The organism is Pseudomonas sp. GW822-FHT03F08 (genome assembly GCF_058801265.1).
Window position 1 is genome coordinate 56,448 of the sequence record NZ_JBXANC010000004.1, and the last position, 57,671, is coordinate 114,118.

At 61.4% G+C, this 57,671-nt stretch carries 47 protein-coding genes (2 of these 47 cut by a window edge); 30 read left to right on the forward strand and 17 right to left on the reverse strand.

All coding sequences use genetic code 11. The features are described 5' to 3' along the window. The 3 genes in view from AC1RME_RS10810 to AC1RME_RS10820 are tightly spaced (at most 12 nt apart) and all read right to left on the reverse strand, a layout consistent with a single transcriptional unit that may run on beyond the window. A protein-coding gene (locus AC1RME_RS10810) for a DUF4136 domain-containing protein (RefSeq protein ID WP_493091185.1) crosses the window boundary here: on the reverse strand, positions 1–90 show its 5' portion. 519 nt of this gene lie to the left of the window's left edge; only the first 90 of its 609 coding nucleotides appear in the window; its start codon is at positions 88–90; the stop codon falls past the left edge of the window. A 12-nt stretch (positions 91–102) separates the two neighbouring features. Further along, entirely contained in the window at positions 103–852 is a 750-nt protein-coding gene (locus AC1RME_RS10815; protein ID WP_096819729.1) for a methyltransferase, read from the reverse strand. Beyond that, positions 852–1,154, reverse strand: coding sequence for a MazG-like family protein (locus AC1RME_RS10820; RefSeq protein ID WP_493091187.1), 303 nt, complete (start codon positions 1,152–1,154; stop codon positions 852–854). The genes AC1RME_RS10815 and AC1RME_RS10820 overlap by 1 nt, the downstream gene beginning before the upstream one ends. Before the next feature lie 145 nt (positions 1,155–1,299). On the opposite strand from AC1RME_RS10820, the gene AC1RME_RS10825 reads away from it, so the two are divergent. Both AC1RME_RS10825 and AC1RME_RS10830 read left to right on the forward strand, forming a co-directional pair. Next, positions 1,300–1,593, forward strand: a complete 294-nt coding sequence (locus AC1RME_RS10825; RefSeq protein ID WP_085732747.1) for a hypothetical protein — start codon at positions 1,300–1,302, stop codon at positions 1,591–1,593. A gap of 37 nt (positions 1,594–1,630) precedes the next feature. Further along, the gene (locus AC1RME_RS10830) at positions 1,631–2,980 is read left to right on the forward strand and encodes an MATE family efflux transporter (RefSeq protein ID WP_102620076.1); all 1,350 of its coding nucleotides are present in this window, start codon (positions 1,631–1,633) and stop codon (positions 2,978–2,980) included. A 19-nt stretch (positions 2,981–2,999) separates the two neighbouring features. Here AC1RME_RS10830 and AC1RME_RS10835 read toward each other — a convergent pair whose 3' ends face one another. The 6 genes from AC1RME_RS10835 to AC1RME_RS10860 all read right to left on the reverse strand — a co-directional run bounded on the left by AC1RME_RS10835 (position 3,000) and on the right by AC1RME_RS10860 (position 9,687). After that, on the reverse strand, positions 3,000–3,794 hold the full coding sequence (locus tag AC1RME_RS10835; protein ID WP_493071230.1) for a DUF4123 domain-containing protein: 795 nt from the start codon (positions 3,792–3,794) through the stop codon (positions 3,000–3,002). Further along, positions 3,791–5,134: a type VI secretion system Vgr family protein gene (locus AC1RME_RS10840; protein ID WP_493071232.1), complete on the reverse strand. Its 1,344-nt coding sequence runs from the start codon at positions 5,132–5,134 to the stop codon at positions 3,791–3,793. The genes AC1RME_RS10835 and AC1RME_RS10840 overlap by 4 nt, the downstream gene beginning before the upstream one ends. A gap of 232 nt (positions 5,135–5,366) precedes the next feature. Further along, positions 5,367–7,280: an arginine decarboxylase gene (gene speA, locus AC1RME_RS10845; protein WP_493071234.1), complete on the reverse strand. Its 1,914-nt coding sequence runs from the start codon at positions 7,278–7,280 to the stop codon at positions 5,367–5,369. A gap of 219 nt (positions 7,281–7,499) precedes the next feature. Further along, positions 7,500–7,871, reverse strand: coding sequence for a translation initiation factor Sui1 (locus AC1RME_RS10850; RefSeq protein WP_096819734.1), 372 nt, complete (start codon positions 7,869–7,871; stop codon positions 7,500–7,502). A 187-nt stretch (positions 7,872–8,058) separates the two neighbouring features. After that, positions 8,059–8,616, reverse strand: a complete 558-nt coding sequence (locus tag AC1RME_RS10855) for an NUDIX hydrolase (RefSeq protein WP_102620079.1) — start codon at positions 8,614–8,616, stop codon at positions 8,059–8,061. Positions 8,617–8,619: 3 nt separating this feature from the next. Beyond that, positions 8,620–9,687, reverse strand: coding sequence for a DUF2333 family protein (locus AC1RME_RS10860; RefSeq protein WP_096819736.1), 1,068 nt, complete (start codon positions 9,685–9,687; stop codon positions 8,620–8,622). 416 nt (positions 9,688–10,103) lie between these two features. Between AC1RME_RS10860 and gcbA the strand changes: the two genes are divergently transcribed. The 12 genes from gcbA to AC1RME_RS10920 all read left to right on the forward strand — a co-directional run bounded on the left by gcbA (position 10,104) and on the right by AC1RME_RS10920 (position 26,180). Further along, entirely contained in the window at positions 10,104–11,774 is a 1,671-nt protein-coding gene (gene gcbA, locus AC1RME_RS10865) for a diguanylate cyclase GcbA (protein WP_102620080.1), read from the forward strand. Positions 11,775–13,223: 1,449 nt separating this feature from the next. Continuing rightward, entirely contained in the window at positions 13,224–13,772 is a 549-nt protein-coding gene (locus AC1RME_RS10870) for a methyl-accepting chemotaxis protein (RefSeq protein WP_371320910.1), read from the forward strand. A 175-nt stretch (positions 13,773–13,947) separates the two neighbouring features. Further along, entirely contained in the window at positions 13,948–14,403 is a 456-nt protein-coding gene (gene aroQ / locus AC1RME_RS10875) for a type II 3-dehydroquinate dehydratase (RefSeq protein ID WP_096819739.1), read from the forward strand. A gap of 24 nt (positions 14,404–14,427) precedes the next feature. Next, the gene (gene accB / locus AC1RME_RS10880; protein ID WP_096819740.1) at positions 14,428–14,892 is read left to right on the forward strand and encodes an acetyl-CoA carboxylase biotin carboxyl carrier protein; all 465 of its coding nucleotides are present in this window, start codon (positions 14,428–14,430) and stop codon (positions 14,890–14,892) included. A 17-nt stretch (positions 14,893–14,909) separates the two neighbouring features. Further along, positions 14,910–16,268, forward strand: a complete 1,359-nt coding sequence (gene accC, locus AC1RME_RS10885) for an acetyl-CoA carboxylase biotin carboxylase subunit (protein WP_096819741.1) — start codon at positions 14,910–14,912, stop codon at positions 16,266–16,268. A gap of 166 nt (positions 16,269–16,434) precedes the next feature. Beyond that, entirely contained in the window at positions 16,435–17,313 is an 879-nt protein-coding gene (gene prmA / locus AC1RME_RS10890) for a 50S ribosomal protein L11 methyltransferase (RefSeq protein WP_085732735.1), read from the forward strand. 30 nt (positions 17,314–17,343) lie between these two features. Further along, positions 17,344–18,615, forward strand: a complete 1,272-nt coding sequence (locus tag AC1RME_RS10895; RefSeq protein ID WP_096819742.1) for a DUF3426 domain-containing protein — start codon at positions 17,344–17,346, stop codon at positions 18,613–18,615. Between the two features lie 185 nt (positions 18,616–18,800). Next, positions 18,801–19,811: a tRNA dihydrouridine synthase DusB gene (dusB, locus tag AC1RME_RS10900; protein ID WP_085732733.1), complete on the forward strand. Its 1,011-nt coding sequence runs from the start codon at positions 18,801–18,803 to the stop codon at positions 19,809–19,811. After that, positions 19,808–20,128, forward strand: a complete 321-nt coding sequence (fis, locus tag AC1RME_RS10905; protein WP_003186237.1) for a DNA-binding transcriptional regulator Fis — start codon at positions 19,808–19,810, stop codon at positions 20,126–20,128. The genes dusB and fis overlap by 4 nt, the downstream gene beginning before the upstream one ends. A gap of 82 nt (positions 20,129–20,210) precedes the next feature. Next, positions 20,211–21,818: a bifunctional phosphoribosylaminoimidazolecarboxamide formyltransferase/IMP cyclohydrolase gene (gene purH / locus AC1RME_RS10910; RefSeq protein ID WP_102620083.1), complete on the forward strand. Its 1,608-nt coding sequence runs from the start codon at positions 20,211–20,213 to the stop codon at positions 21,816–21,818. Between the two features lie 189 nt (positions 21,819–22,007). Next, a complete protein-coding gene (gene purD / locus AC1RME_RS10915; RefSeq protein WP_096819744.1) occupies positions 22,008–23,300 on the forward strand; it encodes a phosphoribosylamine--glycine ligase in 1,293 nt (430 codons plus the stop codon). A 102-nt stretch (positions 23,301–23,402) separates the two neighbouring features. Continuing rightward, a complete protein-coding gene (locus AC1RME_RS10920) occupies positions 23,403–26,180 on the forward strand; it encodes a hybrid sensor histidine kinase/response regulator (RefSeq protein ID WP_493071241.1) in 2,778 nt (925 codons plus the stop codon). On the opposite strand, the gene AC1RME_RS10925 is transcribed toward AC1RME_RS10920, so the two are convergent. Together AC1RME_RS10925 and AC1RME_RS10930 are read right to left on the reverse strand one after the other, a co-directional pair. Next, the gene (locus AC1RME_RS10925; RefSeq protein ID WP_493091191.1) at positions 26,181–26,891 is read right to left on the reverse strand and encodes a hypothetical protein; all 711 of its coding nucleotides are present in this window, start codon (positions 26,889–26,891) and stop codon (positions 26,181–26,183) included. A 61-nt stretch (positions 26,892–26,952) separates the two neighbouring features. Beyond that, on the reverse strand, positions 26,953–27,747 hold the full coding sequence (locus tag AC1RME_RS10930) for a hypothetical protein (RefSeq protein WP_493091193.1): 795 nt from the start codon (positions 27,745–27,747) through the stop codon (positions 26,953–26,955). 254 nt (positions 27,748–28,001) lie between these two features. On the opposite strand from AC1RME_RS10930, the gene AC1RME_RS10935 reads away from it, so the two are divergent. Next, positions 28,002–28,598 (forward strand): MarC family protein, encoded by a 597-nt coding sequence (locus tag AC1RME_RS10935; protein WP_096819748.1) that lies wholly within the window; start codon positions 28,002–28,004, stop codon positions 28,596–28,598. A gap of 66 nt (positions 28,599–28,664) precedes the next feature. Here the strand turns inward: AC1RME_RS10935 and AC1RME_RS10940 are convergent, their stop codons facing one another. The 6 genes from AC1RME_RS10940 to AC1RME_RS10965 all read right to left on the reverse strand — a co-directional run bounded on the left by AC1RME_RS10940 (position 28,665) and on the right by AC1RME_RS10965 (position 41,296). Further along, positions 28,665–35,804, reverse strand: a complete 7,140-nt coding sequence (locus AC1RME_RS10940) for a TcdA/TcdB pore-forming domain-containing protein (protein WP_493091195.1) — start codon at positions 35,802–35,804, stop codon at positions 28,665–28,667. 345 nt (positions 35,805–36,149) lie between these two features. Further along, the gene (gene cobJ, locus AC1RME_RS10945; RefSeq protein WP_493091197.1) at positions 36,150–37,853 is read right to left on the reverse strand and encodes a precorrin-3B C(17)-methyltransferase; all 1,704 of its coding nucleotides are present in this window, start codon (positions 37,851–37,853) and stop codon (positions 36,150–36,152) included. Beyond that, on the reverse strand, positions 37,853–38,587 hold the full coding sequence (locus tag AC1RME_RS10950; RefSeq protein ID WP_372238685.1) for a precorrin-2 C(20)-methyltransferase: 735 nt from the start codon (positions 38,585–38,587) through the stop codon (positions 37,853–37,855). The genes cobJ and AC1RME_RS10950 overlap by 1 nt, the downstream gene beginning before the upstream one ends. After that, entirely contained in the window at positions 38,584–39,210 is a 627-nt protein-coding gene (locus AC1RME_RS10955; protein WP_096819751.1) for a precorrin-8X methylmutase, read from the reverse strand. Before AC1RME_RS10955 ends, AC1RME_RS10950 begins: the two co-directional genes overlap by 4 nt. Further along, positions 39,203–40,501, reverse strand: a complete 1,299-nt coding sequence (gene cobG / locus AC1RME_RS10960) for a precorrin-3B synthase (RefSeq protein WP_493091385.1) — start codon at positions 40,499–40,501, stop codon at positions 39,203–39,205. The genes AC1RME_RS10955 and cobG overlap by 8 nt, the downstream gene beginning before the upstream one ends. A 144-nt stretch (positions 40,502–40,645) precedes the next feature. Then, the gene (locus AC1RME_RS10965; protein WP_096819753.1) at positions 40,646–41,296 is read right to left on the reverse strand and encodes a hypothetical protein; all 651 of its coding nucleotides are present in this window, start codon (positions 41,294–41,296) and stop codon (positions 40,646–40,648) included. A gap of 185 nt (positions 41,297–41,481) precedes the next feature. Between AC1RME_RS10965 and cbiE the strand changes: the two genes are divergently transcribed. From cbiE to urtB, 15 genes are all read left to right on the forward strand, one after another. Beyond that, on the forward strand, positions 41,482–42,693 hold the full coding sequence (gene cbiE / locus AC1RME_RS10970; protein ID WP_493091200.1) for a precorrin-6y C5,15-methyltransferase (decarboxylating) subunit CbiE: 1,212 nt from the start codon (positions 41,482–41,484) through the stop codon (positions 42,691–42,693). Further along, complete coding sequence (locus AC1RME_RS10975; RefSeq protein ID WP_493071255.1) at positions 42,686–43,783, forward strand: cobalt-precorrin-5B (C(1))-methyltransferase; 1,098 nt, start codon at positions 42,686–42,688, stop codon at positions 43,781–43,783. The genes cbiE and AC1RME_RS10975 overlap by 8 nt, the downstream gene beginning before the upstream one ends. Continuing rightward, positions 43,780–44,499, forward strand: coding sequence for a cobalt-precorrin-6A reductase (locus AC1RME_RS10980; RefSeq protein ID WP_096819756.1), 720 nt, complete (start codon positions 43,780–43,782; stop codon positions 44,497–44,499). Before AC1RME_RS10975 ends, AC1RME_RS10980 begins: the two co-directional genes overlap by 4 nt. Positions 44,500–44,687: 188 nt before the next feature. Further along, positions 44,688–45,089 carry a DUF2946 domain-containing protein gene (locus tag AC1RME_RS10985; RefSeq protein ID WP_096819757.1) on the forward strand — a complete coding sequence of 134 codons (402 nt, stop codon included), beginning with the start codon at positions 44,688–44,690 and terminating at the stop codon, positions 45,087–45,089. A 48-nt stretch (positions 45,090–45,137) separates the two neighbouring features. Further along, positions 45,138–45,617: a copper chaperone PCu(A)C gene (locus AC1RME_RS10990; protein ID WP_493091202.1), complete on the forward strand. Its 480-nt coding sequence runs from the start codon at positions 45,138–45,140 to the stop codon at positions 45,615–45,617. Positions 45,618–45,638: 21 nt separating this feature from the next. Further along, complete coding sequence (locus AC1RME_RS10995) at positions 45,639–46,085, forward strand: DUF2946 domain-containing protein (protein WP_096819759.1); 447 nt, start codon at positions 45,639–45,641, stop codon at positions 46,083–46,085. A gap of 84 nt (positions 46,086–46,169) precedes the next feature. Further along, on the forward strand, positions 46,170–48,290 hold the full coding sequence (locus AC1RME_RS11000; protein WP_493091204.1) for a TonB-dependent copper receptor: 2,121 nt from the start codon (positions 46,170–46,172) through the stop codon (positions 48,288–48,290). 80 nt (positions 48,291–48,370) lie between these two features. Continuing rightward, positions 48,371–49,750: a PepSY-associated TM helix domain-containing protein gene (locus AC1RME_RS11005; protein WP_493091206.1), complete on the forward strand. Its 1,380-nt coding sequence runs from the start codon at positions 48,371–48,373 to the stop codon at positions 49,748–49,750. Positions 49,751–49,912: 162 nt separating this feature from the next. After that, the gene (locus AC1RME_RS11010) at positions 49,913–52,039 is read left to right on the forward strand and encodes a TonB-dependent receptor (protein ID WP_096819762.1); all 2,127 of its coding nucleotides are present in this window, start codon (positions 49,913–49,915) and stop codon (positions 52,037–52,039) included. A gap of 12 nt (positions 52,040–52,051) precedes the next feature. Further along, positions 52,052–52,840, forward strand: a complete 789-nt coding sequence (locus AC1RME_RS11015) for an ABC transporter ATP-binding protein (protein ID WP_096819763.1) — start codon at positions 52,052–52,054, stop codon at positions 52,838–52,840. After that, positions 52,837–53,784, forward strand: a complete 948-nt coding sequence (locus tag AC1RME_RS11020) for an ABC transporter substrate-binding protein (RefSeq protein WP_096819764.1) — start codon at positions 52,837–52,839, stop codon at positions 53,782–53,784. The genes AC1RME_RS11015 and AC1RME_RS11020 overlap by 4 nt, the downstream gene beginning before the upstream one ends. Then, complete coding sequence (locus AC1RME_RS11025; protein WP_096819765.1) at positions 53,781–54,791, forward strand: FecCD family ABC transporter permease; 1,011 nt, start codon at positions 53,781–53,783, stop codon at positions 54,789–54,791. The genes AC1RME_RS11020 and AC1RME_RS11025 overlap by 4 nt, the downstream gene beginning before the upstream one ends. A gap of 44 nt (positions 54,792–54,835) precedes the next feature. After that, entirely contained in the window at positions 54,836–55,135 is a 300-nt protein-coding gene (locus AC1RME_RS11030) for a 7(1) septoil knot domain-containing protein (RefSeq protein WP_096819766.1), read from the forward strand. A gap of 224 nt (positions 55,136–55,359) precedes the next feature. Beyond that, on the forward strand, positions 55,360–56,625 hold the full coding sequence (urtA, locus tag AC1RME_RS11035; protein WP_096819767.1) for an urea ABC transporter substrate-binding protein: 1,266 nt from the start codon (positions 55,360–55,362) through the stop codon (positions 56,623–56,625). Between the two features lie 66 nt (positions 56,626–56,691). Continuing rightward, positions 56,692–57,671, forward strand: partial view of an urea ABC transporter permease subunit UrtB gene (gene urtB, locus AC1RME_RS11040; protein WP_096819768.1) — the 5' portion only. Its footprint extends 523 nt past the window's final position; 980 of the gene's 1,503 nt are visible here — the first part of the coding sequence; its start codon is at positions 56,692–56,694; its stop codon lies beyond the right edge, outside the window.

Consider the following 57,671-nt stretch of genomic DNA (forward strand, 5'->3'; position numbering starts at 1 on the left):
CAATGGCCGCGACTGCGCCACATAGGGATTGCTGCCCTGACACGCGGCCAACCCCAGACAGATCAGCAGTAACCCTGAATGACCTTTCATTTCACGCTCCGATCAGATCGGCCGGCAGATCCAGTGCAAGTAACGCCCAAGCCCGGCGAAGCTTGGGTGACGACGGTGGGCGAGCTCCATCTCGAGCAAATCGATCAACTCGGCGCGGGCCTGGAATTCCACCGGCATGTAATCGTGGAAAACCCGCACCCCGCTCTGAGTTTCGACCTGCCACAACCCTTCGAGTTGCGCGGCCAGCTCCCGTGGATCGAGCGGCTGCTGCGGGGTCAGGCTCTGCTTCTCGCCGGCCATGTCGTTCTTGCGCATTTTCTTGAAATGGCCTTTGAGCAGGTTGCGATAAACCAGCGCATCACGGTTGTAGAACGCCAGCGACAGCCAGCCGCCGGGCTTGGTCAGTTGATGCAGCACCGGCAGGATCGCGTGGGGTTCGGCCAGCCATTCGAGCACGGCGTGGCAGATCACCACGTCATAGGGTTCGGTGAGTTGACCGAGCAGTTCCTGCCACGGCGCCTGAATGAACGTCGCGGTCTGCCCGGCCTCGGCGAAACGCTGACGCGCGCCTTCGAGCATCGGTTCAGCCGGCTCGGTAAAGGTCACGTCGTGCCCACGCTCGGCCAGCCACAGCGACATGTGGCCAAGACCACCGCCGATGTCCAGCACCCGCAACGGGCGATCCGGCAGGGCTTCGGCAAGATCCGCCTGCAACACCGCGAGGCGGATCGCGCCTTTGGCTCCGCCGTAGATTTTTTCGGCGAAACGGGTCGCCAACTGATCGAAATGACGGTCGCTCATCAGCTGAACCGCCGTTCGCTGTCGGCGAGCTTGCTGCGCACCACTGCATTCATGTCCAGCCCCAGTTCGCTGCACAGCAGCAACAGATAGAGGACGATATCACCGACTTCCTGGCCGGCATGGGCCAGTTTGTCCGCGGGCAATTCGCGCGACTGGTCTTCGGTCAGCCACTGGAAGATTTCCACCAGCTCGGACATCTCCACGCTGGCAGCCATGGCCAGGTTTTTCGGGCTGTGAAATTGCCGCCAGTCATTGCGGTCGCGAATGGCGTGCAGGCGTTCGGTCAGTTCAACAAGGTTCATCGTTTTCTCCTGAAGGCGTATAGCTTCGGGGGGATGCTGCGCGAAGGCAAGGGGCAGCCACCACCCGGCAAACCCTCTATGCTTGCAGGGAACTCGGCCGCCCCCGGCGCGGCCCAAGGCTCAGCTCTTTCATCAGGATGCAAACATGCAGGTAGAAAGCTTTTTCGAATGGCTGGGCCAGGCGCTCGGCTCGATCATCCGCTTCATCGTCGACGGCCTGAGCGGCCTGTTCAACATCTTGGGCAATGCCGGCGGCAACTTCGTCGACGGGCTGGCGAAGGCCTTGGGCATGGACACTTCGATCATCAGCATCATCGCGCTGATCGTCGGCCTGATGCTGCTGTGGTCGGCGATCCGCGCATTCATGAATGCGTCGATCATTGCGGGAATCATCTGGTTGCTGCTGGGGTTGTGGCTGCTGAGCTGGATCATTCACTGACCCCACCCGCTACAATGCCGCTCCCCAAGGAGCCCGCATGTCCAACCTGATCGCCGACTGGCGCGACCGCCCGACCCATCGCCGGGTCTGGGCCCTCGCCGCCCCCATGATCCTTTCCAACATTTCCGTGCCGCTGGTGGCGCTGGTCGACAGCACCGTCATCGGTCACCTGCCCCACGCCCATCAGTTGGGCGCGGTGGCGGTCGGGGCCAGCCTGTACACCTTTCTGGCCTGGGCCATGGGTTTCCTGCGCATGGGCACCACCGGGTTCGCCGCACAGGCTGCCGGGCGCAGCGATGGTGCGGCGCTGCGGCAAATCCTGCTGCAAGGTCTGTTGCTGGCCATGGGCCTGGCACTACTGCTGGGTGCCGTGGGCGTGCCGCTGAGCGGTGTCGCCCTGCACTTCATGCAGCCTTCGCCGGAACTCAATCAGTTGACCCGCGACTTCTTCCACACCCGCCTGTTCGGGCTGCCGGCGGCACTGGCCAGTTATGCGCTGGTCGGCTGGTTCCTCGGCACCCAGAACGCCCGGGCGCCGCTGGCGATTCTGCTGACGACCAACCTGATCAACATCGTGCTGAACCTGTGGTTCGTCATCGGCCTGGACTGGGGCGTGGTCGGTTCGGCCCGGGCTTCGGTGATCGCCGAATGGAGCGGCGCCCTGCTCGGTCTGGCGCTGACCCGCAAGGCCCTGCGCGCCTATCCTGGGCACATCGTCTGGGCCGCATTGAGGTTGTGGCAGAGCTGGCGACCGCTGCTGGGGGTCAACCGCGACATCTTCATCCGCAGCCTGGCGCTGCAATCGGTGTTTTTCCTGATCACCGTACAAGGCGCACGACTGGGTGACGCTACGGTCGCGGCCAATGCGCTGCTGCTCAATGGCCTGCTGTTGACCGCCCATGCGCTGGACGGTCTGGCCCACGCGGTCGAAGCCTTGTGCGGGCATGCCATTGGCGCCCGCGATCGCCTCGCCCTGCGCCGTTCGCTGGTGGTGGCCGGCGGCTGGTCGCTGCTCGCAAGCCTGGGCTTTGCCGCGCTGTTTCTTTTTGCCGGGCACCTGTTCATAGAGATGCAGACCGATATCCAGAGCGTGCGCGACACCGCGTTCATCTACCTGCCTTACCTTGCCGTCCTGCCGTTGATTGCGGTCTGGAGCTACTTGCTCGACGGTCTGTTCATCGGCGCCACCCGCGCCCGGGAAATGCGCAACGGCATGCTGCTGACGGTCGCTCTGCTGGTGCCGTTCGCCTGGGCGCTGAACGGGCTGGGCAATCACGGGCTGTGGATTTCATTCCTGCTGTTCATGGTGCTGCGCAGCCTGACTCTCGGCACATTGGCGTGGCGACTGCGGCGCAACGACGGCTGGTTTGTCGGCACCGTTCACTGAGGCGATGAAGGGGAGCACCTCACTCCGGATCGTTCTGCCAGCGTCGACGCAGATGGTCGAGCCGCTCTTGCTGGGTCAATCCTTGTGGCGGTTGCATCAGTTCTGCCCGGGGATGCTGCAAGCGTAGCCACAACCAGTCGTCCAGCACGGCCCGCTCGCTGAAACCCAAAGTCAGGCCCTGTTCAACGTGGGAGGACAACGTGCGGTAATCGGTTCCCGTCGATTGGCTCCAGCGCCAGATATGTTGCTCCAGCAGGCAGCGATGCAGGCGCTCACGTTGATGATGGGTAAGCCCCTGTTCAATCTTCAGTGGCTCGATGGCCAGTCCCGGATTTCGCAGCTGTTGCCAGCCCAGGCTGCCGCTCGCCCGGTCGGCCCAGGTGCCGCCGAACCAGCGCAGCCAACTGATCGGCCCGAGCCAGCGGCTCAACTGGCGGGCATCGCAGGCGTCGAAAAAGTAACTGGCGGTCTGCCGGTCGTAGTAACTGAGCAGCGCACGATGATTCAGGCCGACGGAAACCGTCAGCATCCGTTGCAAATGTTCACGCAGTGATTCGCTCGAGGCATCGCTGCCTAGCAGCAGCCCGCACCAGGTCTGTGGGTCTGTGTGACACAACGCCGACAACACCGGGCAATCGCGCAGATCGACCAACAACGGCCCCTGCTCGCACACGGGCTGAAACTCCGTGCCGTCAAACAGCTTCAGGCTCGGTACGCCGGAGAACGCCTGACGCAATACGCTCAACGCCTGCGGTGCATGCCCGACATCCAGCAACAGCCATTGCGCACGCTGCCCCGGCGCCTTGCCACTCATCGTCCATCGCCAGGGCTGAACCCGGCGACCAGTCGGCAGCTGCACACCGACTCCCGGCAGTGGTGATAACTGCCGCCTCCCGGCATCAGACACAGCAGCAGCAAGGGCTCGCCCGTCTTCAGCCATGGCGCCAGGCCTTCACTCGCCAGGGTGTCGGGCAGTGGCGGCGGTTCGTCATCCTCATGGCACTCAGTGGTTGCCGCCGACTGCAGAACACCACTGATCACCGGTTGCTCGGGATCGCCCTCGAGAAAGCTCACCACCACCTCGACGCCTTCACGCAATGACGTCAGCGTCGTATCCGCCAACGCAGGAGCCAATGGCAGCCAGCAGTGGCTGGGTTTTGCCCCTTCGCCCTGATAGAGCCAGTCGAACTGCACCGCGACCGGCCGCGAGCGATCCGGTTGCGGCTCGTCGACCGCCACCACCCAGGCCCGCTGCAAACTGCCCATGCGCAATGCCGAACGTTCGACGACCGGTTCACACGCCTGCAAGTGCTCGCCGGCACAGAGGCGGTTGCTGTAGGAGGGTTCGAGCATCTGATCGGCGCGGTGCTCGATACGGGTCAACAGCCAGTGGGTGTCGCACTCTGCAAACGGCCGCGGGGACAAACTCAGCCACCGACCGCAACGCAGGGTTGGCACATCGGAGTGTCCCTGCGCCGTTCGGGTCCGCAGGGCGTCATCACCGGGCTCTCGGACCCGCTCCCGCATCAGCCAGCGGCGCACCGCCGGCGCACGCCCCTGCGCCGCGAAACTCACCCTCCCCGTTTGCGGCAGCAACGCCGGATCGTCACCGAACACCAGGCAATGGTTCTCGCGCCCATGTTCGAAGTGATAGTGGATCCGCGACTGCGCGCACAAGCGCTGCACCAGTTGCAGGTCCGATTCGCCGTATTGAGTGCAAAACCTGCGTGACGGGTGGTCCGCCTGCAATTCGAACCGGCGCTGATGGCCGCTGATACCGTGCTCCCTGAGCACCTGATCGAGGATCTGCGGCACCGACCGGCCACTGAAGATTCGCTGGCTATGGCGCAGGCCCAGACAACTCAGCTTCGGGCCCAGTCGTGCCCGGCACAATCTGGCGCCATGCCCCTGTTCGTGCTGGACAAGACCCTGCAACTGTCCGTGCACGCCGTTGCCCGAAGGCCCGAAGCACAGACGCGCCGAGCGGTACAGCAGGCCGGCAAGGTCGAGATGAGGGTCGTCGATCAACAGATCGATTTCGAACGAAAAAGGCTCGCTGATCGCCTCGCAACCGGTAAAGGCCAGGACTTCGAGCGGGGCGGACAGACCCGTGACATCGAGACGAAACGACGACTCGTCGGCTGGATCGAACATGGGCGATTCTCTACAGGAGGGGCGGCCGGGGATTCTCGCCGAGAGCCATGGCCGAGTAGAGAGCCGAAGTACAAATTAGGAAATGGCCTACGCGAAAAGCAGACAACATCACTTTTCTTGTGAGGATGAAGGCCAATTCGCTAGCAGAAAAAGAGAAGTCTCATCAGGTCATCCGAAACTTCCGCTGCGTGCGGAACAATTTCAGACAACCTGATGGATTCGGAACCTGACGTCAGGAAGACAGGTAGGAGGAACGGGTCAGACCCAGGCGCAGCGCATCGAGGAACTGGGTACGTTCGGTAGCGCTGATACGGGCACTGGCGCACTTGTCGCGGTAGTGGGTCATCAGCTCTTCCGGCGACAGGTGCACATAGCGCAGCATGTCTTCGATGGTGTCATGAGTTTCGATCCCGGCGTGGTACACGCTGCCGTCGGCGTTCTGGTAGATGTTCACCGAGTCGGTGTCACCGAACAGGTTGTGCATGTCGCCGAGAATTTCCTGATAGGCGCCCACCAGGAAGATACCCAGCAGGTAATCCTCACCTTCATTCAGCCCGTGCACCGGCAGACTGGTCTCGATGCTCTGCTCGTCGACGTATTGTTTGATCTTGCCGTCGGAGTCGCAGGTCAGGTCTTGCAGGACAGCACGACGCAGCGGCTCTTCGTCGAGACGGTGCAGCGGCAGAATCGGCAACACCTGGCCGATGGCCCAGGTGTCCGGCAGGCTCTGGAACACCGAGAAGTTGCAGATGTACTTGTCGGCCAGCTTGTCGTTGAGCTCGTCCAGCACCTGACGGTGCGAACGCTGACGCGCTTTCAACGAGTTGTGCAGGCGACGGCACACGGCGAAGTAGCACTGTTCGGCCAGGGCTTTCTCGGCCAGGGTCAGTTTGCCATCGGCGTACTGGGCAGCCACGTCGCTCATGTAGTGAGTGGCGCGCCAGTAGGTTTCGGTGACCATTTCGATGTCGGTCGGGCCCAGCAGATCAACCAGCCATTGCACGGTTTCCGGCAGCGACTCCTTGTTCTCGATCTGCGGCACGTCGTCGTTGTGCTTCTCGACGTCGGTGACTTGCACCACCAGCATGGCGTGGTGTGCGGTCAGCGAGCGGCCACTTTCAGAGAAAATGTTCGGATGCGGCAGGCTCTGCGCATCGCAGAATTCCTTGAGCATGCCGACCACGACACCGGCGTAGTCGTCCATGTCGTAGTTGATCGAACTGGCATTGCGCGAGTGGGTACCGTCGTAGTCGACACCCAGACCGCCACCGACGTCGATGTGATCGACCGGCAGACCCAGGTTGCGCAATTCGCCGTAATAACGGATCGCTTCCTTGAAGCCGTGCTGGTAGTCGGCCAGGTTGGCGATCTGCGAACCCATGTGGAAGTGCAGCAGGCGGATGCCCTGATCCAGGCCGGCGGCGCGGAATCGCTCGACCACGGACAGCAGTTGCGCGGCCGACAGACCGAACTTGGATTTCTCGCCACCGGTGTCCGCCCACTTCGACGAAGCCAGCGACGACAGGCGAACACGCAGGCCGACCTGTGGCTTGACCTTCAGCGAAGCCGCTTCTTCGATCACCAGACCGACTTCGGATTCTTTCTCGATCACGATGAACACGTTGTGGCCGAGCTTCTGGCCCATCAGCGCCAGACGAATGAACTCGCGGTCCTTGTAACCGTTGCAGACGATGGTGCCGCCCTTCGGTGCCAGCGCCAGCACGGCCAGCAGCTCAGGCTTGGAGCCGGCTTCCAGACCGATGGAGACGTTCTGGGTCGCGATGATGTTTTCGATCACCGCTTCCTGCTGGTTGACCTTGATCGGGTACAGCGCGGTGTACTTGCTCTGGTACTCCAGACGCTCGATGTTGGCATCGAACGCACCGGTCAGCTGACGGACGCGGTCTTGCAGAATGTCGGGGAAACGCACCAGCAGCGGCAAGGACAGACCGCTCTTGCGCAGCTGGTCGACTTGTTCGAACAGGTCGATCGGTGAACTGCTCGGGCCGTTCGGACGAACTTCGACGCGACCGGCGTCATTGATCGCGAAATACCCGGCCCCCCAATGGCGAATCCCGTAAACACTGCGGCTGTCCGCAACTGTCCATTGGCTGCCATCGTCTTTGCGTGTGCGTCGTACGGACATCGAAGTCCCCTATAAAGAAGTCATAGTGCGTCGCCTGATTGCAGGCCGGCGCAGTCTAAAGAATGAAAATGACGGTTCGTCAGCGGGGCGGTAGACCGCGCTGACAGCGTTGAGTTTAGAAACCGGTCATGAACAGGCTCTGTGAAAACCATGGAGACGACGCCGGGACTGATGACAATCAGAGCCGGATCAAGCCGCTGGTGGTTTTCACAGAGGCTGCTAGCCGCCGGACTTCTTCGCCTTGAAACCGTGCTTGATCAACTCGGCCAAGAGTAGCTCGACATGATCGCCCTGGATTTCGATGATCCCGTCTTTCAACGCACCGCCGGTGCCGCAACGTTTCTTCAACGTTGTCGCCAGCTCCTTGAGTGCGTCTTCGGCCAGGGGCACGCCGGTGATGGTGGTCACCGTCTTGCCGCCACGGCCCTTGCTCTCGCGGCGCACGCGGGCAATACCGTCGCCGGCCGGGATCACGGTTTGTCTGCAGATACAGGCGTCCACCGGCTTACTGCATTCCGGGCAATGACGACCTGCGTCGGTGGAAAATACCAGGCCGCCCAGGGCGGCGAAGGATGCGGCTTTTTTGGCCACCGGCAATCCTCTTGGGAGGACAAAGACTGATCGCAGCCTTGGGCAAGGCTATCGACCGCGAAGCCCCACTCAGGCAGGGGCAGCGCTACTGTGCCGGTTGCTCCTGTAAAGCAGGCCGGCACAGCTTGAAAAGGTCGCGCAGTGTAACGGCAAAAACGCCGATTGCTAAGTGCCAATCGGCGCCATTTTATGAGTTCTTTGCGACGTTGCTTTGTTGAGCCTTCAGATAGCGCTTCAAGGCTGCCAGAGAGTCCGGGCAATAAGGCTTTTGCTCGATTTCCAGCATGACCTGGGCGACCGGAATGAAGCGCGCTTCGAGCACTTCTTCCGGCTGCAGGATCAACGGCCCGTCCCACACCGCCGAGAACGCCGAGCACCACAGGCGATTGCCGGTGTCCTCGAAGTAGAAATGGTCGTGGGCCGTCAGCTCGACACCGCTCACCCCCAACTCTTCTTCCAGCTCACGGGCCGCCGACTCGGCGTAGGACTCGTTCGCCTGCACCATGCCGCCCGCCGCCACATCCCAGTAGCCGGGATAAATGGCTTTGCTCAGGGTCCGCCGGTGGACACAGAGTTCACCGGCGGAGTTGAACAGCATGATGTAGGTGCCACGCCCGATCAGCCCGCGCTCGCGCAAGTCGGAGCGCACCAGGGCGCCGAGCAGGTTGTCCTGCTCGTCGACCCAAGCGATCTGTTCGGCATCCGAGGCCGCCCGGTGGGCCGCCTCTCTGGCGTTGTCGCTCATGACTCAGCCCTGATTGAGCAGTTGACGAAGATCGATCACGGCGGCGTTGGCCCGGGAAATGTAGTTGGCCATCACCAGCGAGTGGTTGGCCAGCACCCCGAAGCCGCTGCCGTTGAGGATCATCGGGCTCCACACCGGCTCCTGGGATGCCTCCAGTTCACGAATGATCTGGCGCACGCTGACCGTGGCGTTCTTCTTCGCCAGCACGTCGGCGAAATCGACTTCGATGGCACGCAGCATGTGCGACAGCGCCCAGGCCTGACCGCGGGCTTCATAGAACACGTTGTCGATCTGCATCCACGGGGTCTCGACGATTTCCTCGTCGACCTGTGGCACTTCACCCACCGCCGGCACTTCGGTTTTCAGCGCGGTGTTGAGCTTGACCCGGCCGACACTGGCCGACAGGCGTTGCGACAGCGAACCGAGACGAGTCCCGACATCACCCAGCCAGTTGTTCAGGTTGTCGGCGCGAGCGTAGAACAGCGCGTTCTTTTGCGTCGGGTCAGACAGGCGCGCCTGATAACGGCTCAGGGAGTTGATGCCTTCCTGGTATTCCGACTCGCTGGACGGCAGGATCCAGCTCTTGTTGTCAAAGTTGAAGCGCGGTTCGGCCTTGGCCAGATCGGCGTCTTCAGCCGATTGCGACTGCGAGCGGGCGAAGTCCTTGCGCAAGGCACGGGTCAGGTCACGCACCTGCACCAGCACGCCATATTCCCAGCTCGGCATGTTGTCCATCCACAGGCCCGGCGGGAAACGGTCGTTGGAAATGTAGCCGCCCGGCTTGTTCAGCAGCGTGCCGGCGACGGTCTTCAGGGTTTCGACGGTGGTGTAGCCAACCACCATCTGCTTGCCTTCTTTCTCGGCGGCAAGCTGTGCGTTCTGCGCCACGGGGAACAGGGCCGGCTCTTCACTCCAGTACCAGCCCAGGCCGATGGTCACCAACAGATAAATACCGACCAGCGTGGCCAGCGCGCGGCTGAACAACAGGCCGCCAACATAGCTGCGCGCGGCCGACTTCGGCTCGGCGGCACGTTCGGGCGCGCTGCCCGCGCGATTCTTCCAGTCCAGCATGGCGATATCCTTTCAATCTTGGGTTCAACGGTTCGACAGCAACCATACAACAACGTGCCTCTGGCCCGCACCCGTCAATAATGACAGGGGGTGACTCTTTGGGCCTGCCGTCGTGCGCTAAGGGATTCCCTGATACCCGTCGCCCTGAGAAAACCTTGTCGATACCGATGGAAAAATTCGTGAACCCTCAGGTTTTCGTTTCGCGCTTTCGGCAGAAGCTGGTTCTCGATGCGCCACGAAGTGCCCTGTTCACGGGGACTTTCCCGACGATCCGGTTCGGATTGAAACCCGCCGGTCGGAAACTGAATGGTGACGCACCGCAGATTATTGACGTACGACACTCATGTAACCGGAAAGAGGTGCTAGCATAGAGCCACCAGTCGATCTCAGCATGCACCCTAACTAGTAGTCAGGATATGACCGAGCCAGAAGACCCCAGCCGTGAGCGCCTCAAGCACCACTTTGCCCAGCGGGTAATTCATCAGGCACGTCAGATTCTTGAGATATGGCAGCGCCTGCAACGCAGTGAGTGGTCCACTGCCGACCTCGCCGAACTGAGCGAGGCCAACCTGCGCCTGCTGCGTTTTGCCGAGCGCTTCGAACAGCCCGAGCACACTCAACTCGCCCACCACATCAGCCAGTCGCTGGAAGCGGTGGACGCCAATCGCGGGCGCCTGAGCAGTGGCCTGATCACCGACCTCAACCGTTTGATGCAGCGTTTGTCGCGCACCGGCCTGCGCCATGGCGATCAGCTCGACCAGACCTTTCTGCCGCCCCTGCGCAAACCGATCTACGTGATGCTTCAGGATCACGACCGCGCCGAGCGGCTGGCCAAGCAACTTGAGTTTTTTGGTCTCAGTGCCCAGGCGCTGGACAGCGTGTCGGCGTTTCGCTCCTCGATGGTCGAGCGCCTGCCGGCCGCGATCGTCATGGACGTGGACTTCAGCGGCGCCGGCGTCGGCCTGAAACTCGCCGCCGAGGCCCAGCAAGGTCTGGAAGAACCGTTGCCGCTGCTGTTCTTCAGCTTGCATGAAACCGACACCCCGACCCGCCTCGCCGCCGTGCGCGCGGGTGGTCAGGAATTCCTCACCGGCACCCTCGAAGCCTCGAGTCTGCTGGAAAAAATCGAAGTCCTGACCTGCGTCGCCCAGTACGAACCTTATAAAGTGCTGATCATCGACGACTCCCGCGCCCAGGCGATGCACACCGAGCGCCTGCTCAACAGCGCCGGGATTGTCACGCGCACATTGATCGAGCCGATTCAGGCCATGGCCGAGCTGGCGGATTTCCAGCCGGACCTGATCATCCTCGACATGTACATGCCGGCCTGCACCGGCACCGAACTGGCCAAGGTCATCCGCCACAACGACCGCTACGTCAGCGTGCCGATCATTTACCTGTCGGCCGAAGACGACCTGGACAAGCAGCTCGACGCTATGAGCGAGGGTGGCGACGACTTCCTGACCAAACCGATCAAGCCGCGTCACCTGATCACCACGGTGCGCAACCGCGCAGCGCGTGCGCGCAATCTCAAGGCGCGAATGGTCCGCGACAGCCTCACCGGCCTGTACAACCACACGCACATTCTTCAGTTACTGGAAGACTGCTCGTTCCGCGCCCGCCGCGAAAACAAGCCGCTGAGTTTTGCGATGCTCGACATCGACCACTTCAAACGGGTCAACGACAGCCACGGCCACCCCATGGGCGACCGAGTGATCAAGAGTCTGGCGCTGTTCCTCAAGCAGCGTCTGCGCAAGACCGATTTCATCGGCCGTTACGGCGGCGAAGAATTCGCCATCGTCATGCCCGACACCGATATAGACGCCGCGCACAAAGTGCTCGACGAAATTCGCCAGCGCTTCGCCGAAATCCATTACCCGGCCCAACCCCACGATCTGTGGTGCACGTTCAGCGCCGGGGTGGTGGAGATGCACGACGATTCCGACAGCCTGATGATGGCGAGCCAGGCCGACGAGGCGCTGTACCGCGCCAAGGGTGAAGGCCGCAATCGGGTGCAGACCGCGCGGGACTCAAAGCAAAGTGCCACTTTTTCACCGGATTCCACTGATTCGGTCATAACCCTGTAACAGAACCGCAATAAATTCAGGCGCTTACCATTTCTGCCGTTGGTAGCCGTCATGCGCCTGAAGTTGCTCACCAATCTCAACACGCTGTTGCTGGTCGCCGTCTGCGTGGCCCTCGGCGCCACGCTGTGGTGGTCGCAGAAAGCCCTCGAACGCCCTTATCTGCTGATGGAGCGCTACCTCGGGCTGTCCCAGCAATTTCAGAATGAAGTCGCGCGCAACGTCGAGGACTACCTCGGTAGCGGCGACGCCCTGCGCCTGAGCAGCGCCAGCCAGGCCATCGACAGCCTGCAGAAAGAGCTCGGCGAACTGCCGCCGGCATTAGCCGATACCCTGCGCCCGAGCCTGTCTAGCCTCGACGAATTCAGCAAGACCGACCTGCTCGCCGCCGGCAAACTGGCCGGCGATCCGCAAGCCTTGCTGTTGCAGGCCGAGCGCGAACTGAGCGCCAGCCTCGATCAACTCAGCACCTATGCCGGCGGCAACTCGACTTACCTGACGCCGCTGCTCGCGGCCTCTCAACATCTGGGCAAGTTGTCGCTGGCCCGGGACAAACTGGTCAGCAGCGGGCGCAGCGAACTGGCTGCCGATGTCGAACGCGAAGTCACCAACATCCGCACCCAGGCCCAGGCAATCGATGCCCTGCCCCTGCTCGGTGTGGTCACCCGCAGTGAATCCGGCAGCGACGATTTCGCCTCGATGATGGGCATTGAAAGCACTGAAAAAGCGGTCGCCGAAGATGCCGGCGTCGGCCTCAAACGCGAACTCAACAGTTTGCTCGGCCGTTACCCTGCAGAACTGGCCCGTACTCGCGACCAGATCCAGAAACGCACCGAGCTCAGCACCGCCACCCACCAGAAAATCGCCGCCGTTCAACAAGCCATCTCCGGTCTGGAGCCGGTGGTACGCGCCCAGCACGGCCAGATTCAGAGCGAAGTCCGCCTGATGCAAGGCGTGATGATCGGCCTGATCCTGTTGATCGCCCTGCTGATCGACACCCTGCAGCGACGCCTGGCCCGTACCCTGACCAACCTCGCACCGGCGCTGTCGACCTGGGCCGAAGGTGACTTCAGCCGTGACATTCATCTGGGCAAGACCAACCGCGAACTGCACGACATCGAAGCCTCGCTCAATCGCCTGCGAGCCTATCTGGTGGATCTGGTCGGGACGATTCGCGGCAATGCCGAACAAGTGGCGGGCAGCAGTCGCACCCTCGCCGATCTGAGCAATGACCTGCACAGCGGCGCGGAGCATCAGGCCGGCGATACAGCGCTGATCCGCGACTCCCTGAGCGAACTGGAAGCGACCATCCAGCAAGTGGCCGGCGATGCGCGTCAGGCCGCAGACGCCAGCCGTCACGCAGGACAGGCTGTCGAGCATGGGCAAAAAGTCATCGGCCTGAGCCTCACCGGCCTGCATGCACTGGTAGAAGAAGTGCAAGGCAATGCGCAGATGATCGAGCATCTGGCCGAAGAGTCGGCCACCATCGGCGGCGTGCTGACGGTGATTCGCTCGATTGCCGACCAGACCAACCTGCTGGCCCTCAACGCAGCGATCGAAGCCGCCCGCGCCGGGGAAATGGGCCGTGGCTTTGCCGTGGTGGCCGAGGAAGTCCGCTCACTGGCGCAACGCACCGCCGGCGCCACCGCAGAAATCCAAACCTTGATCGCCGGCCTGCAAACTGCGGCCCGACAATCGGTCGAAGGCATGCGCGCTCAGGTTGAACACGCCGAAGCCACAGCCAATCAGGCGCAATCGGCGGACGGCGCGCTGGACAAGATCGTCGGCGCAATCCAGACCATTTCCGACACGGCTGTGCGCATCGCCGATGTCACCGCGCAGCAAAGTGGCGCGGTCAGCGAAATCCGCGATCACAGCGAACGGATTCACCAATTGGGTGGGGATAACTTGCTGCGCATCGGCGAAGGACGCGAACAGGGGGAGAATCTGCTGGTATTGGGTGGGCAACTGCATACAGCGGTTCAGGCTTTCCGCGTCTGATCGCAACTCTGCGGGGTTTGGCGGTGCGAATGACCGGATCTGATCACTCAGTCACATATTTCGCGCAAACATCGGAGATCGTGCTGGCTATTGCAGAGAACTGGACAGTCACAAAGTCTTTGCGGCATAGTCGCCGGGTTCTGACGAAGGCTCACCCATAACAAGGAACACGCAGATGGCAACGCTACTGGTGCTGCACGGCCCCAACCTGAACCTGCTCGGCACCCGCGAACCCGGGACCTACGGGTCGACGACCCTGGCGCAGATCAATCAGGACCTGGAACGCCGCGCCCGTGAAGCCGGCCATCACCTGCTGTACCTGCAAAGCAACGCCGAGTACGAATTGATCGACCGCATCCACGCCGCACGCGGCGAAGGTGTGGACTTCATTCTGATCAACCCAGCAGCTTTTACACACACAAGTGTCGCATTACGTGACGCGCTGCTGGCGGTGAGCATCCCATTCATCGAAGTGCATTTGTCCAACGTGCACAAACGCGAACCTTTCCGCCATCACTCTTACTTCTCCGACGTAGCGGTGGGAGTGATCTGCGGCCTTGGCGCCAGCGGTTATCGACTGGCCCTGGAGGCTGCACTAGAGCAGCTTGAACAACAAGCTATACGCCCCTGACCGACCCTTGGGAGTTGATGATTCATGGATATCCGTAAAGTTAAGAAACTGATCGAATTGCTGGAAGAGTCCGGCATCGACGAGCTCGAGATCAAGGAAGGCGAAGAGTCCGTACGCATCAGCCGCCACAGCAAGACCCCGGCGCAGCAGTACTACGCACCGGCTCCGATGCAGGCTCCGGCCGCTGCACCTGTTGCCGCTGCCGCTCCAGTCGCTGCCGCCGCTCCAGCTGCCGCTGCTGCTCCAGCGCTGAACGGCACCGTTGCCCGTTCGCCGATGGTCGGCACCTTCTATCGCAAATCTTCGCCAACCTCGCCGTCCTTCGTTGAAGTCGGCCAGACCGTGAAGAAAGGCGACACCCTGTGCATCGTTGAAGCCATGAAGATGATGAACCACATCGAAGCTGAAACCAGCGGTGTGATCGAGTCCATCCTCGTCGAAGACGGCCAGCCGGTTGAGTACGACCAACCGCTGTTCACCATCGTTTGAACTGCGGAGAGCCTTTGATGACTGCGAAGTTGGAAAAAGTTCTGATCGCTAACCGCGGTGAGATCGCCCTGCGGATTCTGCGTGCCTGCAAAGAGATGGGCATCAAGACCGTCGCCGTTTACTCCAAGGCCGACAAAGAGCTGATGCACCTGGGTCTGGCAGACGAATCCGTCTGCATCGGCCCGGCTTCTGCCGCGCACTCTTACCTGCACATCCCGGCAATCATCGCGGCCGCTGAAGTGACTGGCGCTACTGCCATTCACCCAGGCTACGGTTTCCTCGCGGAAAACGCCGACTTTGCCGAGCAGGTCGAGAACTCCGGTTTCGCTTTCATCGGCCCGAAAGCCGACACCATTCGCCTGATGGGCGACAAGGTATCGGCCAAGCACGCGATGATCGAAGCGGGCGTTCCAACCGTTCCAGGCTCCGACGGCCCACTGCCGGAAGACGAAGAAACGGCGCTGCGCATCGGTCGTGAAGTCGGCTACCCGGTGATCATCAAAGCCGCTGGCGGCGGCGGTGGTCGCGGCATGCGCGTGGTGCACAAGGAAGAAGACCTGATCGCCTTCGCCAAGCTGACCCGCACCGAAGCTGGCGCGGCGTTCGGCAACCCGATGGTCTATCTGGAAAAATTCCTGACCAACCCGCGTCACGTCGAAGTACAGGTTCTGTCCGACGGCCAGGGTAACGCCATCCACCTGGGCGACCGTGACTGCTCGCTGCAGCGCCGTCACCAGAAGGTCCTCGAAGAAGCGCCGGCACCGGGCATCGACGAGCAGGCCCGCAAGGAAGTCCTCGCTCGCTGCGTCAAGGCGTGCGTCGACATCGGCTACCGTGGCGCCGGCACCTTCGAGTTCCTGTACGAGAACGGTCGTTTCTACTTCATCGAAATGAACACCCGTGTTCAGGTGGAGCACCCGGTTTCGGAAATGGTCACCGGTATCGACATCGTCAAGGAGATGCTCAGCATCGCCGCTGGCAACAAGCTGTCGTTCACTCAGGATGACGTGGTCATCCGCGGTCACTCGCTGGAATGCCGGATCAACGCTGAAGACCCGAAAACCTTCATGCCGAGCCCGGGCACGGTCAAGCATTTCCACGCTCCAGGCGGCAACGGCGTTCGCGTCGATTCGCACCTGTACAGCGGTTATGCAGTTCCGCCGAACTACGACTCGCTGATCGGCAAGCTGATCACTTACGGCGCCACCCGCGACGAAGCCATGGCACGCATGCGCAATGCCCTGGACGAAATCGTGGTTGACGGGATCAAGACCAACATCCCGCTGCACCGTGACCTGACCCGCGACGAAGGCTTCTGCAAAGGGGGCGTGAACATTCACTACCTCGAGCACAAGCTGGCTGGCGAGAAGCACTAAACTTCAGCCCGCACCTGACAAAGCCGCCTTCGGGCGGCTTTGTTGTTTCCGAAGGTTTCATCTGCTCACACATTACCCGCTCCCACAAAACCGTCGCGCTCGCGTAAACTTGCGCGCTTCTCGCAGGCCGCTAGGCTGCAATCAATCTTTTTCACAGGTGCCCGCCATGCCTTGGCTGCAAGTCCGTCTCGCCATCAGCCCAGAACAAGCCGAAACCTACGAAGACGCTTTCCTTGAAGTGGGCGCCGTTTCGGTGACCTTCATGGACGCCGAAGATCAGCCGATCTTCGAACCGGAACTCAATACCACCCCGCTGTGGGCGCACACCCACTTGCTGGCCCTGTTCGAGGGCGGCACCGAAGCGGCGCCGGTACTGGCCCATCTGGAACTGCTGACCGGCAGCCCGCTGCCCGAGCATCACAGCGAAGTGATCGAAGACCAGGACTGGGAACGCAGCTGGATGGACGGTTTCCAGCCAATGCAATTCGGTCAGCGTCTGTGGATCGTGCCGAGCTGGCACGCCGCGCCACAACCTGACGCAGTCAACCTGCTGCTGGATCCGGGCCTGGCATTCGGCACCGGCACCCACCCGACCACGGCCCTGTGCCTGGAATGGCTGGACGGTCAGGACCTGAAAGACTGCAACGTGCTGGACTTCGGTTGCGGCTCGGGGATTCTGGCCATCGCCGCCCTGCTGCTCGGCGCCAAGGAAGCCGTCGGCACCGATATCGACGTGCAGGCGCTGGAAGCGTCCCGCGACAACGCCGGTCGCAACGGCATTGCCGACGAGCTGTTCCCGCTGTATCTGCCGGAGGATCTGCCGCAGGTCAAAGCTGACGTGCTGGTGGCCAATATTCTGGCCGGTCCGCTGGTTTCCCTGGCGCCGCAACTGTCCGGCCTGGTCAAGTCCGGCGGGCGTCTCGCACTGTCCGGGATCCTCGCCGAACAAGGTGAAGAAGTCGCCGCTGCCTACGCGCAGGACTTCGATCTCGACCCGATCGCCAATCGTGATGGCTGGGTGCGCATCACCGGCCGTCGGCGCTAGAATGACCGCCTGCTCAATCCGGATCGCCGCATGACCGACAGCTTCGTCACCCAGTGCCCGCATTGCCAAACCAGTTTCCGCGTCAGCCACACTCAATTGAGCGTGGCCCGCGGGGTGGTTCGTTGCGGCTCCTGCCTGCAAGTGTTCAACGCAGCCAAGCAGTTGCTCGAACAACGCGCAGGCAAGGAAGCAGTCACGCCGGTAGCGCCAGCCATCGTCGAACCGGCACCGGTCACCGAAGCACCGGTCGTCGTCAGACCACCCGAGCCAATCGAACCGCCTGAGCCGCGCACCATCAGCCAGAAGCAGTGGAGCGCCGCCGAGCTGGATCTGGACAGCCTGGACCTGGATCAGGAACTGGCCCGCCTCGAGCAGCGGGAAATCCAGCCGACCACCGAATTCGGCCGCCCGCGCGAAGAGTCTCTCAGCGCTCGACGCGACAGCCATGAGCCGGAAGACGAGCCGTGGTCGGACAGCCTGTTCAGCGAACCGGCGGACGAACGGATCAGCGAACCCGAGCATGAAACCGAAGCCGTCGACCTCGAACCGGTGAAGCAGGAACGCACCGAACCTTCGTTGTCACTGGAGCCGGTGGACCTCGATGACGAGCCGCCCATCCCGCAACTGCGCCTGCACGACCCGATCGATCATTCCGCGCGCCACGAACGCCTGTCGGCCAGTGACGAAGTGGACGACGATCTGCCGGCGGTCGAGCCGCCGCGCAAAAAGCGCGAACGCAGCGAGCCCGGCGTACGTGCCGAAGTGCTGCAGGACCTGACCGACGATCCGCTGCAACTGGACTGGCAGAAACGCCGTTCGCCCTGGGGCCGACGCCTGCTCTGGCTGTTGCTGATTCTGTTGGCCGCCGGCGCCCTCGCCGGTCAGTACATCGCCTATCATTTCGATGAGCTGGCTCGCCAGGATCAATACCGCCCGTGGTTCCAGCAACTGTGCCCGCAGATCGGCTGCACGGTGCCGTCCAAGGTCGATATCGCCAAGATCAAGAGCAGCAACCTGGTAGTGCGCAGCCATCCGGAGTTCAGCGGAGCGCTGGTGGTGGACGCGATCATCTATAACCGCGCGCCCTTCTCGCAACCGTTTCCGCTGCTGGAGTTGCGCTTCGCCGACCTCAACGGCCACCTGATCGCCAGCCGCCGCTTCAAACCCGGCGAATACCTCAACGGCGACCTTGAAGGCATGGCGGAGATGCCGCCGCAGACGCCGATCCACATCGCCCTCGACATCCTCGACCCGGGGCCGAAAGCGGTGAACTACAGCCTGAGTTTCCACTCGCCCGAGTGAAACGCTTCACCGCTCCGGGTTTGACGGCAGTTTTCTGACTGGGCATCGACCGACCAAACCGGCGGTAATAACAGAATAACTGTTCAGATTTTGTTCAATTCAGCCTTTATCCAGTCATCGAGAGCGGGTATCATGCCAACCCTTTTTCGAACTCTCATGATCCGGCCCCACTTCAGGGAAGTCCTATGTCGGCGGTACGCATCGGCCCATATACATTGCAGAACGGCTTGATCCTCGCCCCCATGGCGGGTGTCACCGACCAGCCCTTTCGTCAGTTGTGCAAGCGATTGGGCGCAGGGCTTGTAGTCTCGGAAATGGTCACCAGTGACATGAGCCTGTGGAATACCCGCAAGTCGCGCATGCGCATGATCCACGAAGGCGATCCCGAGCCACGCTCGGTACAGATTGCCGGTGGCGACGCGCAGATGCTGGCGGATGCGGCCCGGGCCAACGTCGAACTGGGTGCACAGATTATCGATATCAACATGGGTTGCCCGGCAAAAAAAGTCTGCAACAAGGCTGCCGGCTCCGCGTTGTTGAAGGATGAAGCACTGGTTACCGAGATCCTGCACGCCGTGGTGGCTGCGGTTGATGTGCCGGTGACCCTGAAGATCCGCACCGGATGGGATCGCGACAACAAGAACGGCCTGACCGTGGCGAAGATCGCCGAGCAGGCCGGGATCACGGCGCTGGCGGTGCATGGCCGCACCCGCGCCGACCTGTACACCGGCGAAGCCGAGTACGACACCATTGCCGCGATCAAGCAGGCGGTGTCGATTCCGGTCTTTGCCAACGGCGACATCGTATCGCCGGAAAAGGCCCGCTACGTGCTCGACGCGACCGGTGCCGATGGCCTGTTGATCGGCCGGGCCGCCCAGGGGCGGCCATGGATTTTTCGTGAGATCGAACACTTCCTGCGTACCGGCGAAAAACTGCCGGCGCCGGAGCTGATCGAGGTGGAACGCATTCTGCTTGAGCATCTGGCCGCCCTCCACGCCTTTTATGGGGACGTGATGGGTGTACGCATTGCCCGAAAGCATGTGGGCTGGTATCTCGCAACCTTGCCGGGCGCCAAGGAGTTTCGCGCCCGTTTCAATCGTTTGGATGGTACGGAAACACAATGCGCCAACGTTCGGGAGTTCTTCGCCGAACGTTACAAGAGCCTGACAGGGGACGGAGAAGGGGTGGCCGCATGACGATGATGACCGAGACTTTAGTGAGTGGAACAACACCCGTGAGCGACAACGTGAATTTGAAACAGCACCTCAATACACCGAGCGAAGAAGGCCAGACCCTTCGCGGGAGTGTCGAGAAGGCGCTGCACAATTATTTCGCCCACCTTGAGGGCGCAGCCGTCACGGACGTGTACAACCTGGTGCTCTCCGAAGTCGAGGCTCCCCTGCTCGAAAGCGTGATGAACTACGTCAAGGGCAACCAGACCAAAGCCAGCGAGCTGCTCGGACTCAACCGCGGCACGCTGCGCAAGAAACTCAAGCAGTACGATCTGCTGTAAGCATTCAATCAAACCAGAAAGGCGCCCGCGTAAAACCGGTCGCCTTTTTTGCTGACTTCCCTTGCTTTTGATGGAAATTGAGATGACCGACCAGACTACCCGCCTGCCGATCCGCCGCGCCTTGATCAGTGTTTCCGACAAGACCGGGATCCTCGAATTCGCCAGGGAGCTGGAAGCCCTGGGCGTGGAAATCCTTTCCACCGGCGGGACCTTCAAACTGCTGCAGGACAACGGCGTGGCCGCAGTGGAAGTCGCGGATTACACCGGTTTCGCAGAGATGATGGACGGGCGGGTGAAAACCCTGCACCCGAAAATCCACGGCGGGATCCTCGGTCGTCGCGGTATCGATGACGCGATCATGAACGAGCACGGCATCAAGCCGATCGATCTGGTAGCCGTCAACCTGTACCCGTTCGAAGCCACCATCAGCAAACCAGGCTGCGACCTGCCGACCGCCATCGAAAACATCGACATCGGCGGCCCGACCATGGTCCGTTCGGCCGCGAAAAACCATAAAGACGTGGCCATCGTGGTGAATGCCAGCGATTACGCCAACGTCCTGGAAAACCTCAAGGCCGGCGGCCTGACCTACGCTCAGCGTTTCGACCTGATGCTCAAGGCGTTCGAACACACCGCCGCCTACGACGGCATGATCGCCAACTACATGGGCACCGTGAACCAGGCTGCCGAGACCCTGAGCACCGAAGGTCGCAGCGAATTCCCGCGCACCTTCAACAGCCAGTTCATCAAGGCCCAGGAAATGCGCTACGGCGAGAACCCGCACCAGAGCGCGGCGTTCTACGTGGAAGCCAAGCCGGCCGAAGTCGGCATCGCTACCGCCACCCAGCTGCAAGGCAAAGAGCTGTCGTACAACAACGTGGCCGACACCGACGCCGCGCTGGAGTGCGTGAAGAGCTTCGTCAAACCAGCCTGCGTGATCGTCAAGCACGCCAACCCGTGCGGCGTGGCCGTGAGCCCGGACGCCGAAGGCGGCATCCGTCAGGCCTACGAACTGGCCTACGCCACCGACACCGAGTCGGCGTTCGGCGGCATCATCGCCTTCAACCGTGAACTGGATGCCGAGACCGCCAAGGCGATCGTCGAGCGTCAGTTCGTTGAAGTGATCATCGCCCCGAGCGTCAGCGAAGAAGCCCGCGCCATCGTTGCTGCCAAGGCCAATGTGCGCCTGCTGGCCTGCGGCGACTGGTCGGCTGACCGCGCTGCTGCCTGGGACTACAAGCGCGTCAACGGCGGCCTGCTGGTTCAGAGCCGTGACATCGGCATGATCGGCGCCGACGACCTGAAAGTGGTGACCAAGCGCGCACCGACCGAACAGGAAATCCACGACCTGATCTTCGCCTGGAAAGTGGCCAAGTACGTTAAATCCAACGCCATCGTCTACGCCAAGAACCGTCAGACCATCGGTGTCGGCGCCGGCCAGATGAGCCGCGTGAACTCGGCACGTATTGCCGCGATCAAGGCTGAACACGCCGGTCTGCAAGTCGCCGGTTCGGTGATGGCATCCGATGCGTTCTTCCCGTTCCGCGACGGTCTGGACAATGCGGCCAAGGTGGGTATCACTGCAGTGATCCAGCCAGGCGGTTCGATGCGCGATGCTGAAGTGATTGCTGCTGCTGACGAAGCCGGTATCGCGATGGTGTTCACTGGCATGCGCCACTTCCGTCACTAATCAGACAACGGCCGCACTGAAGCCGGCATCTGCTGCGTTGGAGCCGACCTCGATGATGCTCATTGCCAAAAGGCAACTCCGCTCACCGAGGTCGACTCCGCCTTGCATCTACCGGCTTCATTGCGACCTCCTGGAGCGTGAAGCGCTTCAGGTTCCAAAACAGAATTAGCGTCATCCGAGGTTTTTGAAATGAATGTTTTGATCATTGGCAGCGGTGGCCGCGAACACGCCCTGGCCTGGAAAGTGGCTCAGGATCCGCGTGTGCAGAAGGTTTTCGTCGCACCGGGCAACGCCGGCACCGCGATTGAAGCCAAGTGCGAAAACGTCGCCATCGACGTACTGGCCCTCGAGCAACTGGCCGACTTCGCCGAGAAGAACGTTTCCCTGACCATCGTCGGTCCGGAAGTGCCGCTGGTTGCCGGCGTCGTCGATCTGTTCCGCTCCCGTGGCCTGGACTGCTTCGGCCCGACCGCCGGTGCTGCGCAGCTGGAAGGCTCGAAAGCCTTCACCAAGGATTTCCTGGCACGCCACAAGATCCCGACCGCCGACTACCAGAACTTCACCGAGATCGAGCCTGCCCTGGCTTACCTGCGTGAAAAAGGCGCGCCGATCGTGATCAAGGCCGACGGCCTGGCCGCCGGTAAAGGCGTGATCGTCGCCATGACCCTGGCCGAAGCCGAAGACGCCGTGCGCGACATGCTCGCCGGCAACGCCTTCGGCGACGCTGGTTCGCGCGTCGTGATCGAAGAGTTCCTCGACGGCGAAGAAGCCAGCTTCATCGTCATGGTCGACGGCAAGAACGTCCTGCCGATGGCCACCAGCCAGGACCACAAACGCGTCGGCGACGGCGACAGCGGCCCGAACACCGGCGGCATGGGTGCCTACTCCCCTGCCCCGGTGGTCACCGCCGACGTGCACCAGCGCGTGATGGATCTGGTGATCTGGCCGACCGTGCGCGGCATGGCCGAGGAAGGCAACGTCTACACCGGTTTCCTGTACGCCGGTCTGATGATCGACAAGGCCGGCAATCCGAAGGTCATCGAGTTCAACTGCCGTTTCGGCGATCCGGAAACCCAGCCGGTGATGCTGCGTCTGCAGTCGAGCCTGGTGTTACTGGTCGAAGCGGCACTGGCCCAGGCCCTGGATAAAGTCGAAGCGCAGTGGGATCCACGTCCGAGCGTCGGCATTGTGCTGGCCGCTGGCGGTTACCCGGGCGACTACGCCAAGGGCGCGACGATCAACGGTCTGGACGCGGCAGCGAGCCTGGAAGGCAAGGTCTTCCACGCCGGCACCGCGCTCAAGGACGGTAACGTCGTGACGGCCGGTGGTCGGGTGCTGTGCGCTACTGCCATGGGCGCCAGCGTGGGTGCTGCCCAGGAGCAGGCCTACAAACTGGCCAAGGCCATCGACTGGGAAGGCTGCTTCTACCGCACCGACATTGGCTACCGCGCCATTGCCCGTGAACGCGGCGAAACCCGGTAATAAGCTACGCTGTGTTTCCGGCAAGGGCCCTTGGTCCTTGCCGGACTGTTCCGACGCTGCGCATCGTTATATTCTGGCATCAACCTACGAAGGGATTTCGCCGTGCGCTGGCTCAGGATTGCCATAGGCTTCACCGTCACACTGTTGACCTTGCTCTGCATGCTCCCGGCCCAGGCCGCGCAAGGCAGTGGCTGGTCGGTATTGCTCGACGATCAGGGCAACCTCCAGCTGAGCGACATCCGCTCCGCCCGCTACACCAATCAATTCAGCCCTATCGAGCTTGACCGCCTCACCGCGGCCGAACCCGATGGCGCGTTATGGCTGCGCTTCAGACTGGCGCCCGGCAAGCACGAACAAGTGCTGCGCATCTTCGCTCCCGACCTGTCGCACCTCAATCTGTACGTGCTCGATGGCGACAGACTGATCGAGCAACGGGAAACCGGCACCGTCCAGGCCCAGGCCGAGCGCCCCCTGCCGAGCAGCGACTTTCTGCTGCCGCTGCCGCAAAGCGACAAGTCCCTCGACATCTACCTGCGAATGGTCTCCGACCACCAGTTACGCCCGTACATCACCCTGCAATCGGCGGTGATGGGCGCGGCCAACCATAATCAGACGCTGATCTACGGCTTGCTGTTCGGCTGCCTGGCGATGCTGATCCTGCACAACCTGATCCGCTACGCCTACACCCGCTCGCGCAGCAGCCTGTGGCTGGCAGTCTGTGAAGCGCTGCTGAGCCTGAGCCTGTTGCTGCTGCTCAACCTGGCTGGCCCATGGCTGCCGAACTGGCACGCGATCCAGACTCCCGGCGCCTATCTGGCCCTGCTGCTGACCGCGCCGGCCGGCCTGATGTTCGCCTACCGCTTCTTCGCCCCGCTTGGCCCGCACCCGCTGAACAAACTGCTGCTGGGCGACATCCTGTTCATCGTGATCTGCAGCCTGCTGCTGTTGTTCGTCAACACCCTGCCGCTGAACATCATCACTTACGCGCTGGTGGCCCTGGCCGGGCTGAGCATGTTGCTGGTGGCGTTCTATCACTGGCAGAAAGGCTACCGCCCTGCCCGCTTGTTCGTCGCCGCGATGGTGGTGTTCAACATCGGCACGCTGATCATCCTCCCGGCCTTGCTGGGGCTGACCCTGGTGGCGCCGCAAGGCCTGATCATGACCCTGATGGGCTTCATCTGCATCAGTGGCCTACTGATGAGCATTGCCCTCGGCGAGCGCCAGCGCAGCATCACCGAAAGCCGCTTCAGCATCAGCCGCGACCTCGCCGCGAGCAACGCCGAGATCAATGCCAAGGCCGAATTCCTCGCCAAGATCAGCCACGAGATCCGCACGCCGATGAACGGTGTGCTGGGCATGACCGAATTGCTGCTCGGCACGCCGTTGTCGGTCAAGCAACGCGACTATGTGCAGACCATCCACAGCGCCGGCAACGAACTGCTGACCCTGATCAACGAGATCCTCGACATCTCCCGCCTCGAATCCGGGCAGATCGAGCTGGACGACGTGCAGTTCGACCTCAACGCCCTGATCGACGATTGCCTGAGCATCTACCGCGCCAAGGCCGAACAGCAGAACGTCGAACTGATCAGCTTCATCCAGCCGCAGGTGCCACGGGTCATCAGCGGCGACCCGACGCGTCTGCGCCAGACGCTGCTGAGCCTGCTGGAAAACGCCCTGAAGAAAACCGAAGAAGGCGAAGTGCTGGTGGTGGTTGCCCTCGATGAGCGCAGCACCAAACCGCGCCTGCGTATTGCCGTGCAGGACAGCGGTCAGCCGATGGACCAGGAAGAGCGTGATGCGTTGATGCACGCCGAGCTGCACAGCAAGCACTTCCTGTCGGCCAACCGGCTGGGCGGCAATCTCGGGCTGGTGATCGCACGGCAACTGATTCGCCTGATGCAGGGCGAGTTCGGCATCAAGAGCGGCGCCAGCCAGGGCAGCACGCTGTGGCTGACCCTGCCGCTGGACCCCGATCGTCTGGAGCATCCGACCTCCGATCTCGACAGTCCGCTGCAAGGCGCGCGGGTACTGGTGGTCGACGACAACGACACCTGCCGCAAAGTGCTGGTGCAACAGTGCAGCGCCTGGGGCCTGAACGTCAGCGCGGTACCGTCAGGCAAGGAAGCGCTGGCCCTGTTGCGCACCAAGGCGCATTTGCGTGATTACTTCGACGTGGTCTTGCTGGACCAGAACATGCCCGGCATGACCGGCATGCAACTGGCGGCCAAGATCAAGGAAGACCCAAGCCTGAACCACGACATCCTGCTGATCATGCTCACCGGCATCAGCAATGCGCCGAGCAAGATCATCGCGCGAAATTCGGGGATCAAACGCATCCTGGCCAAACCGGTGGCCGGCTATACCCTCAAGACTACGCTGGCCGACGAACTGAACCAGCGCAACCGTGGCCAGGCGGTGTTCCAGCCTCAAGCAACCGGCCCGGCCACGGCAGTCAAGGTCCCGAGCGATTTCCGCATTCTTGTCGCCGAAGACAACACGATTTCCACCAAAGTGATCCGTGGCATGCTCGGCAAGCTCAATCTGCAACCGGACACCGCCAGCAATGGCGAAGAAGCCTTGCAGGCCATGAAAGCCCAGCGCTACGACCTGGTGTTGATGGACTGCGAAATGCCGATCCTCGATGGCTTCTCCGCCACCCAGCAACTGCGGGCCTGGGAAGTCGGCAATCAGCGCATCCGTACGCCGATCGTCGCACTGACCGCGCACATCCTCGCCGAACACAAGGAGCGTGCGCGCCAGGCCGGCATGGACGGGCACATGGCCAAACCGGTGGAGCTGTCGCAACTGCGCGAGCTGATCGAGCACTGGGTGGCCCAGCGTGACCAGCAAAACCGCAGCACCGCACGGACGTCTTGATCAGCGTTGGACGCCAACCTCTACCTCTGGCTTCCCGGGCATTTGCCGGATCAGCTCAGCGAACGGTTCCAGGCGCTTTTCCAGCACGCCTCGGATCGGCTCCTGCAGTACGGCAGACATATCCGCCTGGAAAAACTTTTGTTCGACGACACCCTGCACATCGGCCGATGTGAAGACCCTGGAAAACGGATTGACTGTACCGCCCTCTGAAGACTTCAGGGTGATATACACCGCACTCAGACGAGGGCCCGGTTGCGCAACGACGACCAGAAAACGAAGCAGGTCAACCGGCCCGGCCTTGTCCTCCGGTGCCAGTACAGGTTGCTGGATCCTCTCCCGAAGAAACCCGATCAGTGGATCTGCCGCCGGCAACCCGGCAATGTCTTGCAGTACCGGCAGCCATTCACGGGCATCGACATCATCGAGCGACTTCTCCAGCAGCAGGGTCATCCAGTCCATGGCCGACGCCATGGCGTCCAGTGGCGGGGTGAAGGTGTCCCATGCCACTTTCCGTTGCAACCAACTGTCTTTCAAAACTTGCTGCCAGATTGAATACCATTCGACCTGGCCGGATTGAAGCCATTTCCGGGTGGCTGCCAATTGTGCAAACAAGACGGAGTGCTGAACATCTTGCTGTTCCTGGGCAGACATTCCTGAAGGTAGCAAAACCAATGCTCCTGCATTGGCATAAACCGAGTATTGCATATTCATCCATACCTCCAGCACAGGGGATAGATGACGGCGTATCGCACCGCCATCTACTTTTATTAAGTCAGATTTCCCACTCACTGATTTGCCTGACCGCACGATCGCCCAACTTTCCAGCAATAATGGCGCGAGTCTTTTCAATGATGGACGGCACCATGGTCATATGCGATTCGCCGCGATACAGATCCACGGAACTGCTATCCCAATTAACGAACAGCACTTTGGTCTGATTGGCTCGATTGATATAACGAACAGCACCCAATGTCAAAATAACTTCCTGGCCTGGAGTTTCAAGGCAAGAACCCACGGCAAAACCCCCGGTGCCTTTTTCCTTAATGTTCTGATCGAATACTTTCAACGGTTTATCCGAGTTCTGCAGCGAGGCCATCGCATCGGCAGCCACTTTCAGCAACAGTGCCGAAGTCGGCCCCGGAACCGCTGCCGCAGCGACTGCCGAGCTCAGGATCGTCAGGGCCAACTGGTCCATCGTGAAGCTTTTACCGGAGGCGGAGGTCGAGTCGTAATAACGCTTCAGGACGATCCAGCCAGCGTCCTGCATGACCTGGAGGAAGATTTGATACCACTCCTTACCCTGATTATCGGCGGGGTACTTCTTGTTCGCCGCCAACGATGCAAAAAGATAAGTATTGAGTACATCGGCACGGTTCTGATCGGACATGCCCGAAACAAAAGAAAGAATCGCATCGCCCACAATCGAAGCCCGACTCGGTTCTTCAATATCGAAAGCCATCACGCCGGAAGCACTGCGCGAATTGATAATGATCTTTTCAGGCGTTACATCATAAGCACTCAGACGCTCCAGGCGATCGGCGAGAGTAACAACAGTATTTTTTTCCATGAGCAATTTCCTTAGTTTGTTTTTTTTCAACGAACCCTTCCTGAGTTCGCAAAACAAAACTACACAGCGGAAAACCAACTAACAAGCCAACAACCATTACCAATAGATAACAACAAACAGTCACAACAATACTTGCACGAAAACAACAAACAGCAACTTCACCACTACCAATCGATCACCCACAGCGATCTTGCCGACAGACCGTGCGGCGCCTGATAGACTCCGTTCAACTTTCGTCGGCGCGAGTTTCAATCATGCTCCATGTGTTGTTCAGCGTTTACCTGAAGATGCTGGTGCTCTACAGCCCGTTCTTCGTGTTGTCCTGCTTCATCAGCCTGACCCGGGGGTATTCGCGCAAGGAACAACGGCGCCTGGCCTGGAAAGTAGCGATCGCCACCCTGGTGTCGAGCGTGTTGCTGTATCTGTTCGGACGGGTGATCTTCGACGTGTTTGGCATCACCGTGGATGCGTTCCGCATCGGTGCCGGCAGCGTGCTGTTCATCTCGGCGCTGGGCATGGCGCAGGGCAAGTCGGCCGTGCAGACCGACAACGTGCAGCAGGATGTAACGATTGTTCCGCTGACCATTCCATTGACCGTCGGCCCCGGCACCATCGGTGCATTGCTGGTGATGGGCGTCAGCCAGCCGCACTGGGATGACAAGCTGATCGCGATCATGAGTATCGCCCTCGCCAGTTTCACGGTTGGAGTGGTGCTTTACCTGTCGAACCGCATCGAGCGGATTCTCGGCGACCAGGGCCTGCAGATCGTCAGCCGCCTGATGGGGTTGTTCGTATGTGCGCTGGCGGCGCAGATCATCTTTACCGGGGTCAAAGGCTACCTTGTGCCTTGAACCCTGAAACGAAAAGACCGCCGACGGTAACGTCGGCGGTCTTTTTTCGTCAGTGCCCGTAAGCCCTCAATCGGCAGACTCGACGGTTTTCTTCGCGCCAGCCTGATCGATCAAGGCTTTCAACGTCACGCTTTCGGTTTCATCCTTGCGCGCCTTCAGCCAGCGCACCAGGGTCGACACCTGACATGGACGCAGCCCCTTGACCTCAAGCATGGCATCACCACGCAGCGCCGGATCAGGCGCATCCGCATTGCGCACCAGCACACAGTGCTCACTGTCGGGATCAATTACCACCAGATGCTCCTCGACCATCCCCACTTCGAGCTTGTGCGGATCTGTCATGGTCAGGATCAAGCGGCCCATGAACTGCGGAAAACCCACCAGCGGATAACGGCAATCCACCACCAGCGAATCGAGCTTGCGCATGAGCGCCTCGGTCACATGCCATTTCATCGAACCGCGTCCCACCCGCAGAACCAGTGTGCGCACATCGTCCGGCACCAGCGGCAGCAGATCGTAGGCATCCACCCGCCCTTCAAGCACCAGTACCTCACCCGTGCGCTGGACATAATCCAGCGGCTTGATCTGACGCAAACTCGGGTAGCCCTGAACGACCCGCTCCTGCGGCTTATGTAGCAGGACATCGGTATTTCGCCGGGTTCCGAGCAGCTCGAAATCCTCCGGTAAATCGGCAGCGGGGATCTGGATCAGCCGTGCGCTGTCGGCGATGTACCACTGAACACTGGCGTCCTGCGCAGCGATTGAAATGAACGGACGATGCGCCTCATTCGCCAGCAAGGCCTGCAAGTTGCCGATCAGATTGTCGCCATGGATCGCCAGCCAATCATGCTGCACGCCGGTGATCAGCGGGGGTGCCTGATGTTCCAGTTGCAGCACCACCCCCTCCCGCGTCGTGCCCACAAGACCGGCACCGTCGATCCGGACATCGGCAAAACGCCAGGCAGTCCACTGTCGTTCGGGTTTGGGCAGCAATGCGGCCTGTAACAATTGCGTGCCTTTTCCGAAGGCCTGGTCGAGTTGCTCTTTATCGATAAAGGTCTGGCGCCAGACCTCGCCGCTTTCGGGTTCGAACAGCCATGCCGATTGATTGTCCGGCGTCATGCCGAGCAATCGGAGCTGCGTCTGTTGCGCCTCACACAGCAGCAGGCGGCCACCCACGTACCAGGCGTGCAAGCGTACATCGCCAGCGGCGTTGGCAATGCCGACAATCGCGAACTGTTCAGCGGTGTATTGCCGGGCCACCACTTCGAGCGCCAGCCACCATTGCCCTCGTCCCTTGAGCCACGGTTCGGCCAGACCCGCAAAACGCACTTCGCCGTCGGTACCGATCTCGAACGACAACCCGTCCTCGGTCCGCGCCTGATACCCCTTGTGCTCAGCAGTCACCTGTTTCAAGCCCTCAGGTTGCACCCAGCGGTGCGACCATTGGCCCTGCCCTTCCTCCACTGTGCGCTGCACCCGGCACAGGTTCTGAAGCGGGCGGTCGTAGATGACGAACACGTCGACGTCATCAGCCAGCGTCAGCAGCATCAACTCGTTCAGGTTCTGGACCGAGTCGGGCCAGCCGCGTGCATGACGACGACGCGGTACCGGCCGCACGATCAGATTGTCACGGGTACGAATCCAGGCCATGTCCCGGGCGTTCTCTTCGATCTTCCAGCAGATCGAAACGTAAGGCGCGAACTGCCAGTCGACCATGGCATAACCCTTGTCATCGTGAACCGGTTTGGGCACCACCCACTCGCCCAGTATCGGAGCCCAACCGGCCAAGGGAGTGCTGTCATCGAGCAGCGACTCGAAGGTCGGTTCAAGTCCGCGAGTAACCGAACTCAACCACAGCTCACCTTCGTGAATCAGGTAGTCAAGGCGTTCAAGCGCGCCGTTTTCAAAGGCATATTCCTGCACCACATGCACGACGCCCTGACCATCGACCTCCACACTGCGAATCGTGCTGACACCTGTGCGACGGAACATCAAACGATAACGATGGCTGAGCAGCCCGGTGCCGGCATCGACCTGGCAGATCTCGTAACCGAACGGATCATGGAAAAACGCCGAGCCGCCGACCACCACCGACAACAGGCCCTCATCATCGAACACCTCGTCATTGCGGATGTAGAGGATCCGGTCATCCTCGGCGTCATACCAGCCATTGGTGTAACGCGGCGCCTTGATGTTTTCGAACGGAATCAGATAGTCGTGGATCGGCGTATAACGCAGCGCCAATCGATGAGCCCGCGCGAGTTCTTGCAGATGATCCTGCAGGATCTGCCCGTCCAGCCCTTTAGGCGCCTGCTCTTGCAGCAGCTCCAGCTCATTGCGTTTGGCGCCGGCGACCCTGAAGAGCCGGCCATTTTCGATCAGCAGGGAAATGTCCGGCGCAATGGCCGCCGTCACCTTGAACTGGCAGCCCTTGACACTGAACTGCCCGTCCTTGCCAAACACAATGTCCTTCTCGCCGGCCCAGGGGGCGACGATGATCCAGCGATTCTGTTGAACGCCCACTGACACCAGCTCAAGGTTTACACCGGGGTTGAGCACCAGTGTGCAGGTGCCGCCACCACCCTGAATCCGATAGCTGATTTGCTCGTGCCAAGGCTTGGGAATTACCGGCACAACCAGTTTGCGCGCCTGCCCATCGAGTGTGACGCTGATCTCGGTCGGCCGGTAATCAGGGTACAGCCGATGGACGATGTGGTGGCTGGGAAACGAGTAGAACGAAAACAGGAACAACCACTGACCGTCCGTTTTTTTCTTCTCCAGACGCCGCGCAATATCGAAGCCCTTGTCGTGGCGTTGCGATGAAAACGGCAGGATCTGGTACTCGTAGCGGTAGCAGGTGAGCGGCGTGCACGGCAACACAATGGCCTGATCGGCCGGTGGTGCGAACGCCATTTCGGCGGGGTAGCCAAGTTCCTTGCTCAGGTGGATGGCTCGCGGGTAATCGACCTCGAATTCCGGTACGCCGAAATGATCGTGCAGCGGATACAGACGGGTGCTATCGAGCAGCAGCTTCCCGGTGTTCAGATCCAGACCGTTGATAATCAGCGACGGACGCGGCAACCAGGCACCTTGCTCGCAGCTATAGCGATACCCGGCACTGTGATGCGCCTGTTCCAGTTCCGCGAAAAACAGCCCGACCGCTTTCGCTTCTTCTGCGATGGTTGCGAAGTTCTGCGCCAGTGCAGCCACGCCGACCGCCAGGCCCCCCAGAATCACCCCGGCGCCGCCCAGCACCGCAGCCGCCGTACCCGCGCCGGCGAGCGCCGCACCAAGTCCCGCTCCCGTCAGGGCCAGACTGCTGGCGTCGAAAGTCAGTTGAGTTGCATAGGTGGCAGTCTCGACATCATCGCGGGCATTCGCCAGCTGATAGATATCGAAGCCAACATTGGCCAGACCCAGCACGGCACCGACGCCCTCGTTGACGACATGTCCGGCCACTGCGCCGAGGGTTCTGCCGGTCAATGGCTCAAGTGCTTCGCCGACCACCTTCGCACTGGTGCGGGCAATCAGTTTTTCATCGCGCAACGTGGCTTGAACCAGACTGATCAGCCCTGCCACATCGACCACATTGCCATGCACCAGTTGTGCGTAGTTGACGTAGGCATGCCACTGCACCGCAGTGGTCAATGTGCGCTCGTCGCCTTCACGCCCGCGCAACGCATTCATCAGTGCCTGCACCGCAAACCCGGCATTGAGCGTGTGCACCGCTGCCGCCTCGGTCGGACCCACCACCGCGCCGGTCGCACGTTTGCGCCCCAGGGTCGAGAACAGGTCAGTCAGGTAGCTCCTGATTCGCAACAGGCGATCATCCCGGCTGGTGACCATGGCCACCGACTCGCCACTCTGCGGATCGATCATGTTCACCCGATAGCCGCCCTCGGGTATCACCTCCAGCGAATCGAACAACGGCACCAATGGAGTGACCGAATCATGGCCCTCCTGCAAGCGCGAAGTTGCCTCAGCGATCTGCTCCGCCCACCAGTGATTGTCTGAAGACAGCAGCGCACTGCCCAGGCGCGAATTCGCCATCAGCGACTGGCCGTGAGCACTGTTCACCCTCTGGCGAATGGGCCTGAACGGTTTGTCCGGCAGTGGTTCATCCTTGAGCAACTGAGCCACCTTGAAGCCGCTCGACAGCTCCAGACCGGCAACCTGCTCCCCCTGGACATCGATCAGATCGAACAGCGGCCGGCCAGATTTGCCATACACCGCATAGTGTCGGGCCATGTTTGTGTCCTTGAAGAACTGCTTCAAGGCCATTTTGAAGGTCGCTGGACTGTCGAATTCGAACAGGCCGAAGTTCGGATCATAAAAGTGGTAAGCGTCTGTCGCCCCACTCACTGTCCGGGCCACCAGCATCGAGTGGTTGTCCGAGTTAAGCATCAGGGTTCGAGTCCCGACGGACTCCTCGAGGGTTGTGACGACCTTGTCCAGATCGACCCGCCCCAGTGCCGTGCCCAGTTCGGCGGCGTTTACGCCACGCATGTCCTCCAGTGCACCGAGAAACGCTGTCGAGTCCGATTGCTCCGGTTCAAGTACCGCAAGGAAAAACCGCTCGCGTAACTGTCGGGTCGCCGTATCACTTTGCGTAAGGGCAGCACTCATCGCCAACGCCAGCGGAAAGCAGCGCCCGGCAGCGGTATCACCCGGCCCGTGCATCAACAGATCCTGAGGCACCAGTTTCGCGGTACCGGCTTCAAACTGATTGAGTACCTGCTCCACCCGCTCCTGCACCTTTTCGCGGTGTTCCTGAGTGGCGAGCCGCTGGATCTGCGCCACCTGACGCCCCCAGTCGAACAGCGTCACGGCGTTGGCCAGCGCGTTTTTCTTCAGGCCCAATGCGCTGACCGAGTTCGCCGGCAAGCCATCCTCGACACTCGCCATCCCCGCCAGAAACGCGGGTGCCCGACGCTGATAGAGATGCTGTTCGATCACCGCGTAACGCCCGGAGGTTCCACGCTCCCTGACGCTGTTGATCAGATTGTCCAGCGCACCGCTCAGGGCAGAAAAGCTCTGACTGTCCAGTGACTCGACGCCCAGCAATGCTCCTATCGTCAAACGCTGCAATGGGTTGAGCTGCTCAAGGTGCCAGGAGCCAGCACCAAGACCGATCAAGATTTCATCCAGCGCAAGATTTTGCGCGAGCTGATTTTTAGGGAATGCCGGCGGTCGCAGGCGCGTGTCCTGATTGCGGATGGCCTGACGATCATCGAAGCTCAGCGGCATCCTTTCAGCGAACACGACCGGGCCGTCGTGGCCGCTCATCATCGCCTGGGTAAACGGTTCGCCGAGGCGCTCGGCCATGCGCTGCAACAGCTCGGTGTTCAGGACATGGCGTCCTTCGATGAGCGGCCAGCCGAGTTCGAATTCGACAGTCGCCTGCTTCAGCAACTCAGCGATGTTCCCGGCGTAGCGGGTTTTGTATTGGCCATCGCGCCAGTTCTGCTTCTCGGTTTCCACCCACTTGTCAAAGTCGGTTTCATTGTCTTTCCAGGAGTGATCCTGCTCCTCTTCGGTTGTGCGATTGACTGTCGTCAGGGGATCTATTGCCATCTCCGCACGGGAGGCTTCTGCGCCGCGAGACGTTAACCGAGCCTTTTCGAAATCGCTCGTACCGTCCTTGATGCCGACCGGGCCGGTCAAATAGATCGTCCCCTCACCTTGCGGACGAATGCCGTCGTTGTAGTAATTGGCGGCGGCGTCTGCAAGATAGGCAGCGAAAATCGACTCCTCCCCTGGTAAGTCAATGAGAGGACCGTAGGCTTTTTCCAGAACCTCGTTCGCCAGTGAAGACATCGCCTCAGAATCTTCAAGTCTGACACCTCTCTGAGCAGCCAGCCGGGCAGTGTCTTCAACCAACCGATAATTGAACCGGAAGCGATCAAACACGGACTCGATGACTGTCGAACCGGGATGGGCCAACATGAAGGCATTACTGATCGTGGAACCCTCTGCCACGGCCCTTAAGGTGTAAGGTCGGGCGAGAAGGTCCCGGGGAGGCTGGAACACTTGATTGAGGCTTGGCTGGCTACTGGCGAAAGCTTGCAGTTCTGGACGATGCTGTTCAGGAATTCGCACCGTGTAATCGGTGTATCGACTGCGCAGAGCTTCACGGCCAGGCATCCAGTGGGGGTTGTGATCCAGCAGCAACTGCAACACGCCCAGTCGTGCTCCGTTGTCGAAGCCGCTAATGTCGACACCACCGATCTCTTGCAGTAACGGAGGCAAGTTATCGACATCGGAATAACTGCCGCCTTCCGGATACAACGCTTCCATTCTGACAATGTCCGACGCTGCGGCGAAGTTGCCACGCAGACGCATTTCGCGCTCGTAGATATCTCGCAACTGCAAAGGTGTTTCCGTACTCGCCAGGTCGCGCAGTCGTAAACCTCTGTCAACCAAGCCCTTTACGCTTTCACGATTTCGGTTCTTCAGCTCACGTAAACCCCCTGCGTCTTGTCCATAAGCACGAGCCAGTAACTGAACTCTCGCGTCATCGGCCGATTCGCCTCGTGCGGTTGCATCATTGATGTAATCGTACATCTGCTGTTTCAGAACAATGGCGCGGGCGACATACGATTCGCCCAATACCCGCTCAGACGTACTTTCGGTTCCACCCTGCAACATTGCATCTGCTTTGGCGGCCTCGATAATCAAACGGTTGGTTTTATGGGCCAGTAACGCATCGCTGTCGTACCAGAGATTGATTGTGTAGTCGTGTCCAGTCAGCACCTGTTTCCACAGGTTGATGTAATCACGCTGTATATCCCCGACGCCTCCTCCGACCCAGACGAAGTGCAGTATCTTCGGCACCTGCGTCGCCGAGACCTTCATCAGTTCTATGCCGTATTGCAGTCGCGCGTCGAAGTCATCCACTCTTCCAAGAATTTGCGTCAGACCGGGCGATGCCTCTTTATCGGGGCTCGGCGCGGGATCCTGTTCCACATCGCGGCGTACACGACGCGGCCCCAACTCTCCCAGCGCCTGTCTGAACAGCGCCAGCGGGTGCTGTAGCCGGGGTGAGTCGAGCAAACCGATGCAGGCGAAGTAGTAACGGATAACCGCGTCATATTGACGAGTATTCTTGTAGGGCAAGAGTGCCTGTTCAAGCTCCGTCAGCTTAAACAGTTTGACAAAATTCAAGTGCTTGCCATCAACCGCCTTTATCTTCATATCTTGCATAAACCACCTTCCTTGAAACACTCGATGACATACGCACAACAAAGTGCGCACAGCTGTACCCAACCGAAAAGAACAATGCCTTTTTGGCAAACCGAAACAGTGAACAATTCGAGAGATAAAAACCTTCAAGCAAAACTAGTACAACGCATCTCCAAAGACAAAAAACAAAGCCATTCAAACAATGTCAACAGAAACATCCGACAACATCAACTCAACATTTTTTACCTCAATAAAATATAAACTCGCATAACTTACCCACACAAAAAAGAAAGGCCGCAAACTTCCGTTCGCGGCCTTGTCACTTAGATCCATAAGTGTTTGCAACAATTTCCGACTACACCGTTATCAACTGACCGGTCTTTCCCCATACCAGCGCGGCGTATACACCCACTCCCCGCCCTCGGTGCGAGGGAAAGTGCATGTGGTGGACGAACCGATCAGCACCATCGTGCGCATGTCGACCTGATCCGGTGTCAGCGCGCCCAACGTCGTCACTCGCAGCGTCTGCCCCGGCCGACCGATATCGCGGCCCAGCACCACCGGCGTTTGCGGTGTGCGATGTTGCGCGACGATTTCCAGCGCTCGCCCCAGTTGCCACGGACGGGCGCGGGAGATCGGGTTGTAGAACGCCAACGCCAGATCCGCTTCGGCAGCGAGATCCAGACGCTTCTCGATGATCGACCACGGCTTGAGGTTGTCCGACAGCGACATCACGCAGAAGTCGTGGCCCAGTGGTGCACCGGCCTGAGCGGCGGTGGCGAGCGACGCGGAAACACCCGGCAGGATTTCCAGATCGACGCTGTGCCACGCCGGATCCGTCGACTCGTGCAACGCCTCAAGCACCGCCGCCGCCATAGCGAACACGCCCGGATCACCGGACGAAACCACAATCACCGAACGGCCCTGAGCGGCCAGTCTGAAGGCATGGCGAGCGCGCTGCATTTCTTCGCGGTTATCGGTGCAATGCTGCACTTGATCGTCGCGGAACGGGCCGGCCATGCGCACATAGGTTTCGTAACCCAGCACATCGGTAGCCCGAGCCAATTCTGCTTTCACCGCTGGCACCATCAACTCGGCGGCACCCGGCCCGAGACCGATGACGGCCAGACGTCCGCGCGGACGACCGACCTGCGAAACATCCAGCGGCTGTTCGGCCACGGCGATGGCAATGTCGTGGGATGTTGTGATGACTCGAGCGTCTGGTACGGCATGGCTTGCCAGCTCCGCGATGTCACTCGCTGGCGCAACAAAACGTAGCGGCACCGCCAATTCAAGCGCAGCTTCACGCAATGCCGGGCTGGCCATCTGAACGTCAGCCGCCACCAGACAGGCCAGCGATTCAATCGCCACACCGGCCTGCCGCAACGCATTGCGAATCGCATCCGGCAGGTCGGCCACATCGGCACCGACCGCCACCGCCACGCTGCGCGGATAAATCAGCAACTCACTGGCGCTCGCCACGCGGGCATCGCTGCCGACGTGAATCGAGCGCTGCGCCTGCGGATCTTCCGGCAGTTGCGCCTGCTCAAGCCAAGGCGCGGCGCCATCGATGCGCACGCTGTGGCCGGCAAGCAGATCGGACACAAAGCGCTTGCCCTGCTCCAGATCGCCGAGGGCATAACCGCCGGGCGGGTTGAGCAGGCAGGTGCCAAAGCGCAACTCGCCGCTGGTGGTGATCGCCGCCGGCACTTCAAATGCAGCCGCCATCTCACGGGCCATGACATTCACCCCGCCCAGGCCGCCGAGCAGCGGCACCACGGCGCTGCCATCCTCAGCCACGGCGAGCACCGGTGGCTCGACGCCTTTTTCCAGCAGCAGTGGCGCCAGCGTGCGGATGACAATGCCGGCCGCGCACAGAGCGATAATCGGCGTGTCTTGTTGATACAGCTCGCGCAGGGTTGCGCCGAAGTCGCTGTAAGTCAGGTCGGCGCCTTCGACGCGCCCTGAAAGGCCATGAACCTGCGCGCCCGGATAGACCTGTTGAAGGCGACGGGCCGTGGCCAGCGCGCCCTGGCCGAGAATGACGATGGCCGGTGTGGGATGGGTCATCAGCCTTGCCACCGTTCGCCGGGAACAATGATCAGCGAGAAGTACGGCGACGACATCGGCTCGACCTCATCCAGCGGCACGATCTTCTGATTGGCCATGGTTGCGCGCTCGACGTACAGCGCACGCTCGGCCAGGCCCAACTCTGCCAACACGTCGCGCACTTTCGGGAAATTGCGCCCCAGCTTCATGATCACCGCCGCGTCGGCATCGGCCAGACGGCGCTTGAGCTCGTCATGAGGCAGCACGCCGGACAGCACCGACAGGCTCTGATTGCGATACACCAGCGGCGCGCCCAGCACCGATGCGCCGCCGAGCATCGAACAGACGCCCGGCACCACTTCGGCTTCGTAACGGCTGGCGAGGCGATCGTGCAGGTACATGTAGGAACCGTAGAAGAACGGATCACCCTCGCAGATCACCGCCACGTCGCGACCGGCATCCAGATGCGCCGCCACTTCTTCCGCCGCATCATCGTAGAAATCGCTGATCACTTGCTCGTAGGACAGCGGCGCCGGCAGCACTTCGGTGGTCACCGGGTACACCAGCGGCAGCAGATTCTGCGCGTCCTGCAGGTGCGCTTCGATGATGCCGAACGCATTGCCCTTCTTGCCCTTGGCCACGAAATACGCCACCACCGGCGATTCGCGCAGCAGGCGCAGGGCCTTGACGGTAATCAGTTCCGGATCACCGGGGCCGACACCCAGGCCAATCAAACGTCCTTTAGCCTGCATCATTCGATCTCCGTGGCTAGGGCATTGACCGCAGCGGCGGCCATGGCACTTCCGCCGAGGCGGCCCTGCATGATCACGAACGGCACGCCACGGCTGTTGGCGGCCAGTTCGGCCTTGGATTCGGCAGCACCGACGAAGCCCACCGGGAAGCCAAGGATCAGCGCTGGTTTCGGAGCGCCGGCGTCGAGCATTTCCAGCAGATAGAACAGCGCGGTCGGCGCGTTGCCGATCACCACCACACTGCCTTCCAGATGCGGACGCCACAGTTCCAGCGCCGCGGCCGAGCGAGTGTTGCCCAGCTCACGCGCAAGCTCCGGCACGCTGTCGTCGCGCAGGGTGCAGATCACCTCGTTGTTGGCCGGCAGGCGCGCACGGGTCACGCCTTCGGAGACCATCCGCGCATCGCACAGGATCGGCGCGCCGGCGGCCAGCGCATCGCGCCCGGCCTTGCCCGCGCCCTCGGAGAATTGCAGCCCGTCGATGGCCTCGACCATGCCGCAGGCGTGGATCACCCGCACCGCGAGTTTTTCCAGGTCGGCCGGGATGCGCGAGAGGTTGGCCTCGCGGCGAATGATCGCGAAGGAGTTGCGATAGATCTCCTGACCGTCGCGGATGTAATCAAGCATCAAGGGGGCTCCGTGAGCGGGCGGCGAGCAAGGTCGCGGCCGCTTCGATAGTAAGGTTGTGGGCGTGCAGCGCGCCGAAACCCGGCAGAGCTGCATCGCGAAAATAGAGATCGTAGTGACCGGGGCCGACCGCCAGCAGAGTCACGGCAGCCCGGTGTGCGGCGGCGCAGGAACGCGAGCAGCCGGACAGGTGCACATCCACGGTGCGTGGCAACAGCGTAGCCAGCAGGCGGGCATCGTGTTTGGTGTCGGCCAGGCCTTTGCCGCAACCGTTGGAGCCGGTGCAGGCGATCAGGTGTGACAGCGGATCTTCGGTCTGGGTCAGCAGGTTCAGCTTGCTCAGAGCATCAAGCACTTGGACTGAGTCCGCTTCCCGCACATTGGGCAGCAACAGACTTTGCCAGGGTGTGAAACGGAGGCTGCCGTCGCCAAAGGTTCTGGCCAATTGCGCGGCACCTCGCAGCATGTCCGGATCGAGACGACCGAGCGCCGGTACAGCACCGACATAGACCTGACCTGCCACTTGCTGAGGATGAATGCCGATGTGCAAGCCTTCCTGCACGGCTCCACGTTGCCAATCACCTACGGCTAGCAGGCTGATCCGCTGAGCGAGTTTTTCAAGGAGTACGGGGACCGGGTATTCATCCAGCAGATGGCGCATTCGCGTCTGCTCAGGGTGGGCCAGATCAAGGAACAGTTCCAGTACGGCGACCACCAGCGCATGTCCGTCCGCAAGCGTCACGGCGGCCAATGGTCGATCCGTCGGGCAACCCGCCAGGCCGAACGCCAACAGTGTGTCGCCGCGTGCTTCGTATGCAGACAACCACAGATCGTGGGGATGTTCGAGCATCGCCAGCGCTTCACCGCCATCCAGTTGCACGGCGAACTTGGCGCTCAACTCATGGAAACGCGGATGACGTTGCAGGGTCTCGAGGATCTGCCCGGCCAATGGGCGGGTATCAAAGTGCATCTGCCGGTCGATGCCGGCGGCCGGGCTGAGCATCAGGTTGCGCACATCGTCGCCCGCAGCGGTTCGCGGCCCGAGACCGGCGGCCAGCAGGCTGTCGATCAACGCGGCGGACTGATCGCCGATGCCGCGAATCTGCAGATTGCCCCGGTTGGTCGCCTCGATCGCCCCGCCGGCAAACCGCTCGGCGGCATTCGCCACCGCATCGGCCTGATCGGCCGAGATCGAACCGCCATCGAGCTTGATCCGGCAGATACCGCCATCCAGCGCCTGGACGATACGCAGCAACCCCGGACAGGCCGAGGGGCGAATAGCTGTGGATATCGGGCGTTCGTTCAAGGGATGACCGGCTGACGGGCAGCGCCAGGATGGGCGAAAGGTCGCCATTATGCCTGCTTTGCCCGAGTGCATGAAAATGCCTGCCGGTCGGAATAATCACGAACGCCCGATATTCTGTCTCCTCGGCGGCTATATTTCGTAATGAGCAAAGTCGAACGACATCCCTTTTATTGCCTTTTCCACCAATGGCCGACGAACTTCGATCGCGCGACGGCTCATCGACACGCGTCGAGCACGGATATCCAGTTGACTCATTGGCTGATGAACTTTCCAGAACAGGTAACTGGTCGTCAGTGTGGACTTGATGAACCTGACATTGGTAATGACAAGCTCCATATCTCCGTTCGCGTTATAACTGACGGGGATCAGTTTGAAATCGAAGGCCTTTCCGCTCAGCCCCCTGATTGTTTTCAGCAGATCAACCTCCGCTTCCAGACTCGACAATCCCGAATTCACACCACTGACTTGTTCAGGGCTGAGCCAGGGTCTTGCCAGTTTCATCCACACCTCACCGACAGTTCCCGAAAAATTCGGCTGGACGTATTCGATATCCATCTCGTCCTTCTTCCAGAAATACGAATACAGCAGGTCGGCGAAATAATCGATCCAGGGCCCGGGTTGCGTATTACTGTTGTACTGTTTATCCGCTTCTTTCTTTGCGATGTAAGTACAGTTCAATGCGAAGTCGTAATCCTCTTTCGATTGCCCTTCTACCCCCGTCAGCAAAATATCCCCTACCAGCGTCGCATGATGGGTGAGCGTTCCTGTTTTCAAATTCATTTCCCTATGTCTTCCTGCCAATCCTGGCTTTTGTTTGAGTTGATCTGAACCATAACAAACACACCCAATCCGACAACGCCTGTTCAACGACAGGAAGTTTCCGGGATCGGCAACAGACCAGCGCGAGAGAACAGCCGCCGCGTTATCATGCAGCCCTGGTACGCGCGCACAAATTGAGGAACGGCATGACGGTCTGGCTGACAGTAGTGGGAATCGGTGAAGACGGCTTCAAGGGCCTGGGCAAGAATGCCCGGCGCGCCTTGATGGGCGCCTCGCGGATCATCGGCGGTCAGCGTCAGCTGGATCTGTTGCCGGTGTGCATCCGTGGCGAGCGCCAGCTGTGGCCGAGCCCGTTTTCCCTGGCCTCGGTTCTCGAGCGTCGCGGCGAAGCGGTGTGCGTGCTGGCCAGCGGTGATCCGATGTTCTACGGCGTTGGCGCGAGTCTGGCGCGTCAGGTGCCGGGGGCCGAGATGCTGGTTCTGCCAGCCCCGTCCTCCTGCTCGCTGGCGGCCGCCCGACTGGGCTGGCCGTTGCAGGACGTCAGCGTGCTGTCGCTGGTGGCTCGTCCGCTTGCGGCCCTCAATGGTCAGTTATCCAGCGGCGTGCGCCTGTTGCTGCTGAGCAACGACGGTCAATCCCCGGCAGCTGTTGCGGCATTGCTGCGCGAGCGCGGGTTCGGCGCCAGTCGCCTGAGTGTTCTGGAACATCTGGGCGGCAGCGCCGAACGCCGGATCGACGGCACCGCCAACGACTGGAACGATCCGGTCATTGCCGACCTCAACGTGATCGCCCTCGAGTGCCTCGCCGATCCGCAGACACCGCGCCTGTCGCGCCTCGCCGGCCTTCCGGACTCGGCCTTCCGGCACGACGGTCAACTGACCAAACGCGACGTTCGCGCGATCACCCTCGCCCGCCTCGCCCCGACACCGGGCGAACTGCTGTGGGACGTCGGCGCCGGCAGCGGTTCAATCGGCATCGAGTGGATGCGCGCTCACCCGAGTTGCCGCGCTCTGGCTATCGAGGCCGATGACGGTCGACAACAGTTGATCGAACACAACCGCGATGCGCTGGGGGTTCCCGGTCTGCAACTGATTCGCGGCAGTGCACCGCAAGCCCTCGCCGGGCTGGAACGTCCGGACGCGATTTTCATCGGCGGCGGCGTTACCCGCGAAGGCGTGCTGGAAACCTGCTGGGAGCAACTGAAACCCGGCGGCCGACTGGTGGCCAACGCCGTGACCCTGCAAAGCGAAATGACCTTGATGAGCTGGCGCGAACGCCATGGCGGCGAGTTGACCCGCATCCACATCGCCCAGGCGCAGCCGCTGGGCGAGTTCGACACCTGGCGTCAGGCCTTGCCGATCACCCTGCTCGATCTGGTCAAACCCCTCGATGCGTGACGAAACCGCCGAACAACCTGCGCCCCTGCGCAGCGGCCTGACCACCGGCAGCTGCGCCACGGCCACCAGCCTCGCCGCTGCCCGCCTGTTGCTCGGTGGAGTGGTGGCGGACGCCGTGCAAATCGTATTGCCCAAGGGCAAGCAGGTGCAGATGCGCCTGGAGTTCTGCCGGCTGACCGAAGATGGCGCCGAAGCCGGAACCCTCAAGGATGCCGGCGACGACCCGGACGTGACGCATGGCGCCCTGCTCTACTCCCGCGTGCAACTGATGGCTGAGCCGGGTATCCGCTTCATCGCCGGCAAAGGCGTCGGCACCGTCACTCGGCCGGGGCTGGTGCTGGCCGTCGGCGAACCGGCGATCAACCCGGTGCCGCGCAAGATGATCAGCGATCACCTGACCCTGCTCGCCGAAGAAGCCGGCTATCGCGGCGGCTTCGAGGTGACGGTGAATGTCGAGGGCGGCGAAGCCCTGGCGCTGAAAACCATGAACCCGCGCCTGGGGATTCTCGGCGGCCTGTCGATCCTCGGCACCAGCGGCATCGTCCGGCCGTTTTCCTGTGCGGCGTACATTGCCTCGATCCATCAAGGCATCGACGTGGCAAAAACCAACGGCTACCTGCACATCGCCGCCTGCACCGGCAACGCCAGCGAAGACACCATGCGCCGGGTCTACGACCTGCCGGAAATCGCCCTGATCGAAATGGGCGACTTTGTCGGCGCCGTGCTCAAGCACCTGCGCAAAGTGCCTGTGGATAAACTCAGCCTGTGCGGCGGCTTCGGCAAGATCAGCAAACTGGCGGCCGGGCACATGGATCTGCACTCGCGCCATTCGAGCATCGACCTGCCGCAACTGGCCGAATGGGCGGCGGCGATTGGCGCCGATGACGCCTTGCAGCAAGCCATTCGCGAGGCGAACACCAGTCAGCAGGCGTTGGCGATGGCCAGTGCGGCGGGCGTTGCACTGGGCGACGAGGTCTGCCGTCATGCTCTGGAATTCGCACGCAGCGTGGTGCCGGCGCAGGTGCAGGTCGAGGTGTTTGCGATTGATCGTCAGGGCGGCATCGTTGGCCATGCGGGGGCTTTTGTATGAAACGGATTCTATTGCTGGGCGGCGTGACTGAAGCGCTGGCCATCGCGCGCACTTTGGGGCCGGAACACATTTACAGCCTGGCTGGAGTGGGCCGTGTGCCGACCGATCTGACGTGTCAGGTGCGCGTCGGCGGCTACGGCGGTGCCGAAGGTCTGGCGCAGTTCATTCGCGATGAAGGCATCGATCTGCTGCTCGACGCGACCCATCCGTACGCCGCACAAATCAGCCAGAACGCCGCCACCGCCGCGCAACTCACCGGCATTCCCTGCTGGGCCCTGCGCCGCCCGGCGTGGCAACCACAGCCGGGCGATGACTGGCGCGAAGTCGCCGACTGGGCCGAACTGATCACCGCCCTCGAACCCTTCCGCCGCCCCCTGTTCACCCTTGGCCGCGAACCGCTGCAACACCTCGATGAAATCCCGGCACACCACTTCTGGACCCTGCGCGCCCTCGACGTTTATCCCGGCAACGAACGCTGCGAAGTCATCGGCGCCCGTGGACCGTTTCTGCTGGAGGATGAGCGGGCGCTGTTCGAACGCCGGCAGATCGACGTGCTGATCAGCAAGAACAGCGGCAGCACCGCAACCGAGCCGAAACTGGAAGTGGCGCGGGAGCTTGGGGTGCCGGTGATGGTGTTGAAGCGGCCGGGGTTGGCGGGGGTTGATCGGGAGTTTTCGACGGTTGCTGACGTCATCGCGGCTCTTGAAAAACCTTGATCGGGACGGAGCTTTTTTCATCTCGCGATAGCTTCAGTTGTTGACGCAAGTCCCATGCAATGCAAATTCGAGCCGCTACACTCTCTTGAAAGTGCGCTGCGACACCAAACCGCACGACGCTTTTTTACTTATCGGCCCTGATCAGGCTAAATAGCCGCGCCTGATCGCCCACCCTACGGACCTGTCCCATGAACCGACACCGGCTCGCATTTGCCTGGATCGCCTGCTTCGCAGTGCTGTTCAACATGCTCGCCATGCCGTTGACGGGTGCCATGGCGCAGGCGGCGCAGACACCGGCCGAGCAGTTGCTGTGGAGCAGTTTCTGCACCGGCAGCGGGACGAAGATGGTGGCGATCGACATCGGCAGCCTCGATCAGAAAGCACCGCAAAGCGGTGACAATCATTCGACCATGCAGCATTGCTGGTGCTGTTCCGGATCGGCGCCGGTGGTGGCGTTGCCGGGGCATTCGCCGCAGCTGTACTTCGCCCGGTACGAAAGCAATCGCAGTGTGGCGCCCGCCTTGCTGCAAGCCCCGACACCGCGCCAGCAATGGCCGAGCCTCAATCCCCGCGCCTCTCCTCTGGTTTGATTTGTTCCCGCATTTGACCTGCGTTTCAAATCGTTCTGGAGAACTGCCATGTTGAACAAATTCATCGTCATCGCTGCGCTGTTGCTGCCTGCGTGCTTCGCCCATGCCCACGAATACAAGGCCGGCGAGCTGGAAATCGCCCACCCGTGGTCGCAGGAACTGCCGCCGAATGCGCCGACGGTTGCCGCGTATTTCATCATTCACAACGGCGGCAAAACCGCCGATCGCCTGCTCAGCGTCGATTCGCCCATCGCTCCGACTGCCGAACTGCACGAACACGTGATGCAGGGCGATCTGATGAAGATGCAACAGGTGCCGAACGTAGCGATCCCGGCCGGCGAGAACGTGACCTTCGCGCCGATGGCCTATCACGTGATGCTGATGAATCCGACCGACCGCAGCCTCCTGACCGACGGCAAGCGCTTCCCGCTGACCCTGCACTTTGAAAAGGCCGGTGACGTGACCGTCGAAGTGGCCGTGCAGAAGAAGCCACCGCAAGACATGCCGGAACACGCGCACGCCCAGTAACCCCTTCGGCAGACTCCGCCCATGCGCCCGCGCAGCGCCAGGTCGTCCGTGCAACGCCGTCAGACTGAACACCTGACACGCGGCAGCTGGATCGCCCTGTTCGCCATGTTGATGATCTTCATCGGCCCGCTGATTTCTCAGTCGATGCCGATGGATCAGCACGCCTCGACTTCGATGCCGATGAGCATGGACATGTCGATGGACATGGCGGGCATGGATCATTCCGCGCATGAAGCGAAACCCTCGGCCGAACACTGCCCGCCGCAATCGTCGCACCATGTGTTGTGGGAGAAATGCGGCTATTGCAGCCTGCTGTTCAACTGCCCGGCACTGACCGGTGGCGGCAGTTTTGCCACGTTCAGCATCGCCCACGTCAACACCTTCACCACGCCCTCACCACGTCTGGGCCATGCCCGGCAGACTTTCTTCCCCGGCGCCCGCACCCGCGCCCCGCCCGTCGCAGCGTAAACACCCACCTCTGATTGCACACGGTTGAGAAGACAGCTTCAGGCTGCCGGCCGTGTCGTTTACGACTGTTTGATGGAAATTGTCATGTCCAGGTTTTCTGCTGTCCCACGCTCGGGTTCTGCCCCGGCGTCCTTCGCCCTGAACGAATCGCGCATTCGTTTCAGGCACGCTACCGCCGTCCTTTGCGGCGTTCTGCTGTCCCCGCTGGTCCACGCCGATGAACACGCCGGCCACACAGAAGAACTGAGCCCGACGGTGATCACCGCCATCGCCCCGAGCTCGCCGCTGACCATCGTCACCAACCCGAAAGACCCGCGCCAACCGGTGCCGGCCAGCGATGGCGGCGACTATCTGAAGACCATTCCCGGCTTCGCCCTGGTGCGCAACGGCGGCACCAACGGTGATCCGGTGCTGCGTGGCATGTTCGGTTCACGTCTGAACATCCTCACCAACGGCAGCATGATGCTCGGCGCCTGCCCCGGCCGGATGGACGCGCCGACCTCGTACATCTCGCCCGAGACCTACGACAAACTCACCGTGATCAAAGGCCCGCAAACCGTGCTCTACGGACCGGGCGCATCGGCCGGCACAGTCCTGTTCGACCGCGAGCCAGAGAGCTTCGGCGAACTCGGCACCCGCGTGAATGCCAGCGTGCTGGCCGGCTCCAACGGACGCTTCGACAAAGTCGTCGATGCGGCGGCCGGCGGCTCGCTGGGCTATGTGCGCGTGATCGGCAACACCGCGCATTCCGATGACTACCGCGATGGCAACAACGACACCGTCGCCTCGCGCTACGACAAGTGGAACGGCGACGTGGCAGTGGGCTGGACCCCGGATGCCGACACCTTGCTGGAGCTGACCGCCGGCAAGGGCGACGGCGAAGCGCGCTACGCCGGGCGCGGCATGGACGGCTCGCAATTCCTGCGTGAAAGCCTCGGCCTGCGCTTCGAGCAATCCAACATCACCGATGTGCTGGAGAAGCTCGAAGCGCAGGTCTACTACAACTACGCCGACCACGTGATGGACAACTACACCCTGCGCACGCCATCCGGCACCGGGATGATGGCAGGTCCCATGGCGTCCAACGTCGACCGCCGCACCCTCGGCGCGCGGATCAAGGCGACCTGGCGCTGGGCCGATATCCAGCTGATCACCGGCCTCGATGCGCAGACCAACGAACACCGTCAGCGCGCGGCCATGGGCATCGACGCCTACAAGGATCTGCCGCGCAACAAGGACGCCGACTTCCATAACTACGGTGTGTTCAGCGAAATGACCTGGTACGCCGCCGACCGTGACCGCCTGATCACTGGCGCCCGGGTCGACCGTGCCTCGGCCAAGGATTATCGGCAGACCACCGGATCGGGAATGATGTCCCGCCCGAACCCGACCGCAGGCGATACCCGCGCCGACACCCTGCCGAGCGGTTTCATCCGTTACGAGCATGACCTGGCCGACAGCCCGACCACGCTCTACGCCGGTCTCGGCCACGCCCAGCGGTTCCCGGATTACTGGGAACTGTTTTCGCCCAAGTCCGGCCCGGCCGGCTCGGTCAATGCGTTCGATTCGATCAAACCGGAAAAAACCACTCAGCTCGACTTCGGCGTGAACTACAAGGACGCCGACCTCGAAGCCTGGGCCTCGGGCTACATCGGCGTGGTACGCGACTACATCCTGTTCGACTACACCCCGACGATGATGGGCATGAGCACCTCCCGCGCCGAGAACATCGACGCGCGGATCATGGGCGGTGAACTCGGTGCCGCTTACAAACTCACCGACCACTGGAAAGCCGATGCGACCCTGGCCTACGCCTGGGGCAAGAACAGCAGCGACGGCAAGGCGCTGCCGCAAATGCCACCGCTGGATGCACGTTTCGGCCTGACCTACAGCGAAGACAACTGGAGCGCCGGCGCACTGTGGAGAGTGGTTGCCGCGCAAAACCGTATCGACCAGAACAAGGGCAACGTGGTCGGCAAGGATTACGACAAGAGTTCGGGCTTCGGCGTGTTCTCGCTCAACGGTGCCTACCGGATCAACAAGAACTGGAAGGTCAGTACCGGCGTCGACAACCTGTTCGGCAAGGCTTACGCCGAACACCTCAACCTGGCGGGCAACGCCGGGTTCGGCTACCCGGCCAACGACCCGCAAGCCATCAATGAGCCGGGGCGCACGCTCTGGACCAAGGTGGATATGAGTTTCTAACCCTCAAGGGCACTCGCTCCCCTTGAGGGAGCGAGTGACAACAGACAACTAGAAGATCCAAGCCAAGCGGAGCACTCGTGATGAAACAGCCCAAACCGAATTTCTACAACCTGGCCTGGCGTTGGCATTTCTATGCCGGATTGTTCGTCGCGCCATTCATGGTGATGCTGGCCCTGACCGGCATCATTTACCTGTTCAAACCGCAACTCGATTCGCTGATGTACAGCAGCCTGCTGAACGTCCCGGCCGGGCATCACACCGTGCCGGCCGATGACTTGCTGCAAAAGGTCAAAAGCGCTTATCCACAAGGCCAGGTCACCCAGTACCTGCCGCCAGCGAACGCCGAGCGCAGCGCGCAATTCTTGGTGAAGAACGCCGGCCATGAGCTGAACGTGTTTGTCGATCCGTACCACGGCGACATCCTCGGCGAGCAGGACGCCAAGCAAAACCTGCAAGCGCTCGCCCGGGCGATCCACGGCGAACTGATGATCGGCACCATCGGTGACCGGCTGATCGAACTCGCCGCCGGCTGGGGCGTGGTGCTGCTGGTGTCCGGGGTTTTCCTGTGGTGGCCGCGAGGTCAGGCCGCCGGAATACTGTGGCCACGCCTGAACAGTCGCGGTCGCGTTCTGTGGCGTGATCTGCATGCCGTTACCGGGTTCTGGGGTGCGGCATTGCTGCTGGTGATGCTGCTCAGCGGCATGACCTGGACCGGGTTCTGGGGCAAGCAGTACGCCCAGGTGTGGAACGTGTTCCCGGCGGCGATGTGGGACAACGTGCCGACCTCCGACGTCGAGGCCGGCAGCCTCAACAACGCCGCGCGCCAGACCGTACCCTGGGCCATGGAAAACACCCCGATGCCGATGTCCGGCGACCACGCCGAACACATGGCCCACGGCGGCATGCAACACGGTCCCGCCGCGCCGATCATCAGCCTGCAGGACGTGCAGAACATCGCCATTGAGCGCAAGGTCGAGCCGGGCTACAGCATCACCCTGCCGACCACCGCCACCGGCGTATTCACTATCGCAGTGTTCGCCGACGACCCGCGCAACGATGCGACCCTGCACGTCGATCAGTACACCGGCAAGGTGTTGGCCGATGTGCGATTCGAGCAATACGGTGCCGTCGCCCGGGCCACGGAAATCGGCGTGATGCTCCACGAAGGCAAGATGTTCGGCACCTTCAACCAGATCATCGTGCTGCTGATCTGTCTGATGATTCTGCTCAGCGCCGTCAGCGGCGTGGTGATCTGGTGGAAGCGTCGCCCGCAAGGAAAATTCGGCGTACCACCGCTGCGTCACGATCTGCCGAAATGGAAAACCGGCGTGGCGATCATGCTGGTTCTGGCGGTGGTGTTTCCACTGGTGGGCGCTTCGCTGGTGGTGGTGTGGTTGCTGGATCGGCTGCTGTTGTCGCGTCTGGGCCGACAAGCTGAATCTGCCTCAACTTCATCATGAAACAGGCGAGATGCGCGACCTAGACAGATCTTTAAACTGCCGGGGCTTAAACTCCGGCAATCTTTAGTGTTACTGTATAACACTAATTTGCTGCTCTGCCCGCAGCCATGCATTGCCATGAGCCTGCGGGCTTTTCTTTTGAAGAAGTGATTCACCACCCCGATGAACAAGTACCTCTTGTCCAGCCTCTGCCTGTTCGCCCTGAACAACAGCGCCCACGCCGACAGCGCGCCGCTGACGCTGCCCACCGGCACCATCACGGCTCTGGCCAATGACGACCAGACCGTCAGCCTGACCACGCCGACCAGCGCCGGCTCACGCCTGAACCTCAGCGCGATGGAAACCCCGGCCAGCGTCGAAAGCCTGAGCGGCGAGCAAGTCCGCGCTCGTGGCGACCGCAGCGTGCAGGACGCGGTGTCGCGCAGTACCGGCATCAGCCGAACCGGCACACCGGGTGATGGCGGTACTTCGTTGCAGGCCCGGGGTTTTACCGGGCAGAGTTCGGTGATGCAGTTGTATGACGGCAACCGGATGTACACCGGCATGGGCACCGTGACGTTCCCGGTCGACACCTGGTCGGTGGAGCGCGTCGACGTCCTGCGCGGCCCGGCCTCGGTGCTGTACGGCGAAGGCGCGACCGGTTCGGTGGTCAACGTGATCCCGAAGAAACCGTTCGAAGGCGAAATCGAAAACCACGTGCGCGTCGGTTACGGCTCGTTCGACAGCCAGCAACAGGCGTTCGACAGCGGCGGTTCGCTGACCGACACCCTGAGCTATCGCCTCAACCTCAACCGCCTGCGCAGCAACGGCTGGATCGATCGCGGCGACTCGTCCAGCGACTTCATCAGCGCCGCCCTGCGCTGGCAGGCCACCGATGATCTGACTTTCACCCTCGCCCACGATTACGGCGACCAACGCCCGCAGAACTACTTCGGCACACCGCTGATCAACGGCCAGTTGAAGGACAGCCTGCGCAACAAGAACTACAACGTGCGCAACGACAAGCAGCACTACAACGATCAATGGACACGCCTGACCACCGATTGGCAGATCAACGACGCGGTCAGCGCCAGCAACGAGTTGTATTACCTCAAGGCTCAGCGCCGCTGGCAGAACGCCGAGAACTACAACTTCGACGCTGGCAGCCAACAACTCAGCCGCAGCGGTTATTTCGGCATCGGCCACCAACAGGAACAGGTCGGCGACCGCCAGACTTTCACCTTAAAGCATTCGCTGTTCGGCCTCGACAGCCAGACCGTGACCGGCGTCGATTACAACCGCATCCGCTTCCAGCTCAACAGTAACTCGCCGTTCAACGACGTATTGCCGAACGGTCAGCCGCTGGATCTGTATCACCCGCAAACCGGTTATTTCGAGAGCGCCGACCCGTATCGCGATCAGTTCGACAGCACCACCAGACAGATGTCGGTGTTCGCCGAAAACCGCACGCAACTGAGCGAGCGCTGGTCGCTGGTAACCGGCGTGCGCCGCGACTACGTGCACGTGGATCGCAACAACCTGGTCGACGGCAGCCAGAGCGACAAGACACTGACCGGCAACAACTGGAAGGCCGGGCTGGTGTTCGCGTTGACGCAGGACACCTCGTTCTACGGTCAGGTCGCTACCAGCACCGATGGCATCGGCGGTTTGATTTCTCTGAGCCCGAGCCAGCAGCAATACGACTTGTCCACCGCGCGGCAAACCGAGATCGGCATGAAGCAGCTGTTCTGGGACCAGCGTGGCGAATTCACGCTGGCGGCGTATCGCATCGTGAAGAAGAAGCTGCTGACCGACGATCCGGGCAACCCGACGCTCAAGCAGCAGGTCGGCCAGCAATCGTCGAACGGCCTGGAAGCCAGCTTCGATCTGCAACTGCCAAACGCCTGGCAACTGCAAGCCAACGCCGCCATCGTTAAAGCCAAGTACGACGATTTCGAAGAGGTGGTCGGCGGCGTGCCGGTGTCGCGCAACGGCAATCGCCCGGTGGACGTGCCACGTCGCACGGCGAACCTGTGGCTGAGCAAGGCGCTGACCGATGACCTGAAAGCCGGCGCCGGCGTGCGTTATGTCGATGCGCGCTACGCCGACATGGCCAACCGCAACGAACTGCCGAGCTACACCGTGGTCGATGCGACGCTGTCGTGGAAAGCCCTGCACAACACCACGCTGGGGTTGCAGGTGAACAATCTGTTTGACCGGACCTATGCGCAAAGCCAATACAATGAGGGGCAGCAGTGGATTCTGGGTGAGCCTCGTTCGTTCTTTGTCACAGCTGACTACACCTTCTAGAACAGGAACGAAATGACCTCCCTGACCCTCACCGACCTGAGATGGTCCCCACTGGGCCACGACCACTGCCATCACCAGTTCCAGCTGCGTGACGCCTCGTTGCAAGTGGCCGCCGGTGAGTTCGTCGGGCTGATCGGGCCCAATGGCAGCGGCAAGACCAGCCTGTTGCGCTGCGCCTACCGTTTCAGCCAGCCGGAGCACGGCGAGGTCAGACTCGATCATCACAACGTCTGGAAGCAATCTTCACGCTGGTGCGCGCAACGCATCGCCGTGGTCTTGCAGGAATTCCCCGACGCCTTCGGCCTGACCGTCGAAGAAGTGGTCGCCATGGGCCGCACGCCGCACAAAGGCCTGTTCGATGGCGACACGCTGGAAGACCGCCACCTCGCCACCCAGGCCCTCAAATCCGTGGGCCTCGATGGTTTCGAAGACCACGCATTCGCCACGCTGTCCGGCGGTGAAAAACAACGCGTGATCCTCGCCCGCGCCCTGACCCAGCAACCGCAACTGCTGATCCTCGACGAGCCGACCAACCACCTCGACCCGCGCTATCAGCTGGAACTGCTGCAACTGGTCAAGCGCTTGCAAATTGGCACCCTGGCAAGCATTCACGACCTGAACCTCGCCGCCGCGTTCTGCGACCGTTTGTATGTGATCAACCACGGTCGCATCGTCGCCAGCGGCACCCCGCAAGAAGTCCTCACGGTTGAATTGCTGCGCGACGTGTTCGGCGTTGAAGCACTGATCGATTCCCACCCCCTTCACGGCTACCCGCGAATCACCTGGATAACCCGACCATGACTGTGCGTTCCCTGCTTTGCCTCGCCCTGTTGCTGGGCACCACCCAAGCCTTCGCCGAGGCCACGAAGTACCCGCTGACGATCCACAGCTGCAACCGCGAAGTGACCTTCAAGGAAGCGCCGAAACACGCGATCAGCCACGACATCAACATGACCCAGATGATGCTCGCCCTCGGCCTCAAGTCGAAGATGGCCGGCTACAGCGGCGTCAGTGGCTGGAAGTCGGTAACACCCGAAATGCAGTCGCTGCTCGATGGCCTGCCGGAACTGGCGGCCAAATACCCGTCGGTGGAAACCCTGCTCAACGCCAACGTCGACTTCTTCTTCGCCGGCTGGGATTACGGCATGCGCGTCGGTGGCGATCTCACGCCGCAGACCCTGCAACCGCTGGGAATCAACGTCTATGAGCTGACCGAGTCCTGCGCCTTCGTGATGAAGCGCCCGGCCGCCACGCTGGAAGACACCTACAACGACCTGCGCAACCTCGGCAAAATCTTCGACGTGCAGGATCGCGCCAACGCGCTGATCGCCGACATGCAAAGTCAGGTCGCCGACATCCGCAAAGACCTGCCCGCCGAGAAGCCACGGGTGTTCCTGTACGACAGCGGCGAAGACCGCGCCATGACCTCCGGCCGCCTCGGCATGCCGCAAGCGCTGATCGACGCATCTGGTGGGCGCAACATCCTCGATGACGTCGATGCGAGCTGGACCCGGGTCAACTGGGAGACCGTGGTCGAGCGCAATCCGCAGGTGATCGTGATCGTCGACTACAGCGAAATCACCGCCGAGCAGAAGATTGAATTTCTGCTGAAGAACAAGGCGCTGCAATCGGTGGACGCGATCAAGAACCAGCGTTTCATTGTCATCCCTTACGTGCAGGCCACGCCGGGGATCGACAACGTGCTGGCGGTTGAAACTCTGGCCAAAGGGTTCCACGGCGAATGATCAATCGTCGTTACGCCTGGCTGCTGATCGCCCTCGGCGCGGTGCTGCTGGTGTCGTGCGTGGTGTCGCTGGGCTTCGGCCCGGCGCGGGTGCCGGTGGACGTGGTGTGGCGGATTCTGCTGCACAAGTTGTTCGGTTTCGGCGTGCCCGACTGGAGCGCTGGTCAGGAGCACATCGTCTGGCTGATCCGTGTACCGCGCATGTTGCTCGGTGCGTTGGTTGGCGCCGGGCTGGCGTTGATCGGTGCGGTGCTGCAAGCGGTGACGCGTAACCCTCTGGCCGACCCGCACCTGCTCGGCGTTACCTCCGGCGCGACCCTCGGCGCAGTGATCGTGGTGCTGCACGTCGGCGAAATCGTCGGTCTGCTGACCTTGCCGATTGCCGCGTTTATCGGCGCGTTGTTGAGCATGTTTCTGGTGCTGGGCATTGCCAACCGTCACGGGCGACTGGACAGTGACCGGTTGCTGTTGTGCGGTGTAGCGGTGTCGTTCGTGATGATGGCGATCGCCAATCTGCTGCTGTTCATGGGCGATCACCGCGCCAGTTCGGCGGTGATGTTCTGGATGCTCGGCGGCCTCGGCCTGGCGCGCTGGGAGTTGTTGGCCGTGCCGGCGCTCAGCGTGTTGCTCGGGCTGATTCTGCTGCTGGGCATGGCCCGGCCATTGAACGCTTTGATGGCTGGCGAACAGACGGCTGTCACCCTTGGCCTGAACGCGCGGGCGGTACGTCTGCGGGTGTTCGTGATTGCTTCACTGATGACCGGGGTACTGGTGTCGATCAGCGGCTCAATCGGGTTTGTCGGGCTGATGGTGCCGCACATTGCGCGGCGCTTGATCGGTGCCGAGCACCGGCGCCTGCTGCCGGTGTGCGTGTTGCTCGGCAGTGTGTTTCTGGTGTGGGTCGATGTCGCGGCGCGGACGCTGATCGCACCGGAAGACTTGCCGATCGGCGTTGCCACCGCAGCGCTCGGCGGGCTGTTTTTCATTGGCCTGATGCGCCGCCGCTGAGCCTGCCTTAGACTGCGCACCCGATTTTTCTCAGGATGAGTGTCATGTTGAAAGCAGCTGTTGTCGCGTTGTTGTTTGTGGGATCCAGCGCGGTGCTGGCCGATACGACCGTCGATGTCTCGAAGATCTACGGCAAGATCAAATTCGTCGACAGCTTCCCCGATTACAAGGTGAAGGTCGTGGACTCGTTTCCCGACCTCAAAGTGAAGAAAGTCGACTCGTTCCCGGACTCGGCTGGTAAATGGAAAACCGTCGACAGCTTTCCCGACTACAAAATCCAGATCGTTGATTCCTTCCCTGATTTCACCATCAAGTACGTCGATTCGTTCCCCGGTGTGAACTGAGTTCCACCCGACACTGCTGCCGCCTCGCGGCAGCACCACAATGAAGCACTTCCCCGCACCACACCCTGCCGCCTGTCCCCTCCTGGTGCGCCGTCCCTGCGCACAACCGCTCTAAACCGACCTTTTGCTGCCCGATCCCGACCGGGCACAGCCCTTGCAAAACACCCTTCAGTCGTTCGCATCTGCCAACCATAAAAAACTTTAACGTTCGTGGAGATCGCACAATGAAGCGTCGCAGTTTGATCAAGGCTTTCACACTCACGGCATCCATTGCCGCGATGGGCATGACCTGGACGGTACAGGCCGCCGAGACCATCAAGGTCGGGATTCTGCATTCGTTGTCCGGCACCATGGCGATCTCCGAAACATCGCTCAAAGACATGGCGTTGATGACCATCGACGAGATCAACGCCAAGGGCGGGGTGAACGGCAAGATGCTGGAACCAGTGGTGGTCGACCCGGCGTCGAACTGGCCGCTGTTCGCGGAAAAGGGCCGGCAGTTGCTGACGCAGGACAAGGTCGCGGTGGTGTTCGGTTGCTGGACCTCGGTGTCGCGCAAATCGGTGCTGCCGGTGTTCGAAGAACTCAACGGCCTGCTGTTCTACCCGGTGCAATACGAAGGCGAAGAGATGTCGCCGAACGTGTTCTACACCGGCGCCGCGCCGAACCAGCAAGCGATCCCGGCGGTTGAATACCTGATGAGCGAAGAAGGTGGCGGCGCCAAGCGCTACTTCCTGCTCGGCACCGACTACGTGTACCCGCGCACCACCAACAAGATCCTGCGTTCGTTCCTGCATTCCAAAGGCGTAGCGGATAAAGACATCGAAGAGGTCTACACCCCGTTCGGCCACAGCGATTACCAGACCATCGTCGCCAACATCAAAAAGTTCTCGGCCGGCGGCAAGACCGCTGTGATCTCCACCGTGAATGGCGACTCCAACGTACCGTTCTACAAGGAACTGGCCAACCAGGGTCTGAAGGCCACCGACGTGCCGGTGGTGGCGTTCTCGGTGGGCGAAGAAGAACTGCGCGGCATCGACACCAAACCGCTGGTGGGCAACCTCGCGGCGTGGAACTACTTCGAGTCGGTGGAGAACCCGGTGAACAAGAAGTTCGTCGATGACTGGAAAGTCTACGCGAAGAAACACAACCTGCCGGGCGCCGACAAAGCCGTGACCAACGACCCGATGGAAGCCACTTACGTCGGCATCCACATGTGGGCGCAGGCGGCGGAGAAAGCCAAGTCCACCGACGTCGACAAGGTCCGCGAAGCCCTCGGCGGCCAGACCTTCGCCGCGCCGTCCGGCTACACCCTGACCATGGACAAGACCAACCACCACCTGCACAAACCGGTGATGATCGGCGAGATCCAGGCCGATGGTCAGTTCAACGTGGTGTGGCAGACCGAGGGGCCGATTCGTGCGCAGCCCTGGAGTCCGTTCATTCCGGGCAACGACAAGAAGCCGGAGTATGCGGTGAAGAGCAACTGAGTTAACCCGCTCAACCTGATCGTTCCCACGCTCTGCGTGGGAACGATCAATACAGGAAGGCCCGTTATGCCCACTGCCCTATACCGTTTGCTCCTGGCCCTCGCACTTTTGCTGCCGATAGCCGCCCACGCCAGCGACGCCGAAGACTTCGTCGCCGCCAACCCCGTGCAACAAGCCAAACTGCTGGAAGCCTGGGCCGCGCAGCCCGATCCGGCCCGTGTCGAACTGATCAACGCCCTGCAACAAGGCGAACTGACCGTCGACGGCCAACCCAAAACCCTGCGCCTGAACAACCGCCTGCGAGGTCTGATCGACACCGCACTGGCCAGCCACCAATTGCTCGCCGTCGACGCCAAAACCCGTCTGACTGCCGCGCAGCAATTGCAGAAAAGCGCCAAACCGGCGCAGCTGAAATTCCTCGACCAGCAACTGGCTGGCGAAAAAGACGAAAGCGTCCACGCCGCCCTGAGCCTGGCGCTGGCCAACCTGCAACTGGTCGACACTGACCCGGCAGTACGCCTCGCGGCCGTGCGTCTGCTCGGTGAAACCGGCGACCCGTTGGCCCGCACTCGCCTCGAAGGTTTGCTCGAACCCGGCGTCGAGGCTGACGCCAATGTGCGCACCGCCGCCGAAACCAGCCTCGCCCAGGTCAAGCGCAAACTGCTGATCGGCGAACTGCTCGGCCAGGCCTTCAGCGGCATGTCCCTCGGCTCGATTCTGTTGCTCGCGGCGCTGGGCCTGGCGATCACCTTCGGCCTGCTGGGTGTGATCAACATGGCCCACGGCGAGATGCTGATGCTCGGTGCCTACTCGACTTACGTCGTGCAGTTGATGTTCCAGCGCTACGCACCGCAGGCCATCGAGTTCTATCCATTGATCGCGCTGCCGGTGGCATTCTTCGTTACCGCCGCCATCGGCATGGCACTGGAGCGCACGGTGATTCGCCATCTCTACGGCCGCCCGCTGGAAACCCTGCTCGCCACCTGGGGCATCAGCCTGATGCTGATTCAGCTGGTGCGCCTGGTGTTCGGTGCACAGAACGTTGA

Coding starts and splice junctions, on each gene's coding strand:
- AC1RME_RS10815 (WP_096819729.1), bottom strand. CDS start 852: ATGAGCGACCGTCATTTCGATCAGTTGGCGACCCGTTTCGCCGAAAAA.
- AC1RME_RS10820 (WP_493091187.1), bottom strand. CDS start 1,154: ATGAACCTTGTTGAACTGACCGAACGCCTGCACGCCATTCGCGACCGC.
- AC1RME_RS10825 (WP_085732747.1), top strand. CDS start 1,300: ATGCAGGTAGAAAGCTTTTTCGAATGGCTGGGCCAGGCGCTCGGCTCG.
- AC1RME_RS10830 (WP_102620076.1), top strand. CDS start 1,631: ATGTCCAACCTGATCGCCGACTGGCGCGACCGCCCGACCCATCGCCGG.
- AC1RME_RS10835 (WP_493071230.1), bottom strand. CDS start 3,794: ATGAGTGGCAAGGCGCCGGGGCAGCGTGCGCAATGGCTGTTGCTGGAT.
- AC1RME_RS10840 (WP_493071232.1), bottom strand. CDS start 5,134: ATGTTCGATCCAGCCGACGAGTCGTCGTTTCGTCTCGATGTCACGGGT.
- speA (WP_493071234.1), bottom strand. CDS start 7,280: ATGTCCGTACGACGCACACGCAAAGACGATGGCAGCCAATGGACAGTT.
- AC1RME_RS10855 (WP_102620079.1), bottom strand. CDS start 8,616: ATGAGCGACAACGCCAGAGAGGCGGCCCACCGGGCGGCCTCGGATGCC.
- AC1RME_RS10860 (WP_096819736.1), bottom strand. CDS start 9,687: ATGCTGGACTGGAAGAATCGCGCGGGCAGCGCGCCCGAACGTGCCGCC.
- gcbA (WP_102620080.1), top strand. CDS start 10,104: ATGACCGAGCCAGAAGACCCCAGCCGTGAGCGCCTCAAGCACCACTTT.
- AC1RME_RS10870 (WP_371320910.1), top strand. CDS start 13,224: ATGATCGAGCATCTGGCCGAAGAGTCGGCCACCATCGGCGGCGTGCTG.
- aroQ (WP_096819739.1), top strand. CDS start 13,948: ATGGCAACGCTACTGGTGCTGCACGGCCCCAACCTGAACCTGCTCGGC.
- accB (WP_096819740.1), top strand. CDS start 14,428: ATGGATATCCGTAAAGTTAAGAAACTGATCGAATTGCTGGAAGAGTCC.
- accC (WP_096819741.1), top strand. CDS start 14,910: ATGACTGCGAAGTTGGAAAAAGTTCTGATCGCTAACCGCGGTGAGATC.
- prmA (WP_085732735.1), top strand. CDS start 16,435: ATGCCTTGGCTGCAAGTCCGTCTCGCCATCAGCCCAGAACAAGCCGAA.
- AC1RME_RS10895 (WP_096819742.1), top strand. CDS start 17,344: ATGACCGACAGCTTCGTCACCCAGTGCCCGCATTGCCAAACCAGTTTC.
- dusB (WP_085732733.1), top strand. CDS start 18,801: ATGTCGGCGGTACGCATCGGCCCATATACATTGCAGAACGGCTTGATC.
- fis (WP_003186237.1), top strand. CDS start 19,808: ATGACGATGATGACCGAGACTTTAGTGAGTGGAACAACACCCGTGAGC.
- purH (WP_102620083.1), top strand. CDS start 20,211: ATGACCGACCAGACTACCCGCCTGCCGATCCGCCGCGCCTTGATCAGT.
- purD (WP_096819744.1), top strand. CDS start 22,008: ATGAATGTTTTGATCATTGGCAGCGGTGGCCGCGAACACGCCCTGGCC.
- AC1RME_RS10925 (WP_493091191.1), bottom strand. CDS start 26,891: ATGAATATGCAATACTCGGTTTATGCCAATGCAGGAGCATTGGTTTTG.
- AC1RME_RS10930 (WP_493091193.1), bottom strand. CDS start 27,747: ATGGAAAAAAATACTGTTGTTACTCTCGCCGATCGCCTGGAGCGTCTG.
- AC1RME_RS10935 (WP_096819748.1), top strand. CDS start 28,002: ATGCTCCATGTGTTGTTCAGCGTTTACCTGAAGATGCTGGTGCTCTAC.
- AC1RME_RS10940 (WP_493091195.1), bottom strand. CDS start 35,804: ATGCAAGATATGAAGATAAAGGCGGTTGATGGCAAGCACTTGAATTTT.
- cobJ (WP_493091197.1), bottom strand. CDS start 37,853: ATGACCCATCCCACACCGGCCATCGTCATTCTCGGCCAGGGCGCGCTG.
- AC1RME_RS10950 (WP_372238685.1), bottom strand. CDS start 38,587: ATGATGCAGGCTAAAGGACGTTTGATTGGCCTGGGTGTCGGCCCCGGT.
- AC1RME_RS10955 (WP_096819751.1), bottom strand. CDS start 39,210: ATGCTTGATTACATCCGCGACGGTCAGGAGATCTATCGCAACTCCTTC.
- AC1RME_RS10965 (WP_096819753.1), bottom strand. CDS start 41,296: ATGAATTTGAAAACAGGAACGCTCACCCATCATGCGACGCTGGTAGGG.
- cbiE (WP_493091200.1), top strand. CDS start 41,482: ATGACGGTCTGGCTGACAGTAGTGGGAATCGGTGAAGACGGCTTCAAG.
- AC1RME_RS10975 (WP_493071255.1), top strand. CDS start 42,686: ATGCGTGACGAAACCGCCGAACAACCTGCGCCCCTGCGCAGCGGCCTG.
- AC1RME_RS10980 (WP_096819756.1), top strand. CDS start 43,780: ATGAAACGGATTCTATTGCTGGGCGGCGTGACTGAAGCGCTGGCCATC.
- AC1RME_RS10985 (WP_096819757.1), top strand. CDS start 44,688: ATGAACCGACACCGGCTCGCATTTGCCTGGATCGCCTGCTTCGCAGTG.
- AC1RME_RS10990 (WP_493091202.1), top strand. CDS start 45,138: ATGTTGAACAAATTCATCGTCATCGCTGCGCTGTTGCTGCCTGCGTGC.
- AC1RME_RS10995 (WP_096819759.1), top strand. CDS start 45,639: ATGCGCCCGCGCAGCGCCAGGTCGTCCGTGCAACGCCGTCAGACTGAA.
- AC1RME_RS11000 (WP_493091204.1), top strand. CDS start 46,170: ATGTCCAGGTTTTCTGCTGTCCCACGCTCGGGTTCTGCCCCGGCGTCC.
- AC1RME_RS11005 (WP_493091206.1), top strand. CDS start 48,371: ATGAAACAGCCCAAACCGAATTTCTACAACCTGGCCTGGCGTTGGCAT.
- AC1RME_RS11010 (WP_096819762.1), top strand. CDS start 49,913: ATGAACAAGTACCTCTTGTCCAGCCTCTGCCTGTTCGCCCTGAACAAC.
- AC1RME_RS11015 (WP_096819763.1), top strand. CDS start 52,052: ATGACCTCCCTGACCCTCACCGACCTGAGATGGTCCCCACTGGGCCAC.
- AC1RME_RS11020 (WP_096819764.1), top strand. CDS start 52,837: ATGACTGTGCGTTCCCTGCTTTGCCTCGCCCTGTTGCTGGGCACCACC.
- AC1RME_RS11025 (WP_096819765.1), top strand. CDS start 53,781: ATGATCAATCGTCGTTACGCCTGGCTGCTGATCGCCCTCGGCGCGGTG.
- AC1RME_RS11030 (WP_096819766.1), top strand. CDS start 54,836: ATGTTGAAAGCAGCTGTTGTCGCGTTGTTGTTTGTGGGATCCAGCGCG.
- urtA (WP_096819767.1), top strand. CDS start 55,360: ATGAAGCGTCGCAGTTTGATCAAGGCTTTCACACTCACGGCATCCATT.